Here is a 54419-nt window from a genome sequence, read left to right as displayed (position 1 = left end):
CGCCGGCTCGAGCGCGCCTATGTCAACAATGGCGGCGACAGCGCGATCTATCTCGGCCACGGCCAGTCGATGACGCTTGTCATTGCCGGGACAGGTCATGGGTTGGCAGATCGTCTCACGATCCGCCCCGAAGACGGGATCCGCGGTGTCGCGACAAGCGGCTGGCGCGGCCGCTCCTTTTCGCTGGGCATCGCCGACGCGGTCACGGTGCTGGCGCGAACGGGTGCTGAAGCCGATGCCGCCGCGACCTTGATCGCCAACGCCGTCGATCTGCCCGGTCATCCGGCCGTCAGGCGCGTGCGGGCGCGCGATCTCGCACCTGACAGCGACCTCGGCGACCGTTTGGTGACGCAGGGCGTGGGGCTGCTTTCCGCCGCTGAAATCGATATTGCACTGGAAGGCGGATTTGCCGTTGCCGAGGAGTTTCGGCGGCGCGGCCTGATTGCCGCCGCGGCGCTTTTCCTCGGCGGTCAGGCGCGCATCGCAGGTCCGATGGCGCTCGCCAATAAAGTTTTAGAGAGGGAAATTGCTCATGCCTGAGTTTCCGATCCGCAAGATCGCCGTGCTGACCGAAGAGATTTTTCACGAAGGCGGGCCGGTGGCGAAGGTGCCGCGGCGCCGCGCGGCGGCCATGGCTGTGGTCAAGAACCCGTTCGCCGGCCGTTACGTCGAGGAACTGCAGAGCGCCATGGAGGATTTGAAGCCGCTCGGGCTGCTGCTCTCCGACAGGCTTATTGCCGCATTGGGCGGCGACGTCAAACAGATCGACGGTTACGGCAAGGGCGCCATCGTCGGCATGGCGGGCGAGCTGGAGCATGGCGCGCTGTGGCATGTGCCGGGCGGCTATGCCATGCGCGAACGGCTCGGCGACGCCAAGGCGATCGTGCCCTCGGCGAAGAAGGTCGGCGGCTTCGGGGCGCGGCTCGATGTGCCGCTCGGCCACATCAACGCCGCCTATGTGCGCAGCCATTTCGATGCCATGGAAATCGGCATCAGCGATGGCCCCCGTCCCGACGAGATCCTGTTTTGCCTCGCCATGACCTGCGGCCCGCGCGTGCACGACCGCATGGGTGGGCTGGCGGCCAAGGACATTAAGGCATGGGATGGGCTGCGGTGAGCGCCGAGGACAATCTGCTCAAGCTGGTCGAGGCCGAGGAGCCTGACGAAAACGACTATCGCTTGCAGGAGCAGGTCGGCTTCATCCTGCGCAAGGCGCATCAGCGCCATGTCTCGATCTTCGCCGCACACATCGCCGATCTGACGCCGCCGCAATTTGCCGCTTTGGCCAAATTGCGCGACGTCGGCGAGACCTCGCAGAACCAGCTTGGCAGCCTGATCGCCATGGATGCGGCGACCGTGAAGGGCGTCATCGACCGGCTGAAAGCGCGTGGCTTTGTCGAACTTAGCAAACACGAAGTCGACAAACGGCGCCTGCAGGTCAATCTGACCGCCGAGGGGCGCGACGCGATCGAGCGGCTGATTCCGCTTGCCCGTGAGATTACGCAGGAAACGCTGGCGCCGCTTTCCGCCAAGGAAGCGGCCATTTTCATGAAGCTGCTGGCCAAGCTGGCTTAATCTGCTGCCTGCCGGCGTTTGGTTGTTGTTCCTGCCGGGCGCTGAACGCCCGGCAGGAAAGCCTCGTCTCAGAGGCCGTTGTCCTTCAGGATCTGGGCGGCATTTTCCTTGGTGATCTTCTGCGTCGGCAGGGTGATAGTCTTTTCCACCTTCTCCCCGTTCAGGAACTTGATCGCCTGCCGCAGCCCTTCGGCGCCCGGCGTCACATAAGTGAACGTCGCCGTCAGCTCGCCATTGGCGACCAGCTGCACGCCTTCATTGGGCAGGCCGTCGATGCCGATGAACTTGATGTCCTTCTCACGTCCGACGTCCTTGGCGGCAAGATAGGCGCCATAGGCCATCGGATCATTGTGGCCGTAGACAAGATCGATTTTCTCGTTGTTGCGCAACGCCGTCGCCATGATGTTGTAGGCCTGGTCCTGCTTCCAGTCGCCCGACTGCTGGTCGAGCAGGTATTTTATGCCTGGCTCCTTGTCGGTGAATTCATGGAAGCCGTCATGGCGGTCGTGTGCCGGCTGGGTGCCCATGCCGCCCCAGATCTCGACGACGTTGCCGGCGGCCTTGCCCTTGCCGCCAAGCAGCTCGACGGCATATTCACCGGCAGCCCGGCCGATCAGCTTGTTGTCGCCGCCGACGAACTGCGTGTAGTCGTTGGTTTCGACGTTGCGGTCGAGCACGAAGACCGGGATCTTGGCATCGATCGCCTGCTGCACGACACCGGTCAGGCCGGCGGATTCTTTCGGTGATACCAAGAGCGCATCGACCTCCTGACGGATAAGGTTTTCGACATCGGCGACCTGCTTCTCGGTCTTGTCCTCGCCGTCGGTGATGATCAGCTCGACTTCCGGATGCTTGGCCGCTTCGGCCAGGATGTCCTTGTTGAACTGGGCGCGCCAGGGTTCGATGGTCGTCACCTGCGAGAAGCCGATCTTCCACTTCTTGTCCTGCGCATGGGCGCCGCCGCCAAGCATGGCGGTCGTGGTCAGGAGTGCCGCTGTCAGCCCGGCGAGCTTCAACAATTCACGTCGTTTCATTTCTTGTTTCCTCCAATATTCAGAGACGCGGTCTCTTGCGACGGCCGCTTTGCCGCGGCCGTTTCCTTGTGCGCTTGCCCGCCGGGCAGTCGCAGATAGAAGAGAAGATCACCGGCACTGCGCTCCTGTACGAGCACGGTACCGATGATGATCATCCCCTTCAGCACCAGCTGAAGGTTCGAATTGATGTTGTGCAGCTGCAGGATGTTGGAGAGCAGCCCGAAAATCAGCACGCCGCAGAACGTCCCGGTGAGGCTGCCGCGTCCGCCCATCAGGCTGGTGCCGCCGATGACCACGGCGGCAATCGCGTCGAGCTCCAGCCCGGCGCCGGCGTCCGGCTTGCCTTGCCGGTACTGCGCGACATAGAGCACCGCCGCGATGCCGGCCAGCAGCCCTGACACGGCATAGGTGGCGATCTTCACGCGGCCTGCGGCGATGCCCGACAGCCGCGCCGCCTCCTCATTGCCGCCGATCGCATAGACATAGCGGCCGAACGGGGTGAAGCGCAGCACAGCGCCGTAGATCAGGATGGCGCCGAGGAAGAACAGGCCCGGCATCGGGATCACACCGAATACCAGCGAGCGCAGCATTTCGAAATCGGCGGTGGCATTCGAGCCGGTGTAGACCGGCAGCACCGCATTGTTCTGGCCGGCTGTCAGCCGGGCGATGCCGAGCGCAGTGACCATCATCGCCAGCGTCACGATGAAGGGCTGCAGCCGCCCGGCGACGATGATGAAGCCGTTGAGCGCGCCGAACAGCAGGCCGACGCAAGGCGCCACCAGCAGCACGCCGAGCACGCCGAATTTTGAGCCCACCTGCGGCAGCAGGAACCACAGCACCAGACTGCACAGGATCACCCCGACAATGCCGGGTGTCACCAGCCCGCGAACGCTGTCCAACCTGATGTCGTGCGTGGCCTGCGCGCCGGCGCGAGATTTTTCGATGTTCAGCAGGATGAAACGAGTGACGAGAATGCCGAGGCAAAGGGCTGCCAGGGCAACTGTCGGCACCCCCAGCACCACCGCCGGCGTCACGCCGGGGACCGTCAGCAGCATGGCACAGACGACCGTGCAGATAGCCATCAGCGAGCCGACGGAAAGGTCGATACCGCCGGTGATGATCACCGCAGTCATGCCGGTGGCAATCAGCCCGGTGGTCGACACCTGGCGCAGCACGTCGAGCAGGTTGCCGTAGGACAGGAAGATGTTGTTGCCCTTGGAGCTGATCGGCGAGCCGAGCACGCCGATCAGGAAGATGGCGATCAGGCCCCAATAGAGCTTCGTCCGGGACAGGATATGCAAAATGCTCATGCGGCAGGCCTCGTCATCGTCCGTCGCGGCGCCGCAAGCCGCATGATGGCCTCCTCGCTGGCTTGCGCGCGGGACAGGATTCCCGTCTGGCGGCCGTCGGCCATGACCAGGATACGGTCGGAAAGATGCAGCAGTTCCGGCAATTCCGAGCTGATGACGGCGATCGCCAGCCCGTCTCGCGCCAGCTTGAAGATGAGATCGTAGATTTCCCGCTTGGCACCGACATCGATGCCGCGTGTCGGCTCGTCGAGCAGCAGCACCCGCGGCCTCGTCGCTAGCCATTTGCCGATGACGACCTTCTGCTGGTTGCCGCCGGACAGCGTGCCGGCCGGCTGCTCGACGGTCTCGCAGCGAATGCCGAGCGCCTTGACGGCGTCCCGTGCCAGCCCTTGCTCACCGGCCAGCGAGCGCACGCCGAACCGCGCCAGCGCGCCGACCAGCGGCAGCGCGACATTGTCGGTGATCGAGGCCTCGAGATGCAGGCCTTGCGTCTTGCGGTCTTCCGTGACCAGGGCGATGCCGAGCCGGCGCGCATCGCGCGGCGAACGGATTTCTACTGCCTCGCCATCGAGCCTGATCTCACCGCCGGCACGTCCGCCGCTGGACCCGAAGATGGTTTCCAGGATTTCGGTACGGCCCGAGCCCAGCAGCCCGCCGATACCGAGGATTTCTCCTGCGGCAAGATCGAAGCTGACGCCGTCGAGCACGGTGCGCCAACCATGGCGATTGGGCTTCGACAGCGACAGCTCGCTTACGGACAGGACCGTGTTGCCACCGGGGATGCGGTGCTCCTGGGAGGAAGCAAGCAGGTTTCGCCCGACCATCGCCGAAATTATGGCGTCTTCGTCGAGCTTGTCCATCACCCGCGTCAGGACGTGGCGTCCATCGCGAAACACGGTGACGCGGCTGGCCAGATGCATGACCTCGTCGATGCGGTGCGAAATGTAGACGATCGCCACGCCGCTGTCGGCGAGCTGGCGGATGATGCGGAACAGCCGCTGGCATTCGGCTGGCGAAAGCGCCGAGGTCGGCTCGTCCATGATCAGAATGCGTGCCGACATCGACAGCGCCTTGGCGATCTCGACCAGTTGCTGTTCGCCGACGCGCAAGGCACCGACGCGTGCATCCGGGTCGAGCTCGATGCCGAGCCTTTGCAAGAGCGTTCCGGCGGCGCGGCTGCTCGTCTTGCGGTCGACGATCAGTCCGGCGATCAGCTTCTCGCGGCCGAGAAAAATGTTGTCGGCGACGCTGAGTTCGGGGACGAGGTTCAGCTCCTGGTGGATGATGGCGATGCCGGCGCGCTCGGCCTCGCGGACGCCGGTAAAGCGCACCGGGTGGCCATCGATACTGACCGTTCCGTTATAGTCCGTATAGACGCCGGACAGGATCTTCATCAGCGTCGACTTGCCGGCGCCGTTCTCGCCCATCAGCGCATGGACCTCGCCGCGCCGCAGCTCGAAGCCGACATCGACGAGTGCTGCGATACCGCCGAAGGACTTGGAGATGTGCTCGGCGCTCAGCACGATAGCCGAGCCGTCCGCCACAACGCCTTGCGCAGGGATGGAATTGCCGTGCTGCATGACAAGGACGGCCTCCCTCCGTCGTCATCGAACACCTCAAACGCTAATCTAAACGTTTCGATCATGTCAAGGCAATATCTGGAGCCTGAGATTGTTCCATTTCAATTCTTGCGCAAAATCATAAGATTCCGTACGTATTGCTACCGTGGAGTGGTGAAACGTTTCGAAAATGACAGCGTCAGGACGAAAAAAGCAGCGCAAATTCACTGCCCCGACTATGCTTCATGTGGCCGAGGCCGCGCGTGTTTCCGTGGCCACCGTATCGGCGCTGATCAACGGCACCGCGACCGTCAGCCCCGAGCTCAGCCAGCGCATCGAACAGGCGATCCGCGACATCGGCTACAAGCGCAACGCCATTGCCCGCAGCCTGAAGATGGGCACCACACGCACCATCGGGCTCACCGTCCCACACATCACCAATCCGTTCTTTACCGACGTGGTTTCGGTCATCCAGCAGGCTTTCGACAGGGCCGGCTACGCCGTCATGCTGTGCTGCACCGACGAGCACCTGAACACGCAGGACGACCAGATCAGGCTGCTGCTCGACCGCATGGTCGACGGACTGATCGTCGCGCGTGTCGGTGACGGCGCGATCCTCAAACGGATTGTCGACGACGCCAATGTGCCGGTCGTGCTGCTCGACCGTGTTTGCCAGGGTGTCGACACCGATGCCGTCGTTCTCGACAATCAGCGCGCGGTGTTCGACGCCATCACTTATCTGATCGATCTCGGCCATCGGCGCATCGGCTACATCTCCGGCTCGTTCGATATCTCGCCGATGCATGACCGCATGGCGGGATACCGCGAGGCCCTCCAGGCCGCCGGCCTGCCGGCCGAACCCGAGCTCGTCCGCTTCGGCAACTTCCACGAAGTCGATGGCTACAACGCCACCATGCAGCTGCTTTCGCTGCACGACCGGCCGAGCGCCATCTTTTCGGCCAACAACCCGATGGTGATCGGCACCATGAAGGCCATTCGCGATATCGGCCTGTCCTGTCCGGAGGATATTTCCGTCGCTTGCTTCGACGATTTTCCGTGGTCGGATGTGTTCCGGCCGCAATTGACCACGGTCGCACAGCCCGTGCAGGCGATCGGCGAACAGGCGGCCAATCTGCTGCTCGACCGGCTCGCCGGAAACAGGGATGCGCCGCCGCGCAAGCTGACGCTCAAGGGACGCTTGATGATCCGCAATTCATGCCGTCCGCTAGGTGCGACTGCGCAGAGCGTCAGCGCGTAGCGCGTGGGCTCTGTTCAGAAACTTTGCAATGCCGGACGGACAGCGCTCCTCTGTCCTGCCGACCCCGGGTCTGCGCAGCCACTGCGGGGGGTCGTCGTTCAAACCGAGCAATTGAAGGACGCGGCGCCGATCGGGCCAGGTGGCCAACAATCAGCCAGCCGACAGTCAGGAAAATCTTGGCAATCGAAGCATGTCGGATTAGGAATATGACGAGATGCGACAGATCGTTCACACGGGCGCCGGCTTGAGTCATGCGCGTGAAATCGATCCTAATCGGGCTGGTACTTGCTGGGATGGCCGCATTCTCCGGCTGCACCACCGGCGGAGCGTTACAGACCTTTCCCCAGGCCTATGGCGGCCTCACCGACGCCGGTTTTCGCGTTCCGCCGGTTCCGATCTACAAGGTTGACCAAAAGTTCCATCGGCAGACAGTACCTTATGCGACTGACGAGGCGCCGGGCACCATCATTGTCGATACAGGAGCGAAGTTCCTCTACTACGTGTTGGGAGACGGTCAGGCGCTGCGCTACGGCATCGGCGTCGGCAAGGCGGGCTTCGAGTGGCATGGCACTGCTCACGTTGCGAGGAAGCGCGAATGGCCGGATTGGAGCGCGCCGTCTGCGATGATCATGCGCGAGCAGAAGCGAGGCCGCATCATACCGGCCCATATGGAGGGCGGACTCATGAACCCGCTCGGGGCGCGGGCGCTCTATCTTTTTAACGAGAAAGGTGACACTGGATATCGCCTGCACGGTAGCCCTGAATGGTGGTCCATCGGCAAAGCTGTGTCGGCGGGCTGCATTCGCCTCATGAACCAGGACATCATCGATCTCTATGACCGCGCCACAATCGGCACCAAGGTGATCGTCATTTAGTGGACGCCGCGTTTCCTGCTAACGGACGAGCATGACGGATCGAAAACCTCCGCGCAAAACGCGCGAAATGTTCGCTATGTCTTCGCACACCTGTTCGCGATGTTCCCTGCCTAAGGCCGGCCTTGCCCGCAGCAGTGGCAAGTGGCGAACCAACTCTCAGGCAGCTTCCGACAGCGATTTGTGAGCGTCGGCGAGGATCTCGAACGAGCGCACCCGCGCCGCATGGTCGAAAATCTGCGCTGTGACCATCAGCTCGTCGGCGCCTGTGCGGCGCACAAACGCCTCGATGCCTTGCCTGACCGTTTCGGGAGAGCCGACGACGGCGCAGGAAAGCGCTTGGCCGAGCATGGTCTTGGCCATTGGATCGAGGTCGCGCTCATATCCTTCGACCGGCGGCGGCAATCGGCCGGGCCGGCCGGTGCGCAGATTGACGAAGGCCTGCTGCAGCGAGGTGAACAGCAGCCGCGCCTCGGCATCGGAAGGAGCGGCGAAGACGTTGAGGCCGAGCATCACATAAGGCTTGTCGAGCTGCTCCGAAGGCTGGAAACGCGAGCGGTAGATCTCCAGAGCATGGTCGAGCTCGGCCGGCGCAAAATGCGAAGCGAAGGCGTAGGGCAGGCCGAGCATGGCGGCAAGCTGCGCGCCGTAAAGGCTGGAACCGAGAATCCAGATCGGCACCTTTTCGCCTTCGCCGGGCACCGCGCGGATGCGTTGGCCGTCTTCGGCCGGCTGCAAGTAACCCATCAGCTCGACGACGTCCTGCGGGAAATTGTCGGCGCCAGCGTCGAGGTTACGGCGCAGCGCCCGTGCGGTGGCCATGTCGGTGCCGGGCGCCCGGCCGAGGCCGAGATCGATGCGGCCAGGATGCAGAGCGTTAAGCGTACCGAACTGCTCGGCGATGACCAGCGGCGAATGATTGGGCAGCATGATGCCGCCGGCGCCGACGCGTATCGTATTGGTGCCGCCGGCCACATGGGCAATGACCACCGAGGTGGCGGCGCTGGCGATGCCCGGCATATTGTGGTGCTCTGCCAGCCAATAGCGCCGGTAACCCAGCCGCTCGGCATGACGGGCGAGATCGAGCGAATTGGCGAGTGACTGTGAAGCGTTGCTGCCTTCGACGATCGGCGACAGGTCGAGAACGGAAAGAACGGTCATCGGCGCGGGTTTCCTGTGGGCCGAAGGGATGTAGGAAGCCGTTGCCGAGGCGGCAAATTCAAAATGTTGATGGAGCGCTGAGGGCACAACGGACGTGCGACCGATGCAAGGTCGTGATCTGCCCCATCGGGGGGACGCTTTTGACCCTTTAAGCCGCTACTTTTTCACCTCGGGAATCTCTTCGTCCTCGATCGCTGCCGTGTGTTGCGCCGCCAGGAAATTGCCGACATGGCTGAGACCGTCGAAATGATCGCAGAACACCTTGATGACGACCAGCAGCGGCACCGCCAGCAGCGCGCCGACAAAACCCCACAGCCACGACCAGAAGGCGATGGCGATGAGGATCGCCACTGCGTTGATTTCGAGACGGCGGCCGACCACCGTCGGCGTCACGAACTGGCCTTCGACGACATCGCACATAAGGACGAAGGCCGGCGCCAGCAGCGCATAGGAAATCGTGTCGAAGCTTATCAGCGCGATGATCGTAACCAGCGTGATGGTGGTCAGCGCCCCGATATAGGGCAGGAAATTGAGCAGAGCCGCTGCCGCGCCCCAGACCTGCGCGTTGGGCACGCCGAGCGCCCACAGGCCGAGCCCGATGACCACGCCGAGACATGTATTGATGACCGTGACAGTAAGCAGATAATGCGAGATTTCACGTTCTACGTCGTAGACGACGCGCAGCGCCCGCTTCTTTTCGCTGAGACTGGGGAAGGACTGGACGATCTTTTCATAGAACATCGTGCCCGAGGCGAGCAGGAACAGCGACAGGACGAAGACGATGGTAACGCTGGCGCCGGCCGACAGCACATTGCCGGCGGCCTGCGAGAGAATACCGGATGGCGCCGTCGCCACCCTCTGAACGCCCGGCTCTTGGGATGTCTGTGTCAGGCCCTCGATCTGGCGCGAAATCTCCACGATCCGTTCGAACGGACGGCGCAGTTGTGCCAGACGTTCGGTAAGCTGCTGGCCGATCGTCGAGGTGTTGTTGATGAGGTCGATGACCGGGCCGCTGAGCAGATATCCCGCGACGGCGACGAGGCAGAACGAAAGCAGCACCAGCAGTGTCGCTGAAATGACATCGGGCATGCCATGCTTGCGCAGGAAGCGAACGATCGGCGTCAGCGTCAGCGCCAGCAGGAAAGCCAGAATGACCGGCATGAAGAAGGCGCGGGCGAAGTAAAGCGCGTAGATCGCCATGAGGATGAAGATGCCGACGAGCAGCGAACGCATCAGATGCGCATCCGCCCGCGCCTCGACGCGCGGATCCGGGCTTTCGGCAGCGCTTGCGCCCGAAGCGTCGGGTTCGGCTTTCATTCTGACCCTCGGCGGCACACCGCGATTGGTGCAGACCGTTGGCGAAAACGCCTCTGTCGCTTCAAGGTTCCGTTAGCCGGCGTCACCGGCCAGGCCGCCTCGCGGCCTTGCCGGTGAATCAGGTGACTGGGAATCAGGCAACCGGCGCCGCCACGGCGGGAACGGCCTTCGCAGTTTCCCGGCGCACGATCGGCGCCACTTTGGTTCCGTAGAGTTCGATGGCCTTCATCACCTTGGCGTGCGGCATGGTGCCGATCGCCATTTGCAGCAGGAAGCGGTCGTTGCCGAATATCCTGTGCTGGGCAATGATCTTCTCGGCCACCTGTTCTGGATTGCCGACGAACAGCGCGCCGTTTGGACCGCGCGATTGGTCGAAATGCGCCCGCGATGTCGGCCCCCAGCCGCGCTCGCGGCCGATGCGGTTCATCACCTCGGCCTGCGGCCCGTAAAAATCGTCGGCTGCCTGGTCCGTGCTGTCGGCAATGAAGCCGTGCACGTTGAGACTGGTGGCAAGGCTTGCCGGATCGTTGCCGGCGCGCCTGGCTGCATCCCTGTAGATGTCGAACAGCGGTGCGAACCGCGCCGGCTCGCCACCGATGATCGCCAGTGCCAGCGGCAACCCGAGCACGCCCGCGCGGGCGACGGATTGCGGTGTTCCACCGACGGCGATCCAGATCGGCAATTTGTCCTGCAAGGGCCGCGGGTAGACGCCGCGGTCGTTGATCGGCGCGCGCAGACTGCCCGACCAGGTCACCTTGACATGATCGCGGATGGCGAGCAGCAGGTCGAGCTTCTCGGCGAAGAGCTCGTCATAATCTTCGAGATTGTAGCCGAACAGCGGAAAGGACTCGATGAACGAGCCGCGCCCGGCCATGATCTCGGCACGGCCGCCGGACAGAAGATCGAGGGTGGCAAACTGCTGGAAGACGCGCACCGGATCGTCGGAGGACAGCACGGTGACAGCGCTGGTCAGCCTTATGCGCTTGGTCCGTTCGGCCGCCGCCGCCAGCGCCACCGCCGGAGCCGAGGCAGCATAGTCGGGACGGTGGTGCTCGCCGAGACCAAAGACGTCCAGCCCGACCTGGTCGGCGAGCTCGATCTCCTCGATCAAATTGCGCAACCGCTCATGCGCACCGATCGCACCGGGACCCGGTTCCGGGCTGACGTCGGCGAAGGTGTAGAGACCGAGTTCCATACTGTCATCTCAGCGTTTTGTCTTGGCGCTACACGTAGCGATCAGTCCGCCGCCCCGCCAGATGCCTGGATGGTGAACAGTGCGGGTGCCTTTCAGCCGAATTCAATCGAAATGGCGTCTCCCGGCTGCAACAGATCAGAATTTCATGGCTGGCATACCGTTTTGGCGCTTGAACTCTCGGTTTTCGCGCGTATGTAAGCGTCGCAAATTGACTTCAGGGAAGTGGACTTGGCTATCTATAGGGAAAAAGACGTTTTCGAGCGGCGCAATGCCGCAAACGAGGCAAAGAAGGCGCTTCTGGAGCGCTTCAAGGCAAAGCCGGCGGCAGATGATCCAGCGGTGCTGGCACGACAGGCCGAGCGCAAGGCAATCCTCGAGGCCCGCGCTATACGTGAGGCCGAAAAGGCCAGGCTGAAGCAGGAAAAGCTGGCGCGCGAAGCGGCCGAAAAGGCCGAGCGCGAGGCAGCTGCCGAAGCGGCACGCATCGCCGCGGAAGAAGCCGCACAGGCCGAAGCGAAGATCCGGGAAGCTGAAGAGAACGAGCGCATCGCCCGTTTTCTTGCCGACGAGGCCGAACGCAAGGCCAAGCGTGACGCACGCTATGCCGCGCGCAAGCAGCGCACCGGCAGGACGCCGCCCGGCTTCTCCGCGCGATAGCGCCTTCCGGCACTGATCAGCCGAATTCAAGAATCAGGGCCGCCTTGCAGCGGCCCCGAACGCGTTCGTCTGTCGGAATCGGCTAAGCCGCGAGCTTCAGTCCCATGATGCCGCAGACGATTAGCGCGATGCAGGCCAGCCTGATCGCCGTCGCTGGCTCGCCGAGCAGCCATATCCCCAACAGCGCCGTGCCGATGCCGGTCCACACCGCGTAAGCGGTGCCGACCGCCAACGCCTTCAGCGCCAGGCCGAGCAAGGTCAGGCTGACGATCATCGAGGCAACCGTCAGGACGGTTGGCAGCGGCTTCGAGAATCCGTCGGTGTATTTGAGGCCGATCGCCCAGCCGATCTCGAACAGGCCGGCGAGGAACAGGAAAACCGACGACATCGGAACGCTCCGTTTCGATGGCTTTCGGCCGATTTCTTGAAAAGCGCAAAAATTGCCTTCGCCGCATCCAAGGGGATGCGCGTGAGCTTAATGAACAATCATACCGGCCGCGTTTGCGGCCGGTCGAAATAAGCCGGTAGCTGCGGCTCTACTTGTCCTTCAGCTTCATCGCCTTCACCGGCGGTGCCTTCAGGGCCGGCGCCGGAGCCGGTTTCTTCGCGTCCTTCTTCGGCTTGCGGGCCTCCTTGCCTGCCTTCATCGCACCCTTAGCCATGATTCGTTCCTCCAGTTGATATCTGGCGAAGTGAAACAAGAGAAAACGTTCGACTGCAAGAGGCCGCTGCCGTGCAGTCGCCTGGCCGATGGGCTGTCAACCGGTTTCTAATTCCCTCGTAAACCGCAGCGGTCCGTGCCATGGTCTTCTTCGCACTGCAGCATCAGCCCTCGCGTTTCGCCAGCTGATGATCAGGCAGGCCGGTCAGGACGACAATGCGGATCCACATCGGTTGCCAGATGAGCTTCGACTTCCCGCAGGAAACACCGCTGATCGCGATGCTAAATGTCCATTATTCGCGCGCATCCGATCTTGAGCGGCCGGACTTCCTGACGTCGAACCCGCCGGTGCCGATCGAGAGCTACCGCGACAGTTTCGGCAATTGGTGCAACCGTTTCGTTGCGCCGGCCGGGCGCTTTGCGTTCGGCACGGACGCGGTGATCCGCGACCCCGGCTCCTTCGAGACGCGCGAGCTGACGGCGTGGCAGCACGAGGTGCGCGATCTGCCGTCGGAGACGCTGCTGTTCCTGCTGCCCAGCCGCTATTGCGAGAGCGACGTGCTGTCGAATGAAGCGTGGCGGCTGTTCGGCAGCACCCCGCTCGGCATTCCGCGCGTCCAGGCGGTCTGCGACTTCGTCCATAACCACATCGTCTTCAACTATTTCAATGCGCGGCCGACGCGCACCGCCGCCGAGGCCTATCGCGAGCAGAGTGGTGTATGCCGGGACTTTGCTCACCTCGCTGTTGCCTTCTGCCGCGCCCTGAACATTCCGACCCGCTACTGCACCGGCTATATCAGTGATATCGGCCTGCCAAAGCCGTGGTCGGACATGGATTTCGCCGCCTGGATGGAAGTCTATCTCGGCGGCCGCTGGCACGCGTTCGACCCGCGCAATAACGCGCCGCGCATCGGCCGCATCCTGATTGCCTCCGGACGCGATGCCGCCGATGTGCCGCTGACCCACATTTTTGGGCCGGGCGCGCTGGCTGGCTTCAAGGTCTGGACAGACGAGGTCGTCGAATAGCCCCGCGCCGCCCTTTGAACAACTGACCTTGTGAACAACTGGGCACTTCGGGCGTTGTGAGAGCTGTGGAGCGTGGGCGGGCGCTCCGCCAATCTCGGTGCATCAACCAAGGCAGCACACCATGGCGGCGCATGGCGGGTCGAAAAAAGTGATCTATGCGGCGCTCGCCGGAAATCTTGCGATCGCACTGACCAAATTTGCCGCTGCCTTGTTCACGGGCAGCTCGGCAATGCTCTCGGAAGGCGTCCACTCGCTCGTCGATACCGGCAATGGCAGCCTGCTGCTTTACGGCATGCACCGTGCCGCCCGGCCGGCCGACCGCACGCATCCGCTCGGCCATGGCCGCGAGCTGTACTTCTGGAGCTTCATCGTTGCGCTCCTCGTCTTTGCACTGGGCGCCGGCATATCGTTCTACGAAGGCGTGACGCACATCATGGCGCCGGAGCCGATCGCCAACGCCAAGGTGAACTACGCTGTCCTTGGCCTTTCCTTCCTCTTCGAAGGCACCTCTTGGCTGGTGGCGCTGAAGGAATTCCGCCACCAAAAAGGCAGCCACGGCTGGCTTGAGGCGGTGCAGCTCAGCAAGGATCCGAGTGTCTACACCGTACTCTTCGAGGACAGCGCGGCACTTCTCGGCCTCGTTGTCGCCTTCGCCGGGATATCGGCGGCGGAACTGCTGGACATGCCGAAGCTCGACGGCGCCGCGTCGATTGGCATCGCGCTGATCCTGGGCGGGACCGCGATCTTCCTGGCGCGCGAAAGCAAAAGCCTGCTGCTCGGCGAGCCGGCTTCGCCCGAGGTGCAAATGAAAGTATTGGACATCGTCCAGCAGGACCCGGCGGTGCAGCGGGCGAATGGCGCGCTGACGCTGCATATGGGTCCGCAGGAGATCGTCGCCGCTCTGAGCATCGAGTTCGAGGACCACTTGTCGGCGCCCGAGATAGAGACCTGCGTCGAACGCCTCGAGACGCGGCTGAAAGCGGAGATGCCGGAGGTGACGCGGCTGTTCGTCAAGCCTCAGACCACCGGTACCTGGGAACGCCGGAGCAAGGCCTTGGCGGCGTCCGGAGGGGAACCGGCCTAAGGAAAATGGCTTGAGGAAATCGATGCGCCCGGGCAGTCCCGGCTATGATCGCAGGCAAAAGCTCCAGGAGGAACGAAGATGAAAATCGACGGCGCGTGTCATTGTGGCGCTATCACTTACGAGGCCGAAGTCGATCCGGAAAAGACCACCATTTGTCACTGCATCGATTGTCAGAAGCTAACCGGAACGGCCTTTCGCGTCACCGTGCCGGCGTCCGAGGACAATTACAGGATCACCAAGGGCACGCCGAAGATCTATATCAAGACCGGTTCGAGCGGCGCCAAGCGCGCCCAGGCATTTTGCGGTGAGTGCGGCTCGCATCTCTACGCCACGTCGGCGGGCGAGGGACCGAAGGTTTACGGTATCAGGGTCGGCACGGCACGGCAGCGCGAGCAACTGGTGCCGAGAAAGCAGATCTGGCACCGCTCGGCGCTGCATTGGCTGCCGGAATTCGAAGGCACAACCATCATCGAGGAGCAGTAGCGCCAGACCGGGGCGAAGCCTCCGGTTCCGGCGCAGCTCTCAATCGTCGCCTTCGACGACCCTTAGCCTCAACTGCCCGGTTTTCGAATCGGCGACGCGCGGGCTGCTTTCCGCTTTTGCTCCGCTGCCATTCGAACCAGCGGTGTCCTCCGCCGGCTGCACGCCAAACTCCAGCGCCTCGATCTTTTGTCCGCGCCTGGTCACCTTCGATGTCGAGACAAGGATGTCGTCGATATCCTTGGCCGATTGACCGAAATGCGTCTGCAATTTGCGCACCCGCTCGTCGAGCCGGGAAACATCTTCCATCAGCCGGATAACCTCGCCCTGGATCAGGTGTGCCTGCTCGCGCATGCGGGCATCCTTGAGGATTGCCTGGATGACCTGGATCGACAACATCAAAAGCGATGGCGAGACGATGACGATCCGCGAGCGATGCGCCTTCTGGACAACGGCCTCGAAATTCTCGTGGATTTCGGCGAACACCGATTCCGAAGGCACGAACATGAAGGCGGTGTCCTGCGTCTCGCCCTGGATCAGGTATTTTTCGGAAATATCGCGGACATGCACCTCGATGTCGCGGCGGAAAGCCTGTGCGGCGGACTTCTGCAGTTCGGCGCCTTCGGCGGCCCGGATGGCATTCCAGGCCTCGAGCGGAAACTTTGCATCGACGGCAAGCGACGGTGCGCCGTTCGGCATCTTCACCAGGCAGTCGGGCCGGCTGCCATTCGACAAGGTCGCCTGGAATTCATAGGCGCCGTGCGGCAATCCGTCGGCGACGATGGCTTCCATACGCGACTGGCCGAAGGCGCCGCGCGTCTGCTTGTTGGAAAGGATCGCCTGCAATTGCACGACCTGGCCGGCCAGCGACTGGATGTTGCCTTGCGCGATATCGATGACCGCCAGCCGTTCCTGCAGCTTGGCGAGGCTCTCATGCGTCGATCTCGTCTGCTCGGTCATGGTCTGGCCCAGGCGGCCGGTCATGGCATCGAGACGCTGGCCGATCGACTGGGTGAGTTCGGCCTGGCGCGCCCCGAACACTTCGGCGATGGCGCCCATGCGGCCCTGCATTTCCGCCTGGCTTGCCAAGATACCAGCCATCCGCACCTCGGCGTCGCGGGCGTGGTCGGCGGCTTCGGCGGCCGCCACTGCACGCGCCTTGGCCGATCGCCACAGCGCAACGACGAGCGCCACGAACAGGCCGAGGAACAGCATTGCGCCGAAACCCAGGGCTTGGCCGAGCGTGATCGTAGTGGCGCCGAGGCGGGCGACAGGTTCGGACAGGATGGTGGCCAGATCGTTCATGTCGACAGCATAGATGATTCGGTCTGCCGGCACAGATCAAAACGTGAACGACCCGAAGGCGCCCCGGTTGACGCTTTTCCTGCGAGGTCTTAGGTGAGACGCCATGTCGATCAAGCCGCTTATCATCCTCCCCGATCCCGTCCTGCGCCAGGTTTCAAAACCGGTCGAGCGTGTCGATGGCGATTTGCGCAAACTGGCCGGCGACATGCTGGACACCATGTATGACGCGCCCGGCATCGGCCTCGCAGCGATCCAGGTCGGCGAACCCTTGCGCATGCTGGTGATCGACCTCGCCAAGGAGGACGAGACGCCGGCGCCGCACGTCTTCATCAATCCCGAAATCCTTGAAAGCTCCGACCAGCGTTCGGTCTATGAGGAAGGCTGTCTGTCGATCCCCGATTACTATGCCGAAGTCGAGCGCCCCGCCGCGGTGCGGGTGAAATATCTCGATCGCGACGGCAAGCTGCAGGAGATCGAGGCCGAGGGGCTGATGGCGACCTGCCTGCAGCATGAAATCGACCACCTCAACGGCGTGCTGTTCATCGATTACATCTCCAAGCTGAAGCGCGACATGGTGGTCAAGAAATTCAAGAAGCTCGCCAGGGACAAGGCGCCGGGCAAGATGGTGGGATAGGCGTCGACGAATGCCCCTGCGTGTCATCTTCATGGGTACGCCCGAATTCTCCGTGCCGACGCTGCGGGCGATTGCCGGGGCCGGGCACGAGTTGGCAGCCGTCTACACGCAGCCGCCGCGCGCCGGCGGCCGGCGCGGGCTCGAACTGACGCCGTCGCCGGTGCAGCGCGAGGCGGAGCGGCTTGGCATCGAGGTGCGGTCGCCGGTGTCGCTGAAGAGCGAGGCGGAGCAGGAGGCGTTCCGCGCCTTGCGCGCCGACGTCGCCGTGGTCGTCGCCTACGGATTGCTTCTACCCAAACCCATTCTCGAGGCGCCGCGGCTCGGTTGCCTCAACGGTCACGCATCGCTATTGCCGCGCTGGCGCGGCGCTGCCCCTGTCCAGCGCGCCATCATGGCCGGCGATACCGAAACGGGCATGATGGTGATGCGGATGGAGGAAGGCCTCGACACCGGCCCGGTGGCAATGGTTGAAAAATGCGCCATTGGACCCGACATGACGGCCGGCGATCTGCACGATCGGCTGATGGTCTTGGGTGCTTTGCTGATAGTGCAAGCGCTCGAACGGCTGGAGCGGAATACGCTGACATTTGCCACACAGGCGGAGGTGGGGGTGACCTACGCCAAGAAAATCGATAAATCGGAGACTCGCATAGACTGGCTGCGACCTGCCGGCGACGTGCACAACCAGATTCGCGGCCTGTCGCCCTTTCCCGGTGCATGGTGCGAGGCCGAAATCGGCGGCCGCGTGGAACGGCTGAAACTGCTTCGCTCGACGCTCTCGCAAGGCGCCGGCGAACCGGGAGGAATTCTCGATGACCGGCTGACGGTCGCCTGCGGGTCAGGCGCGATCAGGCCGGTCGAAGTTCAACGTGCGGGCGGAAGGCCCATTGCCGCGCAGGAGTTTCTGCGCGGGGCCAGGCTCGAAAAAGGAATGAAATTGTCATGAGCATGATGTCCATACGCGCGGCGACGCCGCGGGACCGCGAGGCGATCCGCCTTGTCGAAGAACACGCATTCGGCCAGCAGACCGAGGCCGGACTGGTCGACGCGCTGGTCACCGGCGGTGATGCCGTCGTCGAACTGGTGGCGGACGAAGACGGGCAAGTGGTCGGCCATATCCTGTTTTCACGGCTTTTCGTGCGGAATGGCGGCAAGAGCTTCCCGGCGGTGGCTTTGGCTCCTTTGGCGGTCGAGCCGTCGTTCCACGGCACCGGCATCGGCGGTGCGCTGGTCCGCGAGGCGCATATCCGCCTGAAGGCTGCTGGCGAGACGCTCGCCGTGGTGCTCGGCGATCCCGCTTACTATGGCCGTTTCGGCTACAGCCGCGCCCGTGCAGCGAAATTCGAGAGCGACTACCAAAGCGAGGCTTTGCAGGCGCTTGCCTGGGGCGAGGCGCCCGAGACCGGCAGGCTGGTCTACGCCTCGGCCTTCGGCTCAGCCCTCGCCGCCTGATTTCGCCTCGATCCGGGAATGCCGCGTTTTCGCCTCGACATCGAATATGACGGCAGTCTCTTCGCCGGCTGGCAGCGCCAGGCCAACCAGCCTTCGGTGCAGCAGGCGATCGAGCAGGCGATCGAGAACTTCTGCGGTGAGCAGGTTTCGCTGCGCGCCGCCGGCCGCACCGATGCCGGCGTCCATGCGACCGCTCAGGTGGCGCATGTCGATCTGATCAAGGCATGGCCCGGCGACAAGGTGCGCGACGCCGTCAACGCGCATCTGCAGGCGGCCAAGGTGCGCATCGCCATCCTGAAGGCCGCCGTCGTGCCGGATGGCTTCGATGCGCGTTTCTCGGCGATCAGCCGCCATTACCTCTACCGCATCGTCAATCGCCGCGCGCCGGCGGCGCTCGACAAGGGCAAGATCTGGTGGGTACCGAAGCAGCTCGATGCCGGTGCCATGCACGAAGCGGCAAAGGTGCTGCTTGGCCGGCATGATTTCACCACCTTCCGCTCGACCCAGTGCCAAGCCACCAGCCCCGTCCGCACGCTCGACCGGCTGGATGTCAGCCGGGCGGGCGATTTCATTGAGGTCCGCGCTTCGGCGCGGTCATTCCTGCACAACCAGGTGCGCTCGATGGTCGGCTCGCTCAAACGTGTCGGCGAAGGCGGCTGGACTGTTGCCGACCTCAAGGCGGCGCTTGAGGCGCGCGACCGTGCGGCCTGCGGTCAGGTGGCGCCGCCCGACGGGCTGTTTCTCGTCGGCGTCGATTATCCGACGCCTGGCTGATCCGGAACGCTGATCCCGAGCAGCGCCTGCAGGCCGAACAGGACGATCAGCGACGCCACGAACATGCCGGCAAAAACGGCGCTGCCGGTGGCCGCACCCCTGCCGATCGCAACGTTGGTCATCCGCCAGGTCAATACCATCGACAGCGCGAATAACAGCAGCGACACGAGTCCGGAGACTTCGCTGGCCGACGTCAGGAAAAGCCGGATCAACGCCGATGGCAGCATCATCCAGGCGATGATCGCCGAGGCCCAATTGCTGGCCACGACATAATGGACGAAACGGCCGCCGACGCCGACCCGCGGCGCCACCAGGGCGAGGCCTATGAGCGGCAGCACCCAGGCGCCGATATCGACGGTGGCCAGGCGGATCAACATGCTGAAACGGCCGACGAATGCGTTGGGATCGCCGATCTCGTTGGCAATACCGACCCAGCCGACGATCAGTGCCGGCGCCGCGACGACGATGGCAAAAAAGGAGTTCCAGAAACCGTCCGCCGAAAGGTCGAGCAGGCGAAATCCGTCGGCCTTGCCGAGCATCAGCCGCCAGGCACCGGCAAGCGAAGCGTAGGTTTCATCCGCTGAAAGCATCACTAGGATATGTCCTGCGCAAACCAGTCTTCAACGAAGCGCAGATAAATCTGCGTCAGCGTCTCGAGGTCGGCAATCGCCACGCGTTCGTCGACCATGTGCATGGTCTTGCCGACCAGTCCGAATTCGACCACCGGACAATAATCCTTGATGAAGCGGGCATCGGAGGTGCCGCCGGAGGTGGAGAGCGCCGGCTTCCTGCCGGTCACCGCCTTGATCGAGCCGCCAAGCGTCTCGATCAACCTGTCGTCGCGTGTCAGGAAAACGTGGCTCGGTCCGTCGCGCCAGACGATCTCGTAGTCGACCGGCGTCTTCTTGCCGGCGCGGTATTTCTTGCGTTTCGCCGCCCGGTCGAGGCGGTTGTGGATCTCGGCCTGGATCGTCTCGGCGGTCCATGTGTCGTTGAAGCGAATATTGAAGGTAGCCGCCGCCTTCGCCGGGATGACGTTGGTGGCAGGGTTGCCAACGTCGATGGAGGTGACCTCAAGATTGGTCGGCTGGAAATCCCTTGTTCCGTTGTCGAAGACGGGGTGAAGCAAGGCGTCGACCAGCGTCACCAGGCCGCGCACCGGGTTGTCGGCTAGCTGCGGATAGGCGGCGTGGCCCTGGCGGCCGTTGACGACGACCGTGCCGGAGAGCGAGCCGCGCCGGCCGATCTTGATCATATCGCCGAGCGCGTCGGGATTGGTCGGCTCGCCGACGATCGCAGCATGCCATTTCTCACCCTTGGCAGCCGCCCATTCGAGCAGCTTCGTCGTGCCGTTGATCGCCGGCCCTTCCTCGTCGCCGGTTATCAGCAGCGAGACCGACCCCTTCGGGCCGCCCTTCTGCGCGATATGTCGCGCTACCGCCGCGACGAAACAAGCAATGCCGCCCTTCATGTCGACGGCGCCGCGGCCGAACATCTCGCCATTGGCGATCTCGGCGCCAAAGGGTGGGTGCGTCCAGGCTGTTTCATCGCCCACCGGCACCACATCGGTATGGCCGGCAAACATCAGATGCGGGCCGTTGCCGGAACGCCGCGCGTAAAGGTTCTCTATGTCAGGTGTGCCGGATTCGGAAAACACCGGGCGCTCGACGGCAAAGCCGAGCGGCTTCAACATTTCTTCCAGCGCGCTCAGCGCACCGCCTTCGGCGGGCGTCACGGAAGCGCAGCGGATGAGAGCAGCCAGATTTCTGGTCGGATCGGTAGGCAGCGTCATGGGCAAAAGCGATAGTCGAAAGCGCAAGGCCTGTCACGGCCAGACATAAGGGCCAGCCATGCCGCCGACATTATGGTTTTCATGCCGTATAAGTTGCGGCAAGGCCTCTCAACCAGGACAGGGCCATCGCATGATCACGCATGGCAGGACGATCGTAATCGCCGGTGCCGGCAGTATCGGGTGCTACGCCGGCGGCTACCTGATACTTGCCGGGCGAAAGGTGGTTCTGCTGGCGCGGCCTCGCATCGAGAAGGCGCTGCAAAAAGGTGGATTGCGCATCACCGACCGTGATGGCCGCGACCGATCCGTCAAGCCGGAGGCATTGTCGGTCACCGCCGATCCGGCCGCGGCATTCCCCGGTGCCGATGTCATCCTGCTAACGGTCAAGAGCGGCGCGACGCAAGACATGGCCGGGCTTATTGCGGCCCATGCCCGACCGGATGCGGTGGTACTCAGTCTGCAGAACGGCGTCGACAATGCCGATAAGTTGCGAGCCCATCTCACCGCCCGGCGGGTGCTCGCGGGCATGGTGCCGTTCAACGTGGTCCAATCACCGGAGGGCGAATTGCCGCTTCGCCTGCGCCGCGCCAGCGGCGGCAAGGTGATGATCGAACAGGGCGCGACAGGCCTTGACGAACTGCTCGACGTCGAGGGCTTTGCCGTCGCCACACATGGTGACATCGAAGCGGTGCTATGGGGCAAGCTGCTGCTCAACCTCAACAACGCGCTGGTGGCGCTTTCCGGCCTGCCGCTGGCGGCAGAGCTTGCCGATCGCCGCTGGCGGCTGATCCTGGCCGGCCAGATCGACGAAGCATTGGCGGCAATGATGGCGACAGGCATCGAACCCGCTCGCATCGCCGGCCTGCGTCCCGCGCTGCTGCCGAAAGTGCTTCGCCTGCCCGACTGGCTGTTCAAGTTCTTGGCGCGTCGGATGCTTGCCATCGATCCGGCCGCGCGTTCGTCGATGTGGGATGACCTTCAGCGCCGCCGGCCCTCGGAGATCGGCGAACTGCAAGGCGCGGCCTTGCGTTTGGCCGAAAAGGCCGGCACGCCGGCGCCGTTGCTGAAGCGCGTGACGGCATTGGTGCGCGCGGTCGAGCAGGAAAGAGGCGGATCGCCCTGCCTGTCGCCGGAAGCCGTTGTCGCGTCCGTCAGATCGTAGCCCGCACAGGCGCCCAGTAACGGCCCTTGCCGGTGCGCTTGGCTTCGTACAGCGCATGGTCGGAACAGGTGAGCAGGATTTCCGGATCGCCGCCGTCGGCGGGTGCGAAGGCGCTGCCGACGCTCAAGCCGACATGGATGGCGGAACCGACCCCGAGGTCGAAAGGCATCGAGACCTTTTCGATGGCCCGCTTTGCCAGGTAGGTGGCCTCGATCTCCGAGGTTGCGGGCAAAAGGATGACAAATTCATCGCCGCCAATGCGGAAGACCACGTCCCCCGGACGGAAGCCCCGCTTCAATCGTTCGGCCACCTTGCGCAGCAGCACGTCGCCGACGGCGTGGCCAAAACGGTCGTTGACGTGTTTGAAACCGTCGAGATCCATGCTGAGCACTGCAAACGGCTTGCCGCCATTAGCGGCCGGCGCCGCAAGGTCGCGGCACATGTCGCGCAATTTCTCCTGCAGGAAGATGCGGTTTGGCAGGCCGGTCAGCGCGTCCTTGATGGCCAGGTCGCGATTGTCCAGTTCGGCGCGGATCATGCGGGCATTGATTGCGTGGTTCTGAAGCAGCACGATGATGACGCCGACCACATAGAACGGCGTTTGAATTCCGACGATCGGCATTCCGGGCGCCGCAGAAAACAATGCACCGACCACGTAAGGCAGGCTTACGGCCAACATGACGAATATGGCGAAGCGCGGGGTCGCCGCATTGCGTGACGACACCACGCCGACGACGCCTGCGACATTCAAGGCGGCAAGTACGGAAAGCGCCATATTCCCGCTGGCAACACAGCCATAGCAGCCGAGGCCGAAAACGACCGACCAGACGCCGCTGGCTGCCATCAGGCCCGCCAGCGGCCCTTTCGAGCCGCGCCTGCGGGCCTGCTCGCATTCCCGCATCAGCAGAACGCGGACGGTGAAAAGCATCAGGTCGGCGGCAATCCAGGCGTAGGGCCACCAATCCCCGGTGGCAAGAGCGGCGCTGACTGCAACCAACAGAACGCTGATGGTGCCGAACAGGACTGCGAATTTGCGGTCGAAGGTGGTGTCGAGAAGCCGGGCGCGGACAGCTTCCGGTTCCAATTTCATCGGCGAAGAGAACCAGGCAAAGAGGCGAGCGGCGGCGCTCCACGTTTTGCGCGGCTCCTTGGTGATCAGGGATAGGTCGCTTGCCAGTCGAGCGCTCCGTGCCGGTCGACACAGTCTTCGCCGGCATGCTGGGCCAGGGTGATTAACATTCGCTTAGAGCATCCGGCGCAAACCGGGCTTTCGGAACTCCCCGCTCCGCCGCTCTGGAGCAATTCCAGGAAAAGTGTGAAGCGGTTTTCCGTCCGGAATTGCGTCAAAACAAAAAAGATAGAGCGGTTCGGCGTTTCTGCGAAACGATGAACCGCTCTAGCGGATCTGCCGCCGGGTTGCCGGTTTTAGCTTGCCGGCCCCGGTCGTCTGCGGACTGCAGGCCGGCGCGGCGGGCCCGGCTCGGGATCGGTCTTCGCCGCACGTGCCGGCTGCCCATGAGGGGTTTCGATCAGCGTGATCTTCTGCCAGATCTTTCGCGAGAGGTTCGAAGCCAGGTTCTCGATGTCATTGACGCCGTCGATGACCACGGCGTCATTCACCGATTGCGCGAACAGCGCGGCGATCTTGCCGGTGATCGACAGCATTTCGGAGCAGTAGTCGAGATAGCGGGCAAGGTCGGCGGCGTTGGTGATGCGGGCTGGCGAATGCGCAGTCGGCTTGAAACTGGCTGAAAGCGTTGCCGGATCCTTGGTCAGCTGGTGCATGTCGATGACGTGGATCAGCGACCGCAGCCCGTGGAGCTGGCGAAACACCCGCTTGCGCTTGATCCGCTCCTCGGAGCGAATCAGGGCCAGGAAGCCCAGCACCGCGAGGATGATCATGTTGAGGGAGGCTTCGATGCCTTGCACCGACTGGAAGGCATCGTGGTTTCCCGAGATGCGGCCGAGCGGCAGGATTGTGCCGACGAACAGGAACATCAGCGCTCCGACGACGAAGGCGGCGATGATGAGGCCGCGCAGCCACCAGATCGGCGCCTCCAGCGCCTTGGCTGCCTTTGCCAGATCGCGCGACAGCGACACGAGCTCGGCGGCGACGCCGCGCAAGCCTGCATCGGGAAAGCGCTCGGCGACGCGCCCTTCCAGCCGTTCGGCGGTTTCGAGGATCAGTTTCGGATCAAGCGAGCGGTAGCGCATGACGAAATGTCCGATCGGTGCTCAGGGTTCGGCCGGGGCGTTGGTGCGCTTGCCGTAGCGGTTGGGGCCGGGTTGCCCTGGAAACAGGCAAAGCACGAGGAAAGCGATGATCGAGACAACCGGCACGAACAGCACCAGCGCCGCAACGCCCGGCTTGTCGAGGTCGTGCAACCGCTTGACCGCCAGCACCACGTTCGACCAAAGCGAGGCAATGAAGGCGATGAAGAAAATGAACGACCACATGTTGCTCTCGGTGGTGCCCTCCGGCACCAGCGTGAAACGGTAGAGCGGGAAGGCCTGTATGATGGCCACCAACAGTCCTCCAAGAAAATAGGCCGCGCGGCTGACGCGGCCCGAAGCTTTGAAGAAAAGCCAGATGAGGTCTGATCTATCAGGCAAGCGAATTCCGTCCGTATTCGTTGAGAAAGATCAATCGCGCAGCAATTCGTTGATCGATGTCTTGGAACGGGTTCTGGCATCGACCCGCTTGACGATGACGGCGCAGTAGAGGCTGGGGCCGGGCTCGTTGTTTGGAAAAGGCTTGCCCGGCAGCGAGCCGGCGACGACGACGGAATTAGGCGGCACCTCGCCGTAGAAGATCTCGCCGGTGGCACGGTCGACGATCTTGGTCGACTGGCCGATGAAGACGCCCATGCCGAGCACCGAGCCTTCGCGAACGATGCAGCCTTCGACCACTTCGGAACGGGCGCCGATGAAGCAATTGTCCTCGATGATGGTTGGGCCGGCCTGCATCGGCTCCAGCACACCGCCGATGCCGACGCCGCCCGACAGATGCACATTCTTGCCGATCTGGGCACAGGAGCCGACCGAAGCCCAGGTGTCGACCATGGTGCCGCTGTCGACATAGGCGCCGACATTGACGAAGGACGGCATCAGCACGGCGCCGGGCGCGACGTAGGCGGAGCGGCGCACGATCGACGACGGCACGGCGCGGAAGCCCGCCTTCTCGAAATCGACGGCGCTCCAGCCGTCGAATTTTGAGGGCACCTTGTCCCACCATACCGCCTGACCGGGACCGCCCTCTATGATCTCCATCGGGGTGAGCCGGAAGGACAGCAGCACCGCTTTTTTCAGCCACTGGTTGACGTGCCATTTGCCGTCGGCCTGCCGCTCGGCGACGCGTGCGACGCCCCGGTCGAGCAGGTCGAGCGCCGATTGGATGGCCTCGCGCGTCTCGCCGCGGGTTGCGGTCGAAATCGTGTCGCGTTCCTCGAAGGCGTTCTCGATGATCTCCTCGAGGCTCGCGAGATCGGGCTTCGACATGAATTCGCTCCATTACCAAGCTGTTAAGGGCCGGCGCCTTAACCTGTTTGAAAGTCGCGCGGACCCTATGTGAAGGCTTGGGGAGGGTCAATCGCGGCAGCGTCACGGGACGGCGCAGGTGAATGATTGGACGGGTAAAGCAAATATGACTCCCATGGAAAAGGCGGGATGGACGCCGCTGCCGCATTCGGACGAGGATCTGGAGCGATCGAAAAGCGTGCCGGACACGCCGCAAACGCGCGCGGAGACATATCGGCTGGCCTGGAACGACCCCGATTTCATGACGCGGCGCGAGTTGCGCGCGGTCAGGCTGCAACTCGAACTGCTGAAGCCGGAGATGATCCTGGCCGAGCGCGGCATCCAATCGACCGTCATCCTGTTCGGCGGCGCGCGCATTCCCGAGCCCGGCGGCGAAGCCTGGGCGGCCAAGAACGAGACGCAGAAGAAGAACCTCGAGCAAAACAGCAAATATTACGAGGAGGCGCGCAAATTCGCCCGCCTCTGCTCACAGCAGTCGGCCACCTCGTACTATCGCGAATTCGTCGTGGTGACCGGTGGCGGGCCGGGCGTCATGGAGGCCGGCAATCGTGGCGCCGACGATGTCGGCGCGCCATCGATCGGTCTCAACATCGTGCTGCCGCACGAGCAGGCGCCAAACGCCTACGTGACGCCGGAACTCTGCTTCAACTTCCACTATTTCGCGGTCCGCAAGATGCATTTCGTCATGCGTGCCAAGGCCGTTGCGGTGTTTCCCGGCGGCTTCGGCACGATGGACGAGTTCTTCGAAACGCTGACCCTGATCCAGACCGGCCGCATGGAACGCGTGCCGGTCATCCTGTTCGGCAAGGCTTTCTGGGCAAGGGCGATCGACCTCGATTTCCTCGCCGAGCAAGGCACGATCACGCCCGGCGACCAGGATATCATCGATTTCGTCGACACTGCCGACGAGGCCTGGGGGATCGTCAGCCGCTTCTATAAACTTTGACATGCAAGCAAGGACTTGAAGCGCGCCGGCTGCCTCAAGCAGGGACTTCCACGATCGCCGTGAGAAAGCCGGCGAGGTCGTCGGTGACGAAGTCCACATCGTCCTCGTTGGCCGGGTCGCGTTCCCAGATTTCCGAGAAGGTCGGCTCGAAATTGCGCGGCACCACCAACACCGTGGTCATGCCCAGCGATTTCGGCACCGACAGGTTGCGGGCAAGATCTTCGAACATCACCGCATTTTGCCCGGTAACGGCGTGGAGTTCGGCAAATTTCTCATAGGATTGCCGCGCCGGCTTGGGGTTCAGTCCGGCTGCGACAATATCGAAAATATCGTCGAAATGCTCGAGAATGCCCAGCTGCCGCGCGGTGCGTTCGGCATGCCGGCGATCGCCATTGGTGAAGATGAATTTACGGCCGGGAAGCTGGCGAATGGCGGTGCCGAGGACGGGATCGGGCACCAGCCAGGAATAATCGATGTCGTGCACTTTCTCGAGAAAATCGTCGGGGTCGATGCCGTGGCGCGTCATCAATCCGTTCAGCGTCGTGCCATATTCGCGGTAGAGCTCCTTTTGCAGCTTGCGTGCTTCCTCGCGCGGCAGCGTCAGCAATTCTCCGACGTAGGCGGTCATCTTCACATCGATCTGCGAGAACAGATTCGAATGATGCGGATAAAGCGTGTTGTCGAGATCGAACACCCAGTCGGTGACATGGGCAAAGCGGGCGGGGTCGGGAAGTGTCGTCATACGTCCTTATGGCACGAAACGATCTTTCTAACAGGAGGTTTATCCACAACCTATGCGCGCCCTGGGTGGTAAAAATGGCGCCATGATTAAAATCTTAAGCATCGCCGAAAGGTGACATTCAGCGCTTTGCTGGAACCAAGACGGACCAGTGGGAGCAAGCGATGAATCGCATATTTCTAAAGTCTGCCGCCATCGCTTTCGCCTCCGTCGCGGTCTCGCTTTTGCTGACGCTGATCGTCGTGCCGGCAATGGGGTTTCCGATCAATCGCACCATCTGGCTGACATCCACCGTGTGCCCGCTCGCGCTGGCCTGGAGCGTCGGCGCCTATACGTTCTGGCAGGGCGAAAGGTTGCAGACCGCGCATCGCGAGCTCGCCCGCGCCCATGCCCAACTCGCCGCCGCGCACAGGCGCTTGGCGGAAAAGGCGAGCCGCGACGACATGACCGGCATGCTCAACCGCGAAAGTTTCTTTGCCGCTCTCGACGGCTCCCGGCGCAAATCCGATCGCGGGGCATTGCTGATCGTCGATGCCGACCATTTCAAGACCATCAACGACAGCTACGGCCATCTGATCGGCGACGATGCGCTGCTCCTGATTGCAAACGCGATAGAGCGTGGCGTGCGCAGCGGCGACGTGCTTGGCCGCATCGGCGGCGAGGAATTCTGCGCCCTTCTGATTGGTGCCACCGAACACGAGGCCAGGCGCATCGCCGAGCGCATCCGCCGTGAAGTCGAGCGTATCCGTTTCCGGCCCGTCGACGAACGAACGGTTCCGCTGACAGTCAGTATTGGCGGCATCACCTGCGGCAGAGACGCCGCAGTGTCGGAGCTAATGCGCGCCGCCGACCAGCGGCTCTACGAGGCCAAGCATCGCGGCCGTAATCTGTCGATCATCGACCGCGATATTTCCGAAGCCGCCTGAGCTCGGCCCTAAGCCTTCTGCTGCATTCAACCGCGCCGCTGCCAGACTGTCAAAATCCGAAGATGGCGATGCGGAACAGCAGGGCGGCCGCCGCCACCGCCACCAGAGCGATGCCAAGGCCAATGGGAGAGCCCCAGCCATACCACTCCATCGCCAGCTTGGCATATTTGAACTCCTCGGCCGGTGTGAGTGGGCCGCGCGTCGGGGTCTGATTCATGTTTCACTCCTTGCAGGCTGCGACAGGCCTTGCCTTGCGCCTGATGCAGCATATTACTATAATAGCCATAATGTTAGGCAGTTTGATAGTTAGATGATCGAAATAAATTCATCAAGCATGAATCGGGCCGACATGAAGACCGCCATCAGCCTTGCCATTATGGGCTGGCAGGACGCGACGCAGGCTTATGACGAGGCAGTGGGCGATAGGCTTGGGCTGAGTATGGCGGAACGCCATTGCCTGGCGCTGCTCTATGGCGGCCCGCGATCGGCTGGCGAGGTCGCGGCCGCAACAGGGTTGACGCCGGCCGCGGTCACCGCGCTGATCGACCGGCTGGAGGCACGCGGCCTGCTGACACGAACGCGCAGCCTTGAGGACAGGCGCAAGGTGGTCATAGAGGCGACGGAACTCACACGAGAACTATCGACGCGCTACTATGGCGCGATCGCGCAGGAGGGGGAAAAGGTGATCGCCACATTCAGCGACACTGAGCTCGCCACGATCCTGCGCTTCGTTACGGCGTCCCTCGACCTTCAGCGCGACCAGCTGGCCCGGCTGAAGGCCGAGGCGTTGGAATAACCGACAGCCTATAGGCTCGCCGGGTCGAGCGCTGGCTCGCCTTTGCGGCGCGCCACGATCGCCGCAAGATCGGCGGTCTCGAAAGCATCACGCAGGGCGTCGAACGACGGCAGCACGAAATAGGCACGCTGGAACTTGTCGATCTCGTAGCCGGTGCGCATTACGGTTTCCAGGTCGAAGGGGACATGGTGCGCCTCGCCGCCTTCGACCGCGAACTGAAGCTCCGTGAAGGATGACATCAGCCCGGCGCCGAAAGCCTTCAGCGGCTGGCCCGGCTCGCGTATCAGCCCGTATTCGACGGTGTACCAGTAAAGCCTGGTGATCATCTCGTCGCCGCCGAGCGCAATCACGTTATCGGCCTTTTTGCCATACATCTGCATGAAGTCGGCAAAGACCGGCTGCGTCAGGATCGGCACGTGACCGAAGAAATCGTGGAACATGTCGGGCTCGACAATGTAGTCGAGCTCCTTTTGGGTTCGCAGCCAGTTGGTGACCGGGAAGCGGCGGTTGGCGAGGTGGTCGAAGAACGGCTGGGCGGGGATGAGCCCCGGCACAGCGACGATCTCCCAGCCGGTGAGCTTGCGCAGCTTCTCGCTGACCGCACGGAAATCCGGGATCTTGTCGAGAAGGCCGAGCGCCGCAACGCCATCGAGATAGGAATGGTGGGCGAGCTTCCTGGTCAGCTTCGTCTGGCGGTCGCACAGCGTGCGCCACACCGCCTGTTCTTCGTCGCTATAATTGTAGCCCTGCGCCACGGTGAAATCGGCACGGCAGACCGAATAATCGCCGCGAAGGCCTCGCGCCGCGCATTCGCGGGCATAGTCGGCAACGTTCATTGTCATGGCTTGCTCTCCCTGGAAATCATGACCAGCCAATTGCCGGAAATTCTAGCCGGATCGCGCGAGGCAAATCAGCTTTGATGGTGGCTCAAACGCAGGGTTGGAGGTAAAAGGCTGCACGATCGAGCTTTGGGAGAGTGAAAATGCCTCAGTTTGACGAATTCGAGATCAAGATGCTCGACATCCTGCAGCGCGACGGGCGCAAGCCGGTCTCCGAATTGGCGCAGGAGATCGGCCTGTCGACGACACCTTGCGCGCGGCGCTTCGAGGCCCTTCAGCAGGCGGGCATCATAAAGGGCTTCGCTGCGGTGCTCAGCCGCCGCGCCGTCGGTCTGATGGTCGAGGTCTTCATCCAGGTGCGCCTCGTAACCCACAGCGACGGCTCGCCCGAAAACTTTATCGCCGCCGTGCAGCGCATGGACGAGGTGTCGTCGTGCTGGACGATGACTGGAGACTACGATTTCCTGCTGCATGTCATGGTGCCGTCGGTCGACGAACTCAATGCCTTCGTCATGCACCGGCTGATGCGGCTCGAAGGCGTGCGCGACGTACACACGCAGCTTGTGCTGCAGAACATCAAGGGGCCAGGTCATGTCCCGCTTGCACATCTCAGACGATAGGCATTTCTGCGGAAAAGCTGCACACGAACTGCTGAATCGAGCCAATCTCCAGAGCTAGATCGCCGACTACGACATGCGGACCGCCATTGCATAAGGTCCGCCATGAAAATCGTCCTGATCAATCCGCCACATACAGCTATCGGCAGCCGCGTCCCGGACGACCATCTGCCGCCGCTCGGTTTGCTGGCACTGGGCGGTCCGCTGATCGACGCGGGACATCAAATGCGGCTTGTGGACGCCGAATTCGGGCCGATGGCGCTTGCCACGCTGGTCCGGGACGCCTTGAGCGACCATCCCCACTGCATTCTGATCGGCCATTCCGGCTCGACGTCTGCGCATCCGACAGCCCTGCTGATCGCCGGCATGGTCAAGCACATCGATCCGGCGGCAATCCTGATTTATGGCGGCGTGTTTCCGACCTATCACTGGCGCGACATACTGGCCGAAACGGATGCCTTCGATGTCATCGTTCGTGGCGAGGGCGAGGCGACCATAGTGGCGCTTGCCGAAGCGCTGGAGAAACGCAAGCCGCTGTCGGATGTGGCGGGCATCGCCTTTCCTGACGATTTGCGCCAGCCCTTTGCCACCAAGCCGGCAAGAACGATCGCCAACCTAGACGACTACCGCATCGGCTGGGAACTGATCGATTTCAGTCGCTACAGCTATTGGGGAGGCAAGCGCGCGGTGGTCATGCAGTTCTCGCGAGGCTGTCCGCATCTGTGCAACTATTGCGGCCAGCGCGGCTTCTGGACGCGCTGGCGGCACCGCGACCCCGTGAAGTTCGCGCGGGAGATTGCCTGGCTATACCGCGAGCATGGCGTCGAACTGATCAACCTTGCCGACGAGAACCCGACGTCGTCCAAAAAAGCCTGGCGCGCCTTTCTCGATGCGATGATCGCCGAGAATGTGCCGGTGCTGATCGTCGGCTCCACCCGCGCCGACGACATCGTCCGCGACGCCGAGAGTCTGCATCTTTATCGCCAGGCCGGCGTCATCCGCTGGCTGCTTGGCATGGAAAACACCGACGAGCAGACGCTTGCATTGATCCGCAAGGGCGGCAGCACCTCATCCGACCGCGAGGCGATACGGCTGCTGCGCCTCAACGGCATCTTGTCGATGGCGACCTGGGTGGCCGGTTTCGAGGACGAAGGCTTGCGCGACCTCTGGCGCGGCTTCCGCCAGCTGATCGCTTATGACCCCGACCAGATCCAGGCGCTCTATGTGACGCCGCATCGCTGGACGCCGTTCTTCAGGATTGCCAGGGACCGCAAGGTGATCCAGCTGGACGCCCGCCTGTGGGACTACAAGCATCAGGTCCTGCGGATGACCCGCCTCAAGCCGTGGATGCTGTTCTTCGCCGTCAAGCTGATCGAACTGGCGGTGCAGTCGCGGCCCAAGGCCTTGGCGCGCATCCTGTTCCACAAGGATCCGGAGCAAAGGCATTCGATGCGCTGGTACACCAGAATGGGCCGCCGCGTCTGGTTTCGCGAAGTCTGGGGCTTTCTGGTCCGCGACCGCCGCCTCAAAAATGGCCCGACGCTCGCCGAATTCTGGGGCGCGCCGCAAGACGAGGAAGAGGAATCGATGGTTGTCGAACGCCTGCCGCGTAAGTCCGTGACCGCTATTTCGCCAAACGCTTGAGCCCCTCAGACACCCGGCCTCACGGCACGATCAGCGTGCCGGCGCCGTGTTCGGTGAACAGCTCGAGCAGCACCGCATGCGGCGTCTTGCCGTTGAGGATGACGACGCCTGCGACGCCGCGCTCGATTGCCTCGATGCAGGTCTCGACTTTGGGGATCATGCCGCCCGAGACCGTGCCATCCTTGATCAGGGCCTTGGCCTCGGCCACGGTCAGCTCGTCGATCAGCTTCTTGTCCTTGTCGAGCACGCCGGGCACGTCGGTAAGGAACAGCAGGCGCGTCGCCTGGCAGGCGCCGGCGATGGCGCCGGCAAAAGTGTCGGCGTTGATGTTGTAGGTATGGCCGTCGCGGCCGGGCGCCACCGGCGCCAGCACCGGGATCATTTCGGACCGCGCCAGGAGGTCGAGCAATGTGCGGTCGACCTCGACAGGCTCACCAACGAAGCCCAGGTCGAGCACCCGTTCGATGTTGGAATCCGGATCGATCATGGTCTTTCGTGCCTTTTCGGCAAACACCATGTTGCCGTCCTTGCCGCACAGGCCGATCGCCCACTCGCCCTCGGCATTGATCAGCGCGACGATCTCCTTGTTGATCGACCCGGCCAGCACCATCTCGACAATCTCGACGGTTTTCTGGTCGGTGACGCGCAAGCCGCCCTCGAATTTGGATTCGATGCCCATCTTGGCGAGCATGGCGCCGATCTGCGGCCCGCCGCCATGCACGACGATCGGGTTGACGCCGGATTGTTTCAAAAGTGCGATGTCGCGGGCGAAAGCCTTGCCGAGCGCGATGTCGCCCATCGCGTGGCCGCCATATTTCACCACGACCGTCTTGTTCTCGTAGCGCTGCATGTAGGGCAGCGCCCTTGAAAGCAGCGCGGCCTGCATTTCGGCGGTGGCGGCGACATCCGTCATCGGCGTGGTTCCCAGCTTGGCATGAACGGCGGCGTCTTAGCGGGAATTAGACGACGGGGCAAACGGCTTTGCTGTCACGATCGATCAAATCACCGCCTATGCCGGCCGCTGCAGCGGCGCCCGTCGGCCCAGCCAGCCCGAGATCCTTTCCATCTGCGCGGCGAACGACAAAAGCGTTTCCTCGTCGCCGGGGCGGCCGGCGGCCTGGACGCCGAGCGGCAGGCCGGCATCGGTGACGTAAACCGGAAGCGTGATCGACGGTTGCCCGCTGACGTTCTGGATCGCCGGCCAGTGGGTGAACCACAGGCTCTTGTCCATCAGCTGGCCGAATAGCGGCTTGAACTTCAGCAGGCCGGCGAGGCGCAGTCTGTCCAGAACATTCTCGATGAATTCGTCGGCGCCTTTCGGGTCCATGGTGCCGCAGGCGAGCGGCGGGTGCGCGATGACAGGCATCAGCACTGCATCATAATGCGCGGTTTCGGTGATAAGCCGGCGCGAGGTTGCGTGCAGCCGCTGCAGGCCGGCATAGATTTCGCCGGCCGAGAGAATTTCACCGAACCGGCTCATCACGCGCGTGGCGCGTTCGATGTCGCCTGAGATGGAGCGGCCGACGCGCAAGGCCTCGCCACGCATCGTGCCGGCCACCGCCGCGGCGACGGTTCTGGCGAAATCGGCGATGAAATCACGATCGATATAGGGCAGGTCGATCTCCTCGACGCCGTGCCCGCCTTCGCGCGCCAGCGCAATCGCCGCATCCAGAGCTTTCAACGTCTCTTCCGATATCGGCAAGCCGAGCGGCGATTTTCGATAGAAGGCGAGCTTGAGCTTGCCCGGATCGCGCCCGGCGGCCGCAGTGAAACTGCCGTTCGGCGAGGGTGCCGCGTAGGGCGACAGCGGGTCGGGCCCGTGGGTCAGGTCGAGCAGCAGGGCCGTATCGCGCACCGAGCGGGCCAACGCATGGTCGACGACGAAGCCGTACCAGCTTTCGGTGACGAGCGGCGTCAAGGGTACGCGGCCGCGCGAGGTTTTCAGCCCGACCAGCCCGGTGCAAGCGGCAGGCACCCTGATCGAGCCGCCGCCATCCGAGGCATGCGCCACCGGCACGACGCCGGCCGCGACCAGCGCAGCCGCACCACCCGAGGAACCGCCGGTCGTATGCGCGGTGTTCCATGGATTGCGGGTGACGCCGTAAGCCACCGACTCGGTCACCAGCCTCAGCCCGTGTTCGGGTGCGGTGCTGGTGGCGATCGGGATCAGGCCGGCGGCCAGATAGCGTTCCGTCATCACCGAACTGAAATCGGGGGTGAAAGCTGGGATGCGGCTGCCGCCATGCGTCGGCACGCCTTTCATGGCGATGCCGAGGTCCTTCAGCGCAAAGGGCACTCCGGCAAGCGGCAGCTTGTGGTCGACGGTTTTCGCTCGCGCCCGCGCCGCCTCAAAAAGCGGTTCGGCGATGGCGTTGATCTCGGGCAGGGTGGCCTCGGCCCGGGCGATCGCCGCATCGACGAGATCTTGCGGTGTGATCTCTCCCTTGTGCACGAGTGCGGCCTGGCCGGTTGCGTCATGCTCCCACAGAACCCGCTCGATCGACATGGTCGCCCTCCCGCTCATTGCAAGCTAGCGGGCGGCGATTTCATTGGCAATCGACGCTGGCGCTGCCGGTGCGCAAGACCATTTCAGTCGTTGCAAATGCATTGCAATCGCCTAATTTGGCGGCGGATGACGCCGCAGGACATCAGCAACCTGATTGTCCGGACTTCGATGAAGGACCGGGCTGCGTTCGATCTGCTCTACCGGCAGACCAGCGCGAAACTTTTCGGCGTCTGCCTTCGTGTATTGAAGGATCGGGGAGATGCTGAAGAAGCGCTTCAAGAGGTCTTCGTCAAGATATGGACGAAGGCGGACCGTTTCGCCGTTTCGGATCTGAGCCCGATCTCCTGGCTGGTGGCCATTGCGCGCAATCATGCGATCGATCGGATCAGGGCGCGGCGAGAGCCTGCCGCCTATATCGATGCCGCGCTCGACGTGGCCGATCCGGCGCCGGGGCCGGAGGCCATGGCCGTGGCGGGCGGTGAGTCCGAACGCATCTACCATTGTCTCAAGGAATTGGAGAAGGACCGGGCGGCGGCCGTCCGGGGCGCCTATCTGGATGGCAAAAGCTATGCCGAACTGGCGGAGCGCTATGGCGTACCGCTGAACACGATGCGGACCTGGCTGCGGCGCAGCCTGTTGAAACTGAGAGAATGCCTGGAAAGATGACGCTGGCTGACGACAATGGACCGGAACGTGGGGGCGACGACCTGTTCGCCGCCGAATACGTTCTTGGCGTTCTGGCCGCCGATGAACGCGAGATCGCGTCGCGCCGCATCGATGCGGACGCCGCCTTCGCGCGCCTTATCGATGCGTGGGAGGCGCATCTTTCGCCGATGGCCGCCGCCTATCCGGAGACAGAGCCTCCGATCAGGGTCAAGGAAGCATTGGACCGCCGGCTGTTCGCTGCAGAGCCGCGCGCCGGCCTGTGGTCGAGCCTTGGCTTCTGGCGCGGTCTTGCCGCCGCCGCCATTGCGGCGCTGGCGATCTACATCGCCGTGCCTTACTTCCGCCCGTCCACCGAACCGCCGCAGGCGCGGCTTGTCGCCTCGCTGGCGGCCGAAGGCAGCGACGTCAAATATCTCGTCGTCTACGATGCCGCCCGTCACGAGGTCGGTCTTTCCCACGTTTCCGGCGAGCGGGCGGCCGGCAAGGACTTCGAGCTGTGGATGATCGAAGGTAAGAAGGCGCCGGTGTCGATGGGCGTCATCCCGGCCGGTGCGACCGCGCATTTGCCCATCCCGCCCGCCGTCCAGGAGAAATTGGCGCAAGGCGCCGTGCTTGCGGTCAGCGTTGAGCCTGCCGGCGGTTCACCGACCGGCCAGCCGACTGGACCGGTGGTCGCAGCGGGCGATCTGAAGAGCATCTGACCGCTTCTCATCTCCGGAAGCAGACCTGAAATCTATCTCCCGTGATTTAAACGCCTGCAAAGCTTGTTAGCGGCTGTCGATCCGCGCCGGGCAAATTGCAGCGACAAATATTTTTTTGCGGAGAGGGCGAAACTCCAGCATTTCTATCGCGTATCTCCTTGCGTTCCCAAATGAGGGGAACGATAACCAGAGGAGATTGAAATCATGCGTAAATTCGCCACCCTTTTGCTTGCCGGCACGGTCGCCATTTCCGCGCTCGCCACCATTGCCTATGCTCAAAATCCGATGGTCGGCGGCGCCGCCATGTATGCCCAGAAAAACATCGTCGAAAATGCTGTCAACTCGAAGGACCACACGACGCTGGTCGCTGCCGTCAAGGCAGGCGGCCTGGTCGATACGCTGCAAAGCGCTGGCCCCTTCACTGTGTTCGCGCCGACCAACGAGGCCTTTGCGGCACTTCCAGCCGGCACGGTGGAGACGCTGCTCAGGCCTGAAAACAAGGACAAGCTCGTCAAGATCCTGACTTGCCATGTCATCGGCGCCAAAGCGATGGCCGCCGACGTCGCCAAGATGGTCAAGAACGACGGCGGCACCCACAAGGTCAAGACGGTCGGTGGTTGCGAACTGTCGCTCAAGGCCGACGGCGGCAAGGTCACCGTGACCGACGAGAACGGCAACGTCGCCAATGTGACGATCGCCGATGTCGAGCAGTCCAACGGCGTCATCCACGTCGTCGACAAGGTTCTCCTGCCGAAGATGTAACAAACGCACGCTGCCGGCGAAGATATCGCTAAGGGCCTCCCTGCGCACACTCCGCGCCGTTCACGCAAGATGTGGATAGGCGCGGAGTCCCGCTTTGAGGACAGCGATCGTCACCGGCTTTTGATTTCCGTGTGGCGGTCGAATTTGGCACAAGCAATGACAGGAGGAATGGCCATGAACCGTCGCGAGCTTCTTTTGAGTGGTGCGGCAGCCATTGGCGTTGTCGCAGGCGCCACCGCGCTGCGCATGGGCGGAGCCCAGGATGCACGCGCGGCTGAGACTTTCGAGGTTACCAAGACCGAAGCCGAGTGGCGCGCCATCCTGTCCGACGCGGCCTTCAATGTGCTGCGCAAGGAGGGCACGGAATACCCGGGCACCAGTCCGCTGCTCAACGAGCACCGCAAAGGCATCTTCGCTTGCGCCGGCTGCGGCCTGCCGGTCTATTCGTCAGAGACCAAGTTCGATTCCGGTACAGGCTGGCCGAGCTTCTGGCAGGAAATCCCGAATTCCGTCGGCAAGACCGTGGACAGGTCTTTGGGCATGACCCGCACGGAGGTCCATTGTCGCCGCTGCGGCGGCCATCTCGGCCACGTATTCGACGACGGTCCGCCGCCGACCGGGTTGCGACACTGCATCAATGGCGTTGCCTTGACCTTCAAGCCGGCGACGGCGTGAGGACGGCTGCGACCCTGACTTTGTCGGAGCGCGAGAGGACTTCGTAATGGTTGATTTTGCGCATGACCCCGAAAATCGCTTTTCGGGGTCATGCGCGAGGGCGCCAGGCGGGGGATCCAGCGCGCCTCAATGGCCTCCGCCACCGCCGCCCTGAGCGGCTGGCTTGCGGATCACCAGGGTGAATAGCCCAAGCGTCGCGAACAAAACCGTCAGCATGAAGAATACGTCCATGAACGACAGCAGCGACGCCTGCTGCTGGACCATGCCTGACAGTTTGGAGATGGCCGCCTTGGAGGCGTCGAGCCCGGCGGTCTGCTCGAAGTTGAGCGTCATGTTCTGCAGCTTCTGCTGCGCAGCGGCACTTCCCCATTGCACGTGCTCGGAGAGCCTGGCGTAGTGGAAGGCATTGCGGTCGATCAGCACGGTGTTGATGACTGCCAGGCCGACGGCGCCGCCGAGATTGCGGGTCAGGTTGAACAGGCCAGACGCATTCTTCAGCCGCTCAGGCGGCAAGGTTCCGAGCGCAATGTTGTTGATCGGCACCATGCAAAGCATCATCGAGCAGCCGCGCAGGATCTGCGGGATAAGCAGTTCATAGAAATCCCAGTCGGCGGTAAGATGGGTCATCCACCAGGTCCCCGTGGCGAAGCCGAAGAAGCCGATCATCATCATGATGCGCGGGTCCATCTTGTTCGACAGGATGCCGGAGATGGGCGCAGTGAAGAACATGGCCAGGCCGCTGACGAACAGCGCCTCGCCGATCATCATCGAATCGTAGCCGCGGATCCGCCCCAGGAACACCGGATAAAGATAGGTCAGACCGTAGAGGCCGATGCCGACGACGAAGGAGAACAACGAGCCGAAGGCAAAATTGATATTGCTGAAAGCCCTCAGATCGACAATCGGCTCCTCGGCGGTGAACACGCGCCAGAAGAATAGCACCGCGCCGAAGGTCATGATGACGGCGCAGATGAACACCGCCTGATCCTGCAGCCAGTCGTTGTTGGGACCTTCCTCCAGCACATATTCCATGCAGCCCAGGAAGGCGGCCATGCCGGCAAGCCCCCACCAGTCGAACTTGCTGAACAGCTTGAGATTGGGTTTGTCGAAGTCGATCAGCGACCAGGCAGCCGTCGTCACCAGAATGCCGGGCACGACGTTGACCAGGAACAGCCAGTGCCAGGACATGGCATGGCTGATATAGCCGCCGACGGTCGGGCCGATGGTTGGCGCCAGCGTCGCCACCAGGCCGATCATCGGCGAGACGATGGCGCGACGCGACGGCGGGAAGATGGTGAAGGCGGCTGCAAAGACGCTCGGGATCATGCCGCCGCCGATGAAGCCCTGCACGGCGCGGTAGACGATCATCTGGTCGATATTGGTTGCGGTCGCCGCCAGCGCGCTGGCCGCGGTGAAACCTGCCGCCGAGATTGTGAACAGCACCCGCGTCGACAGCATCCGGCTGAGGAAGCCCGACAGCGGGATCATCACCACCTCGGCAATCAGATACGCCGTCTGCACCCACGGAATCTCGTCCGAACTGGCGCTGAGGCCCGCCTGGATCTCGGCCAGCGAGGCCGAGACGATCTGGATGTCCAGGATGGCCATGAACATGCCGAACACCATTGCCAGGAAGGCGATGACGCGGCGCGTCGAGATGTGGTCGACCGGCACCGGTATGGCTGGCGCCGGCGCCGATCCTGCAGTTAGGGTTGCGGTCGCCATGACCCTTGCTCCCGGTTCCGCTTTACTTCGATGCGGAAGGCGCGGTGCGGCTGTCGACGGCGACGACGACGCTCAGGCCGGCGCGCAGCTTGCCCGTCTTCAGCACATCCGCGGGCACGTCTATGCGAACTGGAACGCGTTGCACCACCTTGGTGAAATTGCCGGTGGCGTTTTCCGGCGGCAGCAGCGAGAACACTGCTCCCGAAGCCGGGGCCAGCGACGACACGGTACCCTCGATGTCCTGACCGTCGATCGCGTCGACCGACACTCTGACCTTTTCACCAGGCACCAGCCGGGCAAGCTGGGTCTCCTTGAAGTTGGCAACGATGTAGAGCTTGTCCATTGGCACGACGACGGCGAGCTTCTGTCCGGGGCTGATCAGGTCGCCCTGCTCGACCGAGCGGTTGCCGACCACGCCGTCATAGGGTGCGCGCAGCACGGTGAAGGACAGATCCCGCACCGCCTTGTCGTGGGCAAGCTGCAGCGAGCCCAGCGTGCTTGCCGATTCCGCCCGCTGCGCCTGGAGCACGCCGATATTCGCCTGAGCCGCCGCGATCTGCGCGTCGGCGCCGGCTAGTGCGGCATTGGCTTGCTCGACCGCCGTCTGGGCATCGTCCAACTGGGCCTGGGTACCGACGCGGGTCTTGAGCAACTGGGCGGCACGAACCTGAGCTCGCTTCGCATTATCGGCCGCGGCCTGGTCGGCCGTCTTCTGCGCCTGCGCCTGCTTGAGCGAGGCGCGTGCCGCCTCGGTCTGGGCATCGATGCGGTCGAGCGTCTTGCTCAACGTGGCGATCTGCGCCTCCGCCTGAGCAACGGCTATCTTGTAGTCACCGTCATCGACGATCAGCAGCGGGTCGCCGGCCTTCACCTGCTGGTTCTCGGTCACTTTGACCTGATCGACATAACCCGAGATTTTTGGCGAGATGAACGCCGTGTCGGCCTGGACATAGGCATCGTCAGTCGTGATCATGAAGCGCCCGTCAGTCCAGTAATCATAGCCATACCAGGCGCCGGCGCCTAGCAGGGCCAGGCCGATGATGGGCAACAACATCGAGCGCATCGACCGCTTCTTCTTGGCGGGAGCCAGCGGGGTGACGTCGGCGGGCTTGAGAGGGGTTTCCGGCGCTTCGATCGCAGGCTGGACCTTGGCATTGGGGAAGGGGCGGACTTCGGCACTGGTGGGCGCGTTCGAGGACATGATATCTCTCTAAATTAACTGGCGCTGAATTTTGTCAGACTGAACCGTTCGGTTCGATCTCGACGTTGACTTAGCGCTTAAAGAGGACCATATCAAGAGCAATCGAACCGGATGGTTCGAATTATTTTACGAGGTGTGACATTATGGCCGAAGCCCCCAAGGCCGCTCCTTTGCCTGATTCAGGCCCATTGCCCGGCGCTGGCAAGGACCAGTGCGATCTGCTGGACAGCCTGCCGCGCGGCCGCCCGGCCGCGGGTCAAGACCCGGTCAAGCGCAGCCAGATCATCGACGGTGCGCGCCGTGTCTTCATCGAAAAGGGCTTCGAAGCCGCGTCGATGAACGACATTACGCGCGAGGCCGGCGTGTCCAAGGGCACCATCTATGTCTACTTCGCCAACAAGGAAGAGCTCTTCGAAGCGCTGATCGAGGAAGAGCGCGGCACGATTTTCAAGAACATGTACGAGGTGCTCGATCAGATCGGCGACCTTCGCCAGACGTTGGTGAAGTTCGGCATCGTGCTGTCCATGAAGATCACTTCGGCGAGGGTCATCCTGGCGCAGCGGACGGTGATCGGCGCCTCGGAACGCATCCCGGAGCTTGGTGCCCGGTTCTACGAACGCGGCCCGAAGCGTGGCCATGACAGGGTCGTCGTTTTCCTCAACATGGCTATCGAACGCGGCCTGCTGAAGATCGACGACGTCGAGCTTGCCGCCTATCAGCTCACCGAGCTGTGTCTGGCCGGTCTTTTCCGCCAGTGCATTTTCGCCTATCGCACCAAGGCGCCAAGTGTGGCCGAGATCGAACACATCGTCAGGTCGGGCGTCGATGTGTTCCTGAAGGCCTACGGCACCGAACAGCTTGCAGAGCAGGAACGGGCCTCCAGCCCCGCCTGACAGGCTGCCAGGGTCGGTGGCCTATCCGCCATTGGCGGCGAGCACGATGGCCGCACGCAATTCCTCGAGGCCCTCGCTCTTTTCCGACGACGTGGCGAGCACGAAGGGGAAGGCCGCCGGGCGTTTCTTGATCTTCTGGAGCGTTTCCTCGACCAGTCGCGGTACCCCCGCCGCCTTGATCTTGTCGGTCTTGGTCAGCACGATCTGATACGACACCGCCGCCTTGTCGAGCAGCGACAGCACCTCGTCGTCCTTGGCCTTGATGCCATGGCGGGCATCGATCAGCACGTAGACGCGCTTCAGCGTCACCCGGCCCTTCAGATAGTCGAACACGAGCTTCGTCCACTCGTCGACCTTTTCCTTCGGTGCCGTGGCGTAGCCATAGCCTGGCATGTCGACCAGCGCCATCGGCGGCAGATCGGCGCCTTCTCCCGAAAATCCGCCAGGCACGAAATAGTTGAGCTCTTGCGTCCTGCCCGGCGTGTTGGAGGTGCGCGCCAGCCCCTTCTGGTTGACCAGCGCGTTGATCAGCGACGATTTGCCGACATTGGAGCGGCCCGCAAAGGCGATCTCGGGCGGACCCTCCGGCGGCAGGAATTTCATTGCCGGCACGCCGCGGATGAATATCCAGGCTCGCGTGAACAATTCGATGCCGATCGTGGTCTTGTTCAACGCGTTCAAACCGCTGCCTCCAGAAGAAAAATGTTGCTGCCACGAATGGCATTGAGATTGCGGCTGATCTTTTCTACCGGCCAGTGCCACCACGCCAGCGCCAGCAGCCGCCGGATGGTCCTGTCATCGAAGCGCATCTTCACCACCTTCGACGGATTGCCGGCGACGATCGCATAGGCCGGCACATCGTGCGTCACCACCGACTTTGCCGCGACGATGGCACCGTCGCCGATCTTCACGCCGGGCAGCATAACCGCTTCCATGCCGATCCAGACGTCGTTGCCGACGATTGTGTCGCCACGCACCTCCTTCGACCATGTCGCCGGGTCGAAACCTTCCTCCCAGCCGTGACCAAAGATGTTGAACGGATAGGTCGAAAAGCCGGACATGGCGTGATTGGCGCCGTTCATGATGAAGCGCGCGCCTTCGGCAATGGCGCAGAACTTGCCGATGATCAGCCTGTCGCCGATGAACGGATAATGATGCAGCACGCATTTTTCGGCGAATTTGTCGGGTCCGTCAGGGTCGTCATAATAGGTAAAGTCGCCGATCTCGATATTCGGCGCCGTCACCAGCGGTTTCAGAAAGCCGACGCGTGTGTGCAACGGGATCGGATGCTTGATCGATGGATTGGGTCCGGTCATATCGAGCTCCGTCGGGCAACTGCCAGCCAGGTCAAAATAGCGCGATCCGTCCGGCAGTACCAATCGCTTAATCCAGGCGGGCAGCTTGTGCAAAAAGCCCCGGACGAACCGGGGCTTTTGGTTTCGCATCCTAGGAGCGCCGGCTATTCCGCCGGCGACGGTTTCTTGCGGAACAGCGCGACCAGATTGTCCCACAATTCGATCTTGGCGCCTTGCCGCTTCATGATCACGCCCTGCTGCAGGATCGACAGCGTGTTGTTCCAGGCCCAGTAGATGACGAGGCCGGCCGGAAAACCCGCCATCATGAAGGTGAAGATCACGGGCATCCACGTGAAGATCGCCGCCTGCGTCGGGTCCGGCGGCGTCGGGTTCATGCGCATCTGCAGGAACATCGTCACGCCCATGATCAGCGGCCAGACGCCGATCATCAGCATGTGCGGCAAGGTAACGGGGATCAGCCCGAACAGGTTGAAAATCGATGTCGGGTCCGGCGCCGCCAGATCCTGGATCCAGCCGAAGAACGGCGCGTGCCGCATCTCGATGGTGATGTAGAGCACCTTGTAGAGCGAGAAGAACACCGGGATCTGCAATGCCACCGGCCAGCAGCCGGCGAGCGGATTGATCTTCTCGGTCTTGTAGAGCTCCATCATCGCCTGCTGCTGCTTCATCTTGTCGTCCGCGTATTTCTCGCGGATCTCGAGCATCTTGGGCTGCACCTTCTTCATGTTCGCCATCGACGCATAGGACTTGTTGGCGAGCGGGAAGAACAGCGCCTTGACGATGACGGTGGTGGCAAGGATCGCCAGGCCGAAATTGCCGAAGAATTTGTAGAGCGTGTCGATCAGCCAGAACATCGGCTTGGTGATGAAATAGAACCAGCCCCAGTCGATCAGCAGGTCGAACTGGCGGATATGACGGTCCTTTTCATAGGCGTTGATCGTCGAAACTTCCTTGGCGCCGGCGAATATCTCCGACTCCACGGTCGTCGATTGCCCGGGAGCGATCGTGACCGGATCGGACAGGAAATCGGACTGGTAGCTGTGCGGATGGGGCCCGCTCTTGAACTCGAAATAAGAGAATTTGGGCTGAAATTCGCGGCCGCTCGGCGGCACCAGGGTCACCGCCCAGTATTTATCGGTGATGCCGAGCCAGCCGTCGGTCGACTTGCCTGGCTTGAATTCTCTCTCCGATTCGACCTTGGAGTATTTGTATTCTTGTAGGCCTTCGCTGCCGGTAACACCGATCAGGCCCTCGTGCAGCACATAAGTGCTGGCGATAGCCGGCTTGTCGAAACGGGTGACGCGGCCATAGTTCGACAACGTCGCGGGTGCCGAGCCCCCATTCTGGACCGTGTCGGACACGGTGAACATATATTGGCTGTCGACAGAGAAGGTGCGCTTGAAGGTCAGGCCCTTGTCATTGGTGAAGGTCAGCGTGACCGGCGTCGCTGGCGTCAGAGTCGCATTGCCGTCGGTCTGCCAGACCGTGTCAGGGCCGGGCAGCCTGCCCACATCCGGCGTGCCGGAAAAGCCGATCTCGGCGAAATAGCCGTTCGGCAGGGACGCCGGGTTGAGCAACGCGATCTCGGGCGAAGTCTTGTCGACCGTCTCTGTGTAGTGCTTGAGCCGGAGGTCGTCGAGGCGCGCACCGGTGAGGTTGATCGAGCCTTCGAGGCTCGGCGTGTCGATCTTGACGCGGCTGGTCGAGGCAATCGCCTGGTCGCGGCCGGCCGCGGTGACGGCTTCGCCGCCAGGCGCGTTCGGAATGGCGCCCGGCTGCACCGGTGTTTCGCTGGCGCCCGGGCTGGTGCCTTGGGCGGCCTTCTTCTGCTCCGCCACGCGCTGCTCTTCGATGCGGGCGGCTTCGCGCTGCATCTCGCTGCGCGGCATCACATAGAAATATTGCCAAAGCGCCAGGATCAGCACCGACAGTGCGATGGTGATGAAGAAGTTGCGGTTGTTTTCCATCGAAGCCCTTGGCCTATCGTGTTCCACGCAATCTGCGGGAGAGTTCGGCCTTCAACTGGCCGAACGGAGTGGTAAGCACGTCTTCGCGCCCGACGATGACATAATCATTGCCGGGCGCCATGTCATCGGCGGCATGCGTGCGCACGGCCTCTCTGAGCCGCCGCCGGATGCGGTTGCGAACGACGGCGTTGCCGACCTTCCTGGTGACGGTGTAGCCGACGCGCGGCGCCTCGCTGTCGCCGCGGCCCAGGACCTCGACGAGGAAAAGCCGCCCGCGGCGCTTTTCGCCGCGGCGGACAGCCAGGAATTCCGCGCGCTTCAGAAGCCGCTTGGGATGGGCACCCGTTGGCTTGCCGGTTGCGGGCAACGATCTTGTCTCTCGCTTGGTGCTCAGGCGCTGAGACGCTTGCGGCCGCGGTTGCGGCGGGCTGCGACGACGCCGCGGCCACCTTTGGTGGCCATGCGGGCGCGGAAACCGTGCCTGCGTTTGCGGACGAGTTTGGACGGCTGGTAAGTACGCTTCATTTGTTTAAATACCGCGGGGTGCGGCCCTTCTTGATTCTGTCACTTTGTAACAGGAGCTTTGCCGGGCCGGTTTTGGCGCGATCGAAACCGCGCCGGGACGAATGGCCCGAGCGTGAGCAGGCTTATAGAAAGAAGGGTTTTGGAAGTCAATCCAGGGTGTCGGGCCGGCGTTGTCGGACCGGCAGGGAAGTCCTTGCGGCCCTTTGTCCGGCTTCGACCAAGGATGAATTTGGCAAAAAAGCCGCAATCGCCTAATCTTGCCCGATCAAGCGATCGTGAAGACGAGCAGTCCCTAAGACAAGCAGCCGTGATGACAGGCAGCCGTGACGACGAGCATGAGTGAAGTCCCAGCAACCGACGAAAGCATCGCCCAGGCGAAGGCCGCCACCCGCAGGGTGCCGCTGGCGCGCGGCCTGTCGACCAAGCTGCTGCTGCTCACCATCGTCTTCGTGCTCTTGGCCGAAATCCTCATCTTCGTGCCCTGGATCGCCAGCTACAGGCTGAGCTGGCTGAAGGAGAGGCTGAGCACCGCCGCCGCGGTTTCCATCGTCCTGGTGCAGGGCGAACCTGCCTCGCTGTCGCGTGCCGCCCAGAACGACGTACTGATGGCGATCGGCGCCAAGGCGATCGCCGTGCGCGACGGCGGCGTCTCGCGGCTGCTGGTCGTGGCCGAAATGCCGCCGCAGGTCGACGAGCATATCGATATCGCCAATGTCGGCATGATCGAGGGTATGACCGGCGCGCTGGACACGCTGTTTTTCGGCGGCAAGCGGATGCTGCGCGTTTTCGGGCCGGTCGGCGACAGCGACAAAGAATTCGAGCTGATCATGCCCGACCACCGCCTGCGCAATGCCATGCTGATCTATTCGCGCAACGTCGCCTTCGTCTCGCTGCTGATCTCGCTGTTCACCGCCATGCTGGTCTACGCCGCGATAGACCTGATCATGATCGGCCCGATCAGGACGATGACACGCTCGATGCTGTCCTTTTCCGAGGCGCCCGACGACCCCGGTCGCATCATTCACCCCGCCGCCCGGGCCGACGAGATCGGCGTCGCCGAACGCGAGCTGTCGCAGATGCAGGAGCGGCTGCAGAAGATGCTGACCGAGCAGAAGCACCTGGCCGATCTCGGCCTGGCCGTGTCGAAGATCAACCACGATATGCGCAACATCCTCGCCTCGGCGCAGCTCATGTCGGACCGCCTGCGCCAGGTCAAGGACCCGACCGTGCAGGCCTTCGCGCCAAAACTGCTGCGCGCGCTCGACCGTGCGGTGTCCTACTCGGAGGGCGTGCTGGCCTATGGCCGCACCCAGGAGCCGCCGCCGTCGCGCCGCAGACTGCGGCTGCGCCAGCTGGTCGAAGACGTCCAGGGCCTGCTCGACATCGAATGCGGCATCGAATTCGTCAACGCCGTCGACCCGGTGCTCGAGGTCGATGCCGATTCCGACCAGCTGTTCCGCGTGCTCACCAATCTTAGCCGCAACGCCGTGCAGGCGATGGCGGCGGACACCGAGAGCGCCGTGGTGCGCCGCCTGACCATATCGGCCGAGCGCATCGGCAGCGTCAGCCGCATCGTCGTCACCGACACCGGCCCCGGCCTGCCGCCCAAGGCGCGCGAAAACCTGTTCGCGGCATTTCGCGGCTCGGCCCGCAGCGGCGGCACCGGCCTTGGCCTGGCGATCGCCCATGAATTGATCCGCGCCCATGGCGGCACGGTGGAGCTGGTCGAATCGATCGGCGGTCGCACCACATTCGCCGTCACCATTCCCGACCAGCCGGTTCGGCTCGACCAGGCCCGCAACGGTCTGCGCCGCCCGGCGTAACGAACCGTTTCGTTACGGACCGTTTCAATTCGCAAATGGTTGGTCCGAGACTACGAGCTATCGGCTCGGCCGCCGTGCAACGGCGTGTTCCGTTACGGGCCGTTCCGATTGGCAAATGACTGATCCAAGACGACGACCTATCGGCTCGGCCGCCGCGTGACGCGATCTTGCCTTCGCCGGCCGGCGCATGACGGCAAAACATGACGGCAAAACTTTTGGCCAGGATCGGCTTGCTTTTCGCAAATTCAGTCGCTAGGGAACAGCTCACATTCGCGGCCGGTCGCCAGGATCGGATCGCGGGGCTATGCAAAGCATGGCCTGTTGCGCGCCCGTAGCTCAGCTGGATAGAGCACCAGACTACGAATCTGGGGGTCAGGAGTTCGAATCTCTTCGGGCGCGCCATTAAACTCAATGTACGGCCCGGGGACATAGGTAACAGAATCTGCCGCCACTGGCCGGAAGGTTGCCTTGAGTGAGCGCCGTCCTTGCAAAGAGCGGATGGTCCGCTGATGCGACTCAGTCGGCCTGCTTAATCTCCGGGGCCGGTTCAGTCGGCGGGCCTGGCGTGCAATCCTGGCCAGTGCATTCCTGCACGGGATCTTTCGCCGGCGGGAGACAATTTTGGCCTTCACAATGAACGGGCGGCTGCGTTGTTGCGGCTTTATTGTTCTGCGGCACAGGCCGATCCTCAGCGCGAACGGCCGGCATTCCAAGGTCGATCATGGCCGTGCACAAGAGCGCAATCCGAAGCAAGTTCATTTTCGCCTCCGCAACTGACAGCGAGACGCAGATTATATCTTCGAACTGCGGCCAACATCCTGTCACCCGCGAACGGCGTTAACAGTGCGTTTCATTGCCGGTCGGAAGGGCGTACCGATTGAGATCGAGCGTCATCCTCTTCCTGGCGAAATAGCGCCAGAAACGGAGCTTTCGGCCAGAGGTGACTGAAGCCAACCTTCCGATTTTTCTGTACACCTGTTCGAAGGGTTCGAGGTGCGTTAGGGCCTCGCATATTCGAGGTTTTCAGTTCTTTCACGGGGGAACGTACATGACGGCGTTCAACAGCGTCCGTTTCCGGGTCAAGCCGGGTAGTGAAGACGAATTCGTCGAACTGTTCAGCAGCGCTCCGCGCAATTTCGAGGGATTGCGAAAAATGGCTCTCATCAAATCGGGAGATGGCGCCTTCTTCTCGATTGGAGAGTGGGACACGTTTCAGCATATGGTCGATGCCAGGCCCAAAATGCTGGGCAATCTTGATCGGTTCCGGCATACGTTGCAGCAGCTTGAGGGCGGATATACGGATGCTGTTTCCGGCGAGGCTGTCTTCGAAACGGACGGCAGGAGCAGCGGCAGGTCGGTATAGTTTCGCACTTCGAAAAGCTTATGCCGTGCGCCACTTCCCGGCTCTATCACCTAAACCGCACATTCCCCCTGGAAAGCTCTGCCACCGACCTGCATCCCATCAGCCGCATGTCGCGTTCGATCTCGGTTCGCATCAGGCCGAGTGCCCGTTCGACGCCGGCCTGTCCGGCGGCTGCCAGCGGGAAGAGATAGTAGCGCCCGACGCCGACGGCCTTGGCGCCCAACGACAGGGCTTTCAGCACATGCGTGCCGCGCTGGACGCCGCTGTCGATGATGACGTCTATCTTGTCGCCCACCGCGTCAACGATCTCCGACAGCTGGTCGAAGGGGCTGCGCGAGCCGTCCAGCTGCCTGCCGCCATGATTTGACAGAACGATACCGGTGCAGCCGATGTCGACGGCTTTTCTGGCATCGGCGACGCTCATGATCCCCTTCAGGCAGAACTGGCCGTTCCAGAAGCGGACCATGTCTTCGACGTCCTTCCAATCCAGCGATGGATCGAGGATCTCGGTGAAATAGCGGCTGATGGAAAGCGCTCCGCCACCGAGATCGATATGGCCGTCCAACTGCGGCAGGCTGAACTTTTCGTGTGTCAAATAGTCGATAGCCCATCTCGGCTTGATCGCGAACTGCATCATGCCGCCGAGCGTAAGCCGAAAGGGGATGGAAAAGCCGGTCCGCAGGTCACGCTCGCGGTTTCCGCCGGTGACGCTGTCGACCGTCAGCATCATCACCTCGACGCCGGACGTCTTGGCGCGCTCCATCATGGCGCGGTTCAGGCCGCGATCCCTGTGAAAATAGAACTGATAGACCTGCGGCGTCCTGTGCGTGCGGACTTCCTCCAGGCTGACCGTGCCGAGCGACGAGACGCCGAACATCGTGCCGAACTTCTCCGCCGCCGCGGCGACGACGCGCTCGCCGCTATGGTGAAACAGTCGCTGGAGAGCCGTCGGCGAACAATAGACCGGCATCGCCAGCTTCTGGCCCATGACGGTGACCGACATGTCGACCTGTCCGACGCCGGCAAGGACGTTGGGGACGAGATCGCAGTCCTCGAACGCCGCCGTGTTGCGCCGCAGCGTCGTCTCGTCGTCCGCGCCGCCATCGATATAATTGAAGATCGGACCTGGCAGGCGCTGTTTTGCCAGCCGGCGGAAGTCCTGAAAATTATAGCAGCTTTGCAATCTCATGAAATCAATCGGGTATATGCCGGGCCCGATGTCAAGCCTGTGCCATTGTCGATCGCCGGCGCTCTCGCCTCAGCCCGCCAGAGCGCCAACCGACTCCCGCTCCACCAGCGGGCATTCGAGCTTGGTGATGGGATAGCGGCCACGACCGGGAGCAGCGGGGACTTCGAGCTGCTCGATCGCCCATTGTCCCATCGCCATATGCGGCAGGATCGACGTCGTCAGCGGCGGGAACAGATGCCGCGCGATCTCCTCGTCGTCATAACCGATCACCGAAATATCCCGGGGGATGTGCAGGCCGGCCTCCTTCAGCGCCTCGTAGCAGCCGATCGCGGTGCGGTCGTTCTGGCAGAAGATGGCGGTCGGCCGGTCCTTCAGCGCCAAGAGCTTGACGGTCGCGGCATAGCCGGCGCTCGCCGACCAGTCGCCTTCGACGACCAGCGCCGGGTCGAACGGGATGTCGGCTGTCGCCAGCGCCCGGCGGTAACCCTTCAGGCGGTCCTGCGCCGCCTGCATCCAGGGCTCGCCGGTAATGGTGGCGATACGTCTGTGGCCATGGCTGATCAGGTGCCGGGTCGAGCTCTGGCCGCCGGCGATCTCGCTCGGCACCACGGCGGGGAAGGCATAGTCGGCGGTGTAGCAGTTGAGCAGGATGACCGGAATGTCGAGGCCGTAGAGATAGTCCGGCGCGACGATCTCGCGGGTGAAAATGGTCATGTAGATCAGCGCCGAAATGCCCCGCTTGGTCAGAGCCGCGATGGCACGGGGCTCCATCACCTCGTCGCCCATGGTCTGCGCCACCAACACGACATTGCCGGCGTTCCACGAGGCTTGCCGCGCCCCTTCAATGGCGACGACCGCCTCCGGGCTGGTCGCCAGTTGGTCGACTGCGAAGCCGATCACGCCATCCAGCCCGCCGAATGCGGCAACAGGGGCTCGCAAGGCAGAAAACACCGGCGGCGAATAGCCCAGCGTTCGTGCGGTCTCAATCACCCGCTCTCGGGTTTGCTGCGACAGCCTTATGCCCGGCGTGTTGTTGAGGACGAACGAGACCGTCGCCTGCGAACAGCCTGCGGCCCTGGCGATGTCGGTCATGGTGACGCGGCCCTTGGGGTTTTTCCCGGACGGCTTTCGCCGTCTGGTACCCTGAAGGACCGCATCCCGAAGTGGTTCGTTCACGTCGTTAGTCCCTCGAATTTCGCATTTATAAGGCAAAGCGGCGCTAATAGATATAATCTACCCTCTTACGCGATTTAGTCGCCAATCCCAAGCGGCAGCGACTCGGAAGATCTCTCTTTTGTGGCGAGAAATCCGGATCAACTAATACTCTTTACTAATATCTGCCTATAACGTCAATCCGTCATGCCCGGACGACATCGGACCGTGCATGTTCGGAATGCAAGCCAGCCTGGTATTGGACGGTTCCCGTTAGCCGAAGTTCGCCTGCCGTTTCGGGAAATGTCAGACAAATCGGACTATTTACGAACGGCGAATGAGTCTCTAAAGTCGATGATCGCGGCTGGAATGGCGTCGTTCCTCGCTGCCGGAACCCTGAGGAGGAGGGCGTCCAAGCCGCGTCGGCACGTTCATCATCAGCGAAAATTACTGAGTCAAATGGGAGGTTGAATATGAAATCTGTGATACGAAATGCGTCCGTCGCCGCTGCGGCCCTGCTGCTCGGCCTGTCCGTCAGCGCAATTGCGCGGGCCGACGACAAGCCGACACTGGCCTTCGTCGTCAACGGCGCTTCCGATTTCTGGAAGGCGGCCGAAGCCGGCGTCAAGAAGGCTCAAGGCGAACTGCCCAATTACAATCTGGAGCTCAAATATCCGGAGCAGTCCTCGGTCGCCATCCAGCAGCGCCTGATGGACGACCTGGTGACGGCCGGCGTGAAGGCGATCATGGTCTCGGCCGTCGATCCCAAGACGTCGACCGACGGGCTGAACAAGATCGCCTCGGAAACGGCGTTGTTCACCACCGACAGCGACGCACCGCAGACCAAGCGTGTCGCCTATATCGGCTCGTCCAATGTCGATGCCGGCAAGCAGGCGGCAGAGATCGCCAAGAAGGCCATGCCTGACGGCGGCAAGTGCCTCGGCTTCGTCGGCCTGCTCGGCGCCGACAACGCCAAGGAGCGCATCCAGGGCATGAAGGAAGGTCTCGCCGGCACCAAGATCGAATTGGTCGACGTGCGCGGCGACGACATCGATCAGGCTCGCGCCAAGAAGAACGTCGAGGACGCGCTGGTCGCCAGCCCCGACGTCACCTGCATGGTCGGCTTCTATTCCTACAACACGCCGCGCATCTATGAAGCGCTGCGCGATGCCGGCAAGCTCGGCCAGATCACCGTCGTCGGCTTCGACGACGATCCGATCACGCTGGGCGGCGTCAAGGAAGGCACCGTCGCCGCCACCGTCGTGCAGCAGCCCTTCGAATGGGCCTATCAGGGCATGAAGCTGATGGCTGCCTATCTCGAGGGCGACAAGTCGGGCATTCCCGCCGATGGCCTGATCATCATCCCGACCAAGATTATCGGCAAGGACGATGTCGACGCCTACGCCGCCAGCCTCAAGGCGATGTCTGGAAACTGAGCAAATTAGGTTGCGCCGGCTCAAGGTTCGTCTTGAGCCGGCGTTCTATTGACGGGCCTCGCGAGGCCCGTCAGTCTGAGACCAAACGGCTCACCGGCTGCTGTCAGGCGTGATGAATTATTCCGACCCATCCATCGTTGCATCCACGGCCGCTCCGTTCCTGAGCCTCGACGGTGTGCGCAAGACCTATCCCGGTGTCGTCGCGCTGGACGGATTCTCGATGGACGTAAGGCCCGGCGAGGTCATCGGCCTGGTCGGCGAAAACGGCGCCGGCAAATCGACGCTGATGAAGATCCTCGGGGGCGTGACCAGGCCGGACACCGGCACCATCACCGTCGATGGCGTCGCCCATGACGGGCTGACTGTCGAGGCAAGCATCGGCTCGGGCATCGCTTTCGTCCACCAGGAACTCAACCTGTTCGAAAACCTCGACGTGGCCGCCAATATCTTCTTTGGCCGCGAACCGCTGCGCGCCGGGCCGCTCAAGCTCGTCGACCGCGCCAGGCTGCGAGCGCAGGCGGCGCCGCTGCTCAAACGCGTCGGCGCCAATTTCTCGGCCGATACGCCGGTATCGGCGCTGTCGCTGGCCCAGCAGCAAATGGTCGAGATCGCCAAGGCGCTGTCGATCAAGGCGCGGCTGGTCATCCTCGACGAACCGACATCGAGCCTGCCGATCGCCGAAACCGACAAGCTGCTCGGTGTCATCAAGGCGCTGAAGGCAGACGGCATCAGCGTCATTTTCATCTCGCACCGCCTGCACGAGGTCGAGCGCGTCGCCGACCGCGTCGTCGTGCTCAGGGACGGCATGCTCGCCGGAACCTTGCCGAAGAGCGCCATCAATCACGACCAGATGGTCAAGCTGATGATCGGCCGCATGCTGAAGGAGCGCGAGAAGGCCGCGGAATCGGCGCGCCCGCCGGGCTCTGTCGCGCTGTCGGTCAAGGCCATTCGCACCGCTGCCTATCCCGACCGGCCCGTCGACCTCGATGTCAGGCATGGCGAGATCCTCGGCCTCGCCGGTCTCGTCGGCTCCGGCCGGACGGAGCTGGCGCGCGTCCTGTTCGGCATCGACAAGAGCTTTGGCGGCTCGTTCCAGCTTGACGGAAAAGATCTGGTTCTTGGTTCGGCCGCGGACGCAGTGGCCAACGGTATTTTCCTCGTCCCCGAGGATCGCAAGCTGACCGGCATCCTGCTCGACCTGTCGATTGCCCAGAACATTTCGCTGCCCAATCTGCCGGCGCATTCGCGGCGCTCGCTGGTCTCGGCCGGCGCGGAATCCGCCACCGCCGAGAAGCAGAAGACCGATCTCGGCATCAGGGCGCCCTCCGTCCAGACGCGCACCGGCACGCTGTCCGGCGGCAACCAGCAAAAGGTCGTGCTGGCCAAATGGCTGGCGATGAAGCCGAAGGTGATGATTCTTGACGAACCGACCCGCGGTATCGACATCGGCGCCAAGGCCGAGATCTACGGGCTGATGCGGGCGCTGGCCGATGCCGGCGTCGCCGTGCTGATGATCTCCAGCGACATGGAGGAGGTGATCGGCGTTTCCGACCGCATTGCCGTCATGCATGAAGGCCAGATCTCGGGCATTCTCGACAAGGACCGGTTCAGCCAGGAAAACGTGCTGCTGCTGGCGGTCGGCAAGCAGCCGAAGTAGTTCGCAGGCACTGGGAGAAGACGATGAGCAAGAAAGATCTCGGCCTGCTGATCCTGATCCTGGTGGTCGGCGCGGTGGTGGCAATCATCAACCCACGCTTCCTGCTGCCGATCAATCTCGCCAACACCTCGAACCTGATCGGGTTGTTCGGCATCCTGTCGATTGGCCAAGCCTTCGTCATCATCACCGGTGGCATCGAATTGTCGGTCGGCTCGGTGGTTGCGCTGCTCGGCGTGCTGTTCATCGACTTCATCGCCACGCGCGGCATGGCCTGGCCGGTCGCCCTGCCGCTGATCCTGGTGCTCGGCGGCATCATCGGGCTGGCGCATGGCTGGCTGATCACCCGGCTCAAATTGCAGCCTTTCGTGGTGACTTTGTGCGGCCTGTTGATCTATCGCGGCGTGGCGCGCTTCTACACCGCTGACGGCACCGCCGGCTTTGCCTTCGGACAGAACTTCCCGGAACTCGAGTTCCTGACGGCGGGGCGGTCCTGGGGCGTGCCGAACAGCT

Annotated in this window: 58 protein-coding genes and 1 tRNA gene (2 of these 59 cut by a window edge); 30 read left to right on the top strand and 29 right to left on the bottom strand. The window is 62.9% G+C overall.

All coding sequences use genetic code 11. From position 1 onward, the window contains the following. The 3 genes in view from NKI41_RS07915 to NKI41_RS07905 are tightly spaced (each overlapping or abutting the next) and all read left to right on the top strand, a layout consistent with a single transcriptional unit that may run on beyond the window. On the top strand, window positions 1-540 hold the 3' portion of the coding sequence (locus NKI41_RS07915) for a UPF0280 family protein (RefSeq protein ID WP_352682301.1). It extends 336 nt beyond the left edge of the window; only the last 540 of its 876 coding nucleotides appear in the window; the start codon falls outside the window, past its left edge; it ends in the stop codon at window positions 538-540. Beyond that, window positions 533-1117, top strand: a complete 585-nt coding sequence (locus tag NKI41_RS07910) for an amino acid synthesis family protein (RefSeq protein WP_023676966.1) — start codon at window positions 533-535, stop codon at window positions 1115-1117. The genes NKI41_RS07915 and NKI41_RS07910 overlap by 8 nt, the downstream gene beginning before the upstream one ends. Then, window positions 1114-1575 carry a MarR family winged helix-turn-helix transcriptional regulator gene (locus NKI41_RS07905; protein ID WP_352540033.1) on the top strand — a complete coding sequence of 154 codons (462 nt, stop codon included), beginning with the start codon at window positions 1114-1116 and terminating at the stop codon, window positions 1573-1575. Before NKI41_RS07910 ends, NKI41_RS07905 begins: the two co-directional genes overlap by 4 nt. 68 nt (window positions 1576-1643) lie before the next feature. Here NKI41_RS07905 and NKI41_RS07900 read toward each other — a convergent pair whose 3' ends face one another. The 3 genes from NKI41_RS07900 to NKI41_RS07890 are packed head-to-tail and all read right to left on the bottom strand — an operon-like array spanning window position 1644 to window position 5499. Then, a complete protein-coding gene (locus NKI41_RS07900) occupies window positions 1644-2609 on the bottom strand; it encodes a substrate-binding domain-containing protein (protein WP_352682299.1) in 966 nt (321 codons plus the stop codon). Then, entirely contained in the window at window positions 2606-3919 is a 1314-nt protein-coding gene (locus NKI41_RS07895) for an ABC transporter permease (RefSeq protein ID WP_023676963.1), read from the bottom strand. The genes NKI41_RS07900 and NKI41_RS07895 overlap by 4 nt, the downstream gene beginning before the upstream one ends. Continuing rightward, the gene (locus tag NKI41_RS07890; protein ID WP_352682297.1) at window positions 3916-5499 is read right to left on the bottom strand and encodes a sugar ABC transporter ATP-binding protein; all 1584 of its coding nucleotides are present in this window, start codon (window positions 5497-5499) and stop codon (window positions 3916-3918) included. Before NKI41_RS07890 ends, NKI41_RS07895 begins: the two co-directional genes overlap by 4 nt. Before the next feature lie 217 nt (window positions 5500-5716). On the opposite strand from NKI41_RS07890, the gene NKI41_RS07885 reads away from it, so the two are divergent. After that, window positions 5717-6736: a LacI family DNA-binding transcriptional regulator gene (locus NKI41_RS07885; protein WP_254815864.1), complete on the top strand. Its 1020-nt coding sequence runs from the start codon at window positions 5717-5719 to the stop codon at window positions 6734-6736. A 251-nt stretch (window positions 6737-6987) separates the two neighbouring features. Continuing rightward, the gene (locus NKI41_RS07880) at window positions 6988-7611 is read left to right on the top strand and encodes a L,D-transpeptidase (protein WP_352682294.1); all 624 of its coding nucleotides are present in this window, start codon (window positions 6988-6990) and stop codon (window positions 7609-7611) included. 156 nt (window positions 7612-7767) lie between these two features. On the opposite strand, the gene NKI41_RS07875 is transcribed toward NKI41_RS07880, so the two are convergent. From NKI41_RS07875 to NKI41_RS07865, 3 genes are all read right to left on the bottom strand, one after another. Continuing rightward, entirely contained in the window at window positions 7768-8769 is a 1002-nt protein-coding gene (locus NKI41_RS07875; protein ID WP_023676959.1) for an LLM class flavin-dependent oxidoreductase, read from the bottom strand. A gap of 156 nt (window positions 8770-8925) precedes the next feature. Continuing rightward, window positions 8926-10086 (bottom strand): AI-2E family transporter, encoded by a 1161-nt coding sequence (locus NKI41_RS07870; protein WP_023676958.1) that lies wholly within the window; start codon window positions 10084-10086, stop codon window positions 8926-8928. Window positions 10087-10219: 133 nt separating this feature from the next. Beyond that, the gene (locus NKI41_RS07865) at window positions 10220-11281 is read right to left on the bottom strand and encodes an LLM class flavin-dependent oxidoreductase (RefSeq protein ID WP_352682292.1); all 1062 of its coding nucleotides are present in this window, start codon (window positions 11279-11281) and stop codon (window positions 10220-10222) included. A gap of 228 nt (window positions 11282-11509) precedes the next feature. Here NKI41_RS07865 and NKI41_RS07860 point away from each other — a divergent pair, with 228 nt between their 5' ends. Continuing rightward, the gene (locus NKI41_RS07860) at window positions 11510-11938 is read left to right on the top strand and encodes a DUF6481 family protein (RefSeq protein ID WP_023718183.1); all 429 of its coding nucleotides are present in this window, start codon (window positions 11510-11512) and stop codon (window positions 11936-11938) included. Between the two features lie 82 nt (window positions 11939-12020). Here NKI41_RS07860 and NKI41_RS07855 read toward each other — a convergent pair whose 3' ends face one another. Next, window positions 12021-12326 carry a DMT family transporter gene (locus NKI41_RS07855; RefSeq protein ID WP_352539941.1) on the bottom strand — a complete coding sequence of 102 codons (306 nt, stop codon included), beginning with the start codon at window positions 12324-12326 and terminating at the stop codon, window positions 12021-12023. Between the two features lie 148 nt (window positions 12327-12474). Further along, on the bottom strand, window positions 12475-12600 hold the full coding sequence (locus NKI41_RS07850) for a hypothetical protein (RefSeq protein WP_013528464.1): 126 nt from the start codon (window positions 12598-12600) through the stop codon (window positions 12475-12477). Window positions 12601-12815: 215 nt separating this feature from the next. On the opposite strand from NKI41_RS07850, the gene NKI41_RS07845 reads away from it, so the two are divergent. From NKI41_RS07845 to NKI41_RS07835, 3 genes are all read left to right on the top strand, one after another. Beyond that, a complete protein-coding gene (locus tag NKI41_RS07845) occupies window positions 12816-13625 on the top strand; it encodes a transglutaminase-like domain-containing protein (protein WP_352501143.1) in 810 nt (269 codons plus the stop codon). 121 nt (window positions 13626-13746) lie between these two features. Then, window positions 13747-14709: a cation diffusion facilitator family transporter gene (locus NKI41_RS07840; RefSeq protein WP_352449447.1), complete on the top strand. Its 963-nt coding sequence runs from the start codon at window positions 13747-13749 to the stop codon at window positions 14707-14709. Between the two features lie 78 nt (window positions 14710-14787). Next, window positions 14788-15192, top strand: coding sequence for a GFA family protein (locus NKI41_RS07835; protein WP_023676952.1), 405 nt, complete (start codon window positions 14788-14790; stop codon window positions 15190-15192). Window positions 15193-15231: 39 nt separating this feature from the next. Here NKI41_RS07835 and NKI41_RS07830 read toward each other — a convergent pair whose 3' ends face one another. Beyond that, complete coding sequence (locus NKI41_RS07830) at window positions 15232-16494, bottom strand: DNA recombination protein RmuC (RefSeq protein ID WP_352455962.1); 1263 nt, start codon at window positions 16492-16494, stop codon at window positions 15232-15234. A gap of 103 nt (window positions 16495-16597) precedes the next feature. Here NKI41_RS07830 and def point away from each other — a divergent pair, with 103 nt between their 5' ends. Genes def through truA form a run of 4 tightly spaced genes read left to right on the top strand, consistent with a single transcriptional unit; the run spans window position 16598 to window position 19354 of the window. Beyond that, window positions 16598-17128 (top strand): peptide deformylase, encoded by a 531-nt coding sequence (gene def / locus NKI41_RS07825; RefSeq protein ID WP_352455964.1) that lies wholly within the window; start codon window positions 16598-16600, stop codon window positions 17126-17128. Between the two features lie 16 nt (window positions 17129-17144). Further along, entirely contained in the window at window positions 17145-18074 is a 930-nt protein-coding gene (gene fmt / locus NKI41_RS07820; RefSeq protein WP_352682420.1) for a methionyl-tRNA formyltransferase, read from the top strand. After that, window positions 18071-18580 (top strand): GNAT family N-acetyltransferase, encoded by a 510-nt coding sequence (locus tag NKI41_RS07815; protein ID WP_352615027.1) that lies wholly within the window; start codon window positions 18071-18073, stop codon window positions 18578-18580. The genes fmt and NKI41_RS07815 overlap by 4 nt, the downstream gene beginning before the upstream one ends. 18 nt (window positions 18581-18598) lie before the next feature. After that, entirely contained in the window at window positions 18599-19354 is a 756-nt protein-coding gene (gene truA / locus NKI41_RS07810; protein WP_352615025.1) for a tRNA pseudouridine(38-40) synthase TruA, read from the top strand. Here truA and NKI41_RS07805 read toward each other — a convergent pair. Together NKI41_RS07805 and dapE are read right to left on the bottom strand one after the other, a co-directional pair. Next, a complete protein-coding gene (locus NKI41_RS07805) occupies window positions 19336-19944 on the bottom strand; it encodes a transporter (RefSeq protein WP_352615023.1) in 609 nt (202 codons plus the stop codon). The two genes, truA and NKI41_RS07805, sit on opposite strands and share 19 nt — an antisense overlap. A gap of 2 nt (window positions 19945-19946) precedes the next feature. Continuing rightward, a complete protein-coding gene (dapE, locus tag NKI41_RS07800; RefSeq protein ID WP_352472355.1) occupies window positions 19947-21146 on the bottom strand; it encodes a succinyl-diaminopimelate desuccinylase in 1200 nt (399 codons plus the stop codon). Between the two features lie 130 nt (window positions 21147-21276). Here dapE and NKI41_RS07795 point away from each other — a divergent pair, with 130 nt between their 5' ends. Continuing rightward, window positions 21277-22308, top strand: coding sequence for a 2-dehydropantoate 2-reductase (locus NKI41_RS07795; protein ID WP_352682288.1), 1032 nt, complete (start codon window positions 21277-21279; stop codon window positions 22306-22308). On the opposite strand, the gene NKI41_RS07790 is transcribed toward NKI41_RS07795, so the two are convergent. The 4 genes from NKI41_RS07790 to dapD all read right to left on the bottom strand — a co-directional run bounded on the left by NKI41_RS07790 (window position 22298) and on the right by dapD (window position 25806). Beyond that, window positions 22298-23398, bottom strand: a complete 1101-nt coding sequence (locus NKI41_RS07790; RefSeq protein ID WP_352682286.1) for a GGDEF domain-containing protein — start codon at window positions 23396-23398, stop codon at window positions 22298-22300. The two genes, NKI41_RS07795 and NKI41_RS07790, sit on opposite strands and share 11 nt — an antisense overlap. Before the next feature lie 335 nt (window positions 23399-23733). Then, window positions 23734-24522 (bottom strand): hypothetical protein, encoded by a 789-nt coding sequence (locus tag NKI41_RS07785; RefSeq protein WP_352455973.1) that lies wholly within the window; start codon window positions 24520-24522, stop codon window positions 23734-23736. A gap of 21 nt (window positions 24523-24543) precedes the next feature. Further along, the gene (locus tag NKI41_RS07780) at window positions 24544-24921 is read right to left on the bottom strand and encodes a DUF805 domain-containing protein (protein WP_352455974.1); all 378 of its coding nucleotides are present in this window, start codon (window positions 24919-24921) and stop codon (window positions 24544-24546) included. A 30-nt stretch (window positions 24922-24951) separates the two neighbouring features. Continuing rightward, window positions 24952-25806 (bottom strand): 2,3,4,5-tetrahydropyridine-2,6-dicarboxylate N-succinyltransferase, encoded by an 855-nt coding sequence (gene dapD / locus NKI41_RS07775; protein ID WP_352455975.1) that lies wholly within the window; start codon window positions 25804-25806, stop codon window positions 24952-24954. A 145-nt stretch (window positions 25807-25951) separates the two neighbouring features. Between dapD and NKI41_RS07770 the strand changes: the two genes are divergently transcribed. Further along, window positions 25952-26791, top strand: a complete 840-nt coding sequence (locus NKI41_RS07770; RefSeq protein WP_023718198.1) for an LOG family protein — start codon at window positions 25952-25954, stop codon at window positions 26789-26791. A 34-nt stretch (window positions 26792-26825) separates the two neighbouring features. Here the strand turns inward: NKI41_RS07770 and NKI41_RS07765 are convergent, their stop codons facing one another. Beyond that, a complete protein-coding gene (locus tag NKI41_RS07765) occupies window positions 26826-27533 on the bottom strand; it encodes a pyrimidine 5'-nucleotidase (protein WP_023677476.1) in 708 nt (235 codons plus the stop codon). Window positions 27534-27694: 161 nt separating this feature from the next. On the opposite strand from NKI41_RS07765, the gene NKI41_RS07760 reads away from it, so the two are divergent. After that, entirely contained in the window at window positions 27695-28456 is a 762-nt protein-coding gene (locus tag NKI41_RS07760) for a GGDEF domain-containing protein (protein WP_023677477.1), read from the top strand. A gap of 49 nt (window positions 28457-28505) precedes the next feature. Here the strand turns inward: NKI41_RS07760 and NKI41_RS07755 are convergent, their stop codons facing one another. Then, complete coding sequence (locus NKI41_RS07755; protein WP_352455979.1) at window positions 28506-28673, bottom strand: hypothetical protein; 168 nt, start codon at window positions 28671-28673, stop codon at window positions 28506-28508. 93 nt (window positions 28674-28766) lie between these two features. On the opposite strand from NKI41_RS07755, the gene NKI41_RS07750 reads away from it, so the two are divergent. Beyond that, the gene (locus tag NKI41_RS07750; RefSeq protein WP_352455980.1) at window positions 28767-29252 is read left to right on the top strand and encodes a MarR family winged helix-turn-helix transcriptional regulator; all 486 of its coding nucleotides are present in this window, start codon (window positions 28767-28769) and stop codon (window positions 29250-29252) included. 8 nt (window positions 29253-29260) lie between these two features. On the opposite strand, the gene phhA is transcribed toward NKI41_RS07750, so the two are convergent. Then, window positions 29261-30094, bottom strand: a complete 834-nt coding sequence (gene phhA, locus NKI41_RS07745; RefSeq protein ID WP_352682283.1) for a phenylalanine 4-monooxygenase — start codon at window positions 30092-30094, stop codon at window positions 29261-29263. Window positions 30095-30234: 140 nt separating this feature from the next. Between phhA and NKI41_RS07740 the strand changes: the two genes are divergently transcribed. Together NKI41_RS07740 and bchE are read left to right on the top strand one after the other, a co-directional pair. Further along, window positions 30235-30711: an Lrp/AsnC family transcriptional regulator gene (locus NKI41_RS07740; protein ID WP_352455982.1), complete on the top strand. Its 477-nt coding sequence runs from the start codon at window positions 30235-30237 to the stop codon at window positions 30709-30711. Window positions 30712-30813: 102 nt separating this feature from the next. Then, entirely contained in the window at window positions 30814-32352 is a 1539-nt protein-coding gene (bchE, locus tag NKI41_RS07735) for a magnesium-protoporphyrin IX monomethyl ester anaerobic oxidative cyclase (RefSeq protein WP_352682281.1), read from the top strand. Window positions 32353-32371: 19 nt separating this feature from the next. Here the strand turns inward: bchE and argB are convergent, their stop codons facing one another. Continuing rightward, window positions 32372-33265 carry an acetylglutamate kinase gene (argB, locus tag NKI41_RS07730; RefSeq protein ID WP_352472350.1) on the bottom strand — a complete coding sequence of 298 codons (894 nt, stop codon included), beginning with the start codon at window positions 33263-33265 and terminating at the stop codon, window positions 32372-32374. A 96-nt stretch (window positions 33266-33361) separates the two neighbouring features. Continuing rightward, a complete protein-coding gene (locus tag NKI41_RS07725) occupies window positions 33362-34858 on the bottom strand; it encodes an amidase (protein ID WP_352472349.1) in 1497 nt (498 codons plus the stop codon). A gap of 126 nt (window positions 34859-34984) precedes the next feature. On the opposite strand from NKI41_RS07725, the gene NKI41_RS07720 reads away from it, so the two are divergent. The 4 genes from NKI41_RS07720 to msrB all read left to right on the top strand — a co-directional run bounded on the left by NKI41_RS07720 (window position 34985) and on the right by msrB (window position 37662). Beyond that, window positions 34985-35524, top strand: coding sequence for a sigma-70 family RNA polymerase sigma factor (locus NKI41_RS07720; RefSeq protein WP_023677484.1), 540 nt, complete (start codon window positions 34985-34987; stop codon window positions 35522-35524). Further along, window positions 35521-36225 carry an anti-sigma factor gene (locus NKI41_RS07715; protein ID WP_352682418.1) on the top strand — a complete coding sequence of 235 codons (705 nt, stop codon included), beginning with the start codon at window positions 35521-35523 and terminating at the stop codon, window positions 36223-36225. The genes NKI41_RS07720 and NKI41_RS07715 overlap by 4 nt, the downstream gene beginning before the upstream one ends. A 204-nt stretch (window positions 36226-36429) precedes the next feature. Then, entirely contained in the window at window positions 36430-36987 is a 558-nt protein-coding gene (locus NKI41_RS07710; RefSeq protein WP_023677486.1) for a fasciclin domain-containing protein, read from the top strand. 174 nt (window positions 36988-37161) lie between these two features. Beyond that, on the top strand, window positions 37162-37662 hold the full coding sequence (gene msrB, locus NKI41_RS07705) for a peptide-methionine (R)-S-oxide reductase MsrB (protein ID WP_023677487.1): 501 nt from the start codon (window positions 37162-37164) through the stop codon (window positions 37660-37662). A gap of 126 nt (window positions 37663-37788) precedes the next feature. Here msrB and NKI41_RS07700 read toward each other — a convergent pair whose 3' ends face one another. Next, complete coding sequence (locus NKI41_RS07700) at window positions 37789-39387, bottom strand: DHA2 family efflux MFS transporter permease subunit (protein ID WP_352682279.1); 1599 nt, start codon at window positions 39385-39387, stop codon at window positions 37789-37791. A gap of 22 nt (window positions 39388-39409) precedes the next feature. Next, window positions 39410-40588, bottom strand: coding sequence for an HlyD family secretion protein (locus NKI41_RS07695; RefSeq protein ID WP_352682277.1), 1179 nt, complete (start codon window positions 40586-40588; stop codon window positions 39410-39412). A 143-nt stretch (window positions 40589-40731) separates the two neighbouring features. On the opposite strand from NKI41_RS07695, the gene NKI41_RS07690 reads away from it, so the two are divergent. Then, a complete protein-coding gene (locus tag NKI41_RS07690; RefSeq protein WP_352682275.1) occupies window positions 40732-41481 on the top strand; it encodes a TetR/AcrR family transcriptional regulator in 750 nt (249 codons plus the stop codon). 21 nt (window positions 41482-41502) lie between these two features. Here NKI41_RS07690 and yihA read toward each other — a convergent pair whose 3' ends face one another. From yihA to rpmH, 5 genes are all read right to left on the bottom strand, one after another. Then, window positions 41503-42162, bottom strand: coding sequence for a ribosome biogenesis GTP-binding protein YihA/YsxC (gene yihA / locus NKI41_RS07685; protein ID WP_352472343.1), 660 nt, complete (start codon window positions 42160-42162; stop codon window positions 41503-41505). After that, window positions 42159-42797 carry a CatB-related O-acetyltransferase gene (locus tag NKI41_RS07680; protein ID WP_352682273.1) on the bottom strand — a complete coding sequence of 213 codons (639 nt, stop codon included), beginning with the start codon at window positions 42795-42797 and terminating at the stop codon, window positions 42159-42161. The genes yihA and NKI41_RS07680 overlap by 4 nt, the downstream gene beginning before the upstream one ends. Before the next feature lie 143 nt (window positions 42798-42940). Next, complete coding sequence (gene yidC / locus NKI41_RS07675) at window positions 42941-44764, bottom strand: membrane protein insertase YidC (RefSeq protein ID WP_352539959.1); 1824 nt, start codon at window positions 44762-44764, stop codon at window positions 42941-42943. A gap of 13 nt (window positions 44765-44777) precedes the next feature. Next, window positions 44778-45131: a ribonuclease P protein component gene (gene rnpA / locus NKI41_RS07670; RefSeq protein WP_352539960.1), complete on the bottom strand. Its 354-nt coding sequence runs from the start codon at window positions 45129-45131 to the stop codon at window positions 44778-44780. Between the two features lie 23 nt (window positions 45132-45154). Then, window positions 45155-45289 (bottom strand): 50S ribosomal protein L34, encoded by a 135-nt coding sequence (gene rpmH, locus NKI41_RS07665; RefSeq protein WP_008833937.1) that lies wholly within the window; start codon window positions 45287-45289, stop codon window positions 45155-45157. A gap of 335 nt (window positions 45290-45624) precedes the next feature. Between rpmH and NKI41_RS07660 the strand changes: the two genes are divergently transcribed. The 3 genes from NKI41_RS07660 to NKI41_RS07650 all read left to right on the top strand — a co-directional run bounded on the left by NKI41_RS07660 (window position 45625) and on the right by NKI41_RS07650 (window position 48475). After that, entirely contained in the window at window positions 45625-47112 is a 1488-nt protein-coding gene (locus tag NKI41_RS07660) for an ATP-binding protein (RefSeq protein ID WP_352455990.1), read from the top strand. Between the two features lie 325 nt (window positions 47113-47437). After that, a tRNA-Arg gene (locus NKI41_RS07655) sits at window positions 47438-47514 on the top strand. 646 nt (window positions 47515-48160) lie between these two features. Continuing rightward, window positions 48161-48475, top strand: a complete 315-nt coding sequence (locus tag NKI41_RS07650) for an antibiotic biosynthesis monooxygenase family protein (protein ID WP_352619465.1) — start codon at window positions 48161-48163, stop codon at window positions 48473-48475. Between the two features lie 46 nt (window positions 48476-48521). Here NKI41_RS07650 and NKI41_RS07645 read toward each other — a convergent pair whose 3' ends face one another. Both NKI41_RS07645 and NKI41_RS07640 read right to left on the bottom strand, forming a co-directional pair. Beyond that, the gene (locus tag NKI41_RS07645; protein WP_352682270.1) at window positions 48522-49664 is read right to left on the bottom strand and encodes an alpha-hydroxy acid oxidase; all 1143 of its coding nucleotides are present in this window, start codon (window positions 49662-49664) and stop codon (window positions 48522-48524) included. 69 nt (window positions 49665-49733) lie between these two features. Beyond that, window positions 49734-50756: a LacI family DNA-binding transcriptional regulator gene (locus tag NKI41_RS07640; protein WP_352472394.1), complete on the bottom strand. Its 1023-nt coding sequence runs from the start codon at window positions 50754-50756 to the stop codon at window positions 49734-49736. A 533-nt stretch (window positions 50757-51289) separates the two neighbouring features. Here NKI41_RS07640 and NKI41_RS07635 point away from each other — a divergent pair. The 3 genes from NKI41_RS07635 to NKI41_RS07625 all read left to right on the top strand — a co-directional run. After that, entirely contained in the window at window positions 51290-52252 is a 963-nt protein-coding gene (locus tag NKI41_RS07635) for a sugar-binding protein (protein WP_352472338.1), read from the top strand. Window positions 52253-52364: 112 nt separating this feature from the next. Continuing rightward, entirely contained in the window at window positions 52365-53909 is a 1545-nt protein-coding gene (locus tag NKI41_RS07630; protein ID WP_352472337.1) for a sugar ABC transporter ATP-binding protein, read from the top strand. A gap of 23 nt (window positions 53910-53932) precedes the next feature. After that, a protein-coding gene (locus tag NKI41_RS07625) for an ABC transporter permease (RefSeq protein ID WP_023677502.1) crosses the window boundary here: on the top strand, window positions 53933-54419 show its 5' portion. It continues 509 nt past the right edge of the window; 487 of the gene's 996 nt are visible here — the first part of the coding sequence; the start codon lies at window positions 53933-53935; the stop codon falls past the right edge of the window.

Source organism: Mesorhizobium sp. M0601 (genome assembly GCF_040320845.1).
In the GTDB taxonomy this organism is placed as follows: Bacteria; Pseudomonadota; Alphaproteobacteria; order Rhizobiales; family Rhizobiaceae; genus Mesorhizobium.
Note: the sequence above shows the minus strand (reverse complement) of the source record. Positions and strands in the feature narration are given on the sequence as shown.

What these genes read in the sequence shown, in the direction of transcription:
- NKI41_RS07690 (WP_352682275.1), top strand. Translation starts at nt 40,732, where the DNA reads ATGGCCGAAGCCCCCAAGGCCGCTCCTTTGCCTGATTCAGGCCCATTG.
- NKI41_RS07850 (WP_013528464.1), bottom strand. Translation starts at nt 12,600, where the DNA reads ATGGCTAAGGGTGCGATGAAGGCAGGCAAGGAGGCCCGCAAGCCGAAG.
- NKI41_RS07650 (WP_352619465.1), top strand. Translation starts at nt 48,161, where the DNA reads ATGACGGCGTTCAACAGCGTCCGTTTCCGGGTCAAGCCGGGTAGTGAA.
- truA (WP_352615025.1), top strand. Translation starts at nt 18,599, where the DNA reads ATGCCGCGTTTTCGCCTCGACATCGAATATGACGGCAGTCTCTTCGCC.
- dapD (WP_352455975.1), bottom strand. Translation starts at nt 25,806, where the DNA reads ATGTCGAAGCCCGATCTCGCGAGCCTCGAGGAGATCATCGAGAACGCC.
- NKI41_RS07805 (WP_352615023.1), bottom strand. Translation starts at nt 19,944, where the DNA reads ATGCTTTCAGCGGATGAAACCTACGCTTCGCTTGCCGGTGCCTGGCGG.
- NKI41_RS07635 (WP_352472338.1), top strand. Translation starts at nt 51,290, where the DNA reads ATGAAATCTGTGATACGAAATGCGTCCGTCGCCGCTGCGGCCCTGCTG.
- NKI41_RS07865 (WP_352682292.1), bottom strand. Translation starts at nt 11,281, where the DNA reads ATGGAACTCGGTCTCTACACCTTCGCCGACGTCAGCCCGGAACCGGGT.
- msrB (WP_023677487.1), top strand. Translation starts at nt 37,162, where the DNA reads ATGAACCGTCGCGAGCTTCTTTTGAGTGGTGCGGCAGCCATTGGCGTT.
- NKI41_RS07760 (WP_023677477.1), top strand. Translation starts at nt 27,695, where the DNA reads ATGAATCGCATATTTCTAAAGTCTGCCGCCATCGCTTTCGCCTCCGTC.
- NKI41_RS07645 (WP_352682270.1), bottom strand. Translation starts at nt 49,664, where the DNA reads ATGAGATTGCAAAGCTGCTATAATTTTCAGGACTTCCGCCGGCTGGCA.
- def (WP_352455964.1), top strand. Translation starts at nt 16,598, where the DNA reads ATGTCGATCAAGCCGCTTATCATCCTCCCCGATCCCGTCCTGCGCCAG.
- NKI41_RS07885 (WP_254815864.1), top strand. Translation starts at nt 5,717, where the DNA reads ATGCTTCATGTGGCCGAGGCCGCGCGTGTTTCCGTGGCCACCGTATCG.
- bchE (WP_352682281.1), top strand. Translation starts at nt 30,814, where the DNA reads ATGAAAATCGTCCTGATCAATCCGCCACATACAGCTATCGGCAGCCGC.
- NKI41_RS07790 (WP_352682286.1), bottom strand. Translation starts at nt 23,398, where the DNA reads ATGAAATTGGAACCGGAAGCTGTCCGCGCCCGGCTTCTCGACACCACC.
- NKI41_RS07680 (WP_352682273.1), bottom strand. Translation starts at nt 42,797, where the DNA reads ATGACCGGACCCAATCCATCGATCAAGCATCCGATCCCGTTGCACACA.
- NKI41_RS07880 (WP_352682294.1), top strand. Translation starts at nt 6,988, where the DNA reads ATGCGCGTGAAATCGATCCTAATCGGGCTGGTACTTGCTGGGATGGCC.
- argB (WP_352472350.1), bottom strand. Translation starts at nt 33,265, where the DNA reads ATGACGGATGTCGCCGCCACCGCCGAAATGCAGGCCGCGCTGCTTTCA.
- phhA (WP_352682283.1), bottom strand. Translation starts at nt 30,094, where the DNA reads ATGACAATGAACGTTGCCGACTATGCCCGCGAATGCGCGGCGCGAGGC.
- NKI41_RS07700 (WP_352682279.1), bottom strand. Translation starts at nt 39,387, where the DNA reads ATGGCGACCGCAACCCTAACTGCAGGATCGGCGCCGGCGCCAGCCATA.
- yidC (WP_352539959.1), bottom strand. Translation starts at nt 44,764, where the DNA reads ATGGAAAACAACCGCAACTTCTTCATCACCATCGCACTGTCGGTGCTG.
- NKI41_RS07695 (WP_352682277.1), bottom strand. Translation starts at nt 40,588, where the DNA reads ATGTCCTCGAACGCGCCCACCAGTGCCGAAGTCCGCCCCTTCCCCAAT.
- NKI41_RS07750 (WP_352455980.1), top strand. Translation starts at nt 28,767, where the DNA reads ATGATCGAAATAAATTCATCAAGCATGAATCGGGCCGACATGAAGACC.
- rpmH (WP_008833937.1), bottom strand. Translation starts at nt 45,289, where the DNA reads ATGAAGCGTACTTACCAGCCGTCCAAACTCGTCCGCAAACGCAGGCAC.
- NKI41_RS07660 (WP_352455990.1), top strand. Translation starts at nt 45,625, where the DNA reads ATGAGTGAAGTCCCAGCAACCGACGAAAGCATCGCCCAGGCGAAGGCC.
- NKI41_RS07740 (WP_352455982.1), top strand. Translation starts at nt 30,235, where the DNA reads ATGCCTCAGTTTGACGAATTCGAGATCAAGATGCTCGACATCCTGCAG.
- NKI41_RS07755 (WP_352455979.1), bottom strand. Translation starts at nt 28,673, where the DNA reads ATGAATCAGACCCCGACGCGCGGCCCACTCACACCGGCCGAGGAGTTC.
- NKI41_RS07710 (WP_023677486.1), top strand. Translation starts at nt 36,430, where the DNA reads ATGCGTAAATTCGCCACCCTTTTGCTTGCCGGCACGGTCGCCATTTCC.
- NKI41_RS07640 (WP_352472394.1), bottom strand. Translation starts at nt 50,756, where the DNA reads ATGACCGACATCGCCAGGGCCGCAGGCTGTTCGCAGGCGACGGTCTCG.
- NKI41_RS07725 (WP_352472349.1), bottom strand. Translation starts at nt 34,858, where the DNA reads ATGTCGATCGAGCGGGTTCTGTGGGAGCATGACGCAACCGGCCAGGCC.
- NKI41_RS07840 (WP_352449447.1), top strand. Translation starts at nt 13,747, where the DNA reads ATGGCGGCGCATGGCGGGTCGAAAAAAGTGATCTATGCGGCGCTCGCC.
- NKI41_RS07900 (WP_352682299.1), bottom strand. Translation starts at nt 2,609, where the DNA reads ATGAAACGACGTGAATTGTTGAAGCTCGCCGGGCTGACAGCGGCACTC.
- NKI41_RS07845 (WP_352501143.1), top strand. Translation starts at nt 12,816, where the DNA reads ATGCGGATCCACATCGGTTGCCAGATGAGCTTCGACTTCCCGCAGGAA.
- NKI41_RS07715 (WP_352682418.1), top strand. Translation starts at nt 35,521, where the DNA reads ATGACGCTGGCTGACGACAATGGACCGGAACGTGGGGGCGACGACCTG.
- NKI41_RS07875 (WP_023676959.1), bottom strand. Translation starts at nt 8,769, where the DNA reads ATGACCGTTCTTTCCGTTCTCGACCTGTCGCCGATCGTCGAAGGCAGC.
- NKI41_RS07770 (WP_023718198.1), top strand. Translation starts at nt 25,952, where the DNA reads ATGACTCCCATGGAAAAGGCGGGATGGACGCCGCTGCCGCATTCGGAC.
- NKI41_RS07765 (WP_023677476.1), bottom strand. Translation starts at nt 27,533, where the DNA reads ATGACGACACTTCCCGACCCCGCCCGCTTTGCCCATGTCACCGACTGG.
- NKI41_RS07815 (WP_352615027.1), top strand. Translation starts at nt 18,071, where the DNA reads ATGAGCATGATGTCCATACGCGCGGCGACGCCGCGGGACCGCGAGGCG.
- NKI41_RS07785 (WP_352455973.1), bottom strand. Translation starts at nt 24,522, where the DNA reads ATGCGCTACCGCTCGCTTGATCCGAAACTGATCCTCGAAACCGCCGAA.
- NKI41_RS07830 (WP_352455962.1), bottom strand. Translation starts at nt 16,494, where the DNA reads ATGAACGATCTGGCCACCATCCTGTCCGAACCTGTCGCCCGCCTCGGC.
- NKI41_RS07910 (WP_023676966.1), top strand. Translation starts at nt 533, where the DNA reads ATGCCTGAGTTTCCGATCCGCAAGATCGCCGTGCTGACCGAAGAGATT.
- NKI41_RS07720 (WP_023677484.1), top strand. Translation starts at nt 34,985, where the DNA reads ATGACGCCGCAGGACATCAGCAACCTGATTGTCCGGACTTCGATGAAG.
- NKI41_RS07855 (WP_352539941.1), bottom strand. Translation starts at nt 12,326, where the DNA reads ATGTCGTCGGTTTTCCTGTTCCTCGCCGGCCTGTTCGAGATCGGCTGG.
- NKI41_RS07795 (WP_352682288.1), top strand. Translation starts at nt 21,277, where the DNA reads ATGATCACGCATGGCAGGACGATCGTAATCGCCGGTGCCGGCAGTATC.
- NKI41_RS07835 (WP_023676952.1), top strand. Translation starts at nt 14,788, where the DNA reads ATGAAAATCGACGGCGCGTGTCATTGTGGCGCTATCACTTACGAGGCC.
- NKI41_RS07890 (WP_352682297.1), bottom strand. Translation starts at nt 5,499, where the DNA reads ATGCAGCACGGCAATTCCATCCCTGCGCAAGGCGTTGTGGCGGACGGC.
- NKI41_RS07630 (WP_352472337.1), top strand. Translation starts at nt 52,365, where the DNA reads ATGAATTATTCCGACCCATCCATCGTTGCATCCACGGCCGCTCCGTTC.
- dapE (WP_352472355.1), bottom strand. Translation starts at nt 21,146, where the DNA reads ATGACGCTGCCTACCGATCCGACCAGAAATCTGGCTGCTCTCATCCGC.
- NKI41_RS07870 (WP_023676958.1), bottom strand. Translation starts at nt 10,086, where the DNA reads ATGAAAGCCGAACCCGACGCTTCGGGCGCAAGCGCTGCCGAAAGCCCG.
- NKI41_RS07895 (WP_023676963.1), bottom strand. Translation starts at nt 3,919, where the DNA reads ATGAGCATTTTGCATATCCTGTCCCGGACGAAGCTCTATTGGGGCCTG.